This is a genomic window from Mycobacterium kiyosense (assembly GCA_021654635.1).
GTDB lineage: Bacteria > Actinomycetota > Actinomycetes > Mycobacteriales > Mycobacteriaceae > Mycobacterium > Mycobacterium kiyosense.
In genome coordinates, this window is the sequence record AP025179.1 from 5523212 (window position 1) to 5580882 (window position 57671).

53 protein-coding genes and 7 pseudogenes (1 of these 60 cut by a window edge) are annotated in these 57671 nt (G+C 66.5%); 33 read left to right on the top strand and 27 right to left on the bottom strand.

All coding sequences use genetic code 11. The annotated features are described in order from the left end of the window. The 5 genes and pseudogenes from L6444_RS25930 to L6444_RS25950 form a co-directional block, all read left to right on the top strand. Window positions 1–392, top strand: the end of a protein-coding gene (locus L6444_RS25930) for an NAD(P)-dependent oxidoreductase (protein ID WP_236978053.1). 508 nt of this gene lie to the left of the window's left edge; only the last 392 of its 900 coding nucleotides appear in the window; its start codon lies beyond the left edge, outside the window; the stop codon is at window positions 390–392. A 205-nt stretch (window positions 393–597) separates the two neighbouring features. Beyond that, a pseudogene (locus tag L6444_RS25935) lies at window positions 598–1697 on the top strand (amidohydrolase family protein). 27 nt (window positions 1698–1724) lie between these two features. Beyond that, entirely contained in the window at window positions 1725–2882 is a 1158-nt protein-coding gene (locus tag L6444_RS25940) for an amidohydrolase family protein (protein WP_236978054.1), read from the top strand. Window position 2883: 1 nt separating this feature from the next. Further along, entirely contained in the window at window positions 2884–3294 is a 411-nt protein-coding gene (locus L6444_RS25945) for a Rieske (2Fe-2S) protein (protein ID WP_236978055.1), read from the top strand. A gap of 17 nt (window positions 3295–3311) precedes the next feature. Next, on the top strand, window positions 3312–4181 hold the full coding sequence (locus tag L6444_RS25950) for an alpha/beta fold hydrolase (protein WP_236978057.1): 870 nt from the start codon (window positions 3312–3314) through the stop codon (window positions 4179–4181). 2 nt (window positions 4182–4183) lie between these two features. Here the strand turns inward: L6444_RS25950 and L6444_RS25955 are convergent, their stop codons facing one another. After that, the gene (locus tag L6444_RS25955) at window positions 4184–4657 is read right to left on the bottom strand and encodes a hypothetical protein (RefSeq protein WP_236978059.1); all 474 of its coding nucleotides are present in this window, start codon (window positions 4655–4657) and stop codon (window positions 4184–4186) included. A 33-nt stretch (window positions 4658–4690) separates the two neighbouring features. On the opposite strand from L6444_RS25955, the gene L6444_RS25960 reads away from it, so the two are divergent. The 4 genes from L6444_RS25960 to L6444_RS25975 are packed head-to-tail and all read left to right on the top strand — an operon-like array spanning window position 4691 to window position 8029. Beyond that, complete coding sequence (locus L6444_RS25960; RefSeq protein ID WP_236978062.1) at window positions 4691–5971, top strand: NADH-ubiquinone oxidoreductase-F iron-sulfur binding region domain-containing protein; 1281 nt, start codon at window positions 4691–4693, stop codon at window positions 5969–5971. An 8-nt stretch (window positions 5972–5979) separates the two neighbouring features. Continuing rightward, the gene (locus L6444_RS25965) at window positions 5980–6276 is read left to right on the top strand and encodes a ferredoxin (protein WP_236978064.1); all 297 of its coding nucleotides are present in this window, start codon (window positions 5980–5982) and stop codon (window positions 6274–6276) included. Beyond that, complete coding sequence (locus L6444_RS25970; protein ID WP_236978067.1) at window positions 6273–7055, top strand: SDR family NAD(P)-dependent oxidoreductase; 783 nt, start codon at window positions 6273–6275, stop codon at window positions 7053–7055. Before L6444_RS25965 ends, L6444_RS25970 begins: the two co-directional genes overlap by 4 nt. Then, the gene (locus L6444_RS25975; protein WP_236978068.1) at window positions 7043–8029 is read left to right on the top strand and encodes a phosphotransferase family protein; all 987 of its coding nucleotides are present in this window, start codon (window positions 7043–7045) and stop codon (window positions 8027–8029) included. Before L6444_RS25970 ends, L6444_RS25975 begins: the two co-directional genes overlap by 13 nt. On the opposite strand, the gene L6444_RS25980 is transcribed toward L6444_RS25975, so the two are convergent. Both L6444_RS25980 and L6444_RS25985 read right to left on the bottom strand, forming a co-directional pair. Next, entirely contained in the window at window positions 8002–9297 is a 1296-nt protein-coding gene (locus L6444_RS25980) for an acyl-CoA dehydrogenase family protein (RefSeq protein WP_236978069.1), read from the bottom strand. The two genes, L6444_RS25975 and L6444_RS25980, sit on opposite strands and share 28 nt — an antisense overlap. A gap of 17 nt (window positions 9298–9314) precedes the next feature. Next, window positions 9315–9968, bottom strand: a pseudogene (locus L6444_RS25985) (enoyl-CoA hydratase/isomerase family protein); the annotation flags it as partial. A gap of 182 nt (window positions 9969–10150) precedes the next feature. Here L6444_RS25985 and istA point away from each other — a divergent pair. The 3 genes and pseudogenes from istA to L6444_RS30305 all read left to right on the top strand — a co-directional run. Continuing rightward, a pseudogene (istA, locus tag L6444_RS25990) lies at window positions 10151–11811 on the top strand (IS21 family transposase); the annotation flags it as partial. Window positions 11812–11869: 58 nt separating this feature from the next. Further along, entirely contained in the window at window positions 11870–12325 is a 456-nt protein-coding gene (locus L6444_RS30300; RefSeq protein ID WP_255731020.1) for an ATP-binding protein, read from the top strand. After that, window positions 12237–12710: pseudogene (locus L6444_RS30305) on the top strand (ATP-binding protein). Before L6444_RS30300 ends, L6444_RS30305 begins: the two are co-directional and overlap by 89 nt. Here the strand turns inward: L6444_RS30305 and L6444_RS26000 are convergent. Next, window positions 12631–12813, bottom strand: coding sequence for a Clp protease/crotonase-like domain-containing protein (locus L6444_RS26000; protein WP_236984652.1), 183 nt, complete (start codon window positions 12811–12813; stop codon window positions 12631–12633). The pseudogene L6444_RS30305 and the gene L6444_RS26000 overlap by 80 nt on opposite strands. A gap of 77 nt (window positions 12814–12890) precedes the next feature. On the opposite strand from L6444_RS26000, the gene L6444_RS26005 reads away from it, so the two are divergent. The 4 genes and pseudogenes from L6444_RS26005 to L6444_RS26020 all read left to right on the top strand — a co-directional run bounded on the left by L6444_RS26005 (window position 12891) and on the right by L6444_RS26020 (window position 16957). Continuing rightward, window positions 12891–14546, top strand: a complete 1656-nt coding sequence (locus L6444_RS26005; RefSeq protein ID WP_236978070.1) for a thiolase C-terminal domain-containing protein — start codon at window positions 12891–12893, stop codon at window positions 14544–14546. Between the two features lie 44 nt (window positions 14547–14590). Beyond that, window positions 14591–15438, top strand: a pseudogene (locus L6444_RS26010) (alpha/beta hydrolase). Window positions 15439–15559: 121 nt separating this feature from the next. After that, window positions 15560–16765 (top strand): cytochrome P450, encoded by a 1206-nt coding sequence (locus L6444_RS26015; protein WP_236978071.1) that lies wholly within the window; start codon window positions 15560–15562, stop codon window positions 16763–16765. Further along, a pseudogene (locus L6444_RS26020) lies at window positions 16762–16957 on the top strand (ferredoxin). The gene L6444_RS26015 and the pseudogene L6444_RS26020 overlap by 4 nt, the downstream one beginning before the upstream one ends. A 10-nt stretch (window positions 16958–16967) precedes the next feature. Here the strand turns inward: L6444_RS26020 and L6444_RS26025 are convergent. From L6444_RS26025 to L6444_RS26055, 7 genes are all read right to left on the bottom strand, one after another. Then, window positions 16968–17156: a ferredoxin gene (locus tag L6444_RS26025; RefSeq protein WP_236978072.1), complete on the bottom strand. Its 189-nt coding sequence runs from the start codon at window positions 17154–17156 to the stop codon at window positions 16968–16970. Continuing rightward, the gene (locus L6444_RS26030) at window positions 17153–18436 is read right to left on the bottom strand and encodes a cytochrome P450 (RefSeq protein WP_236984429.1); all 1284 of its coding nucleotides are present in this window, start codon (window positions 18434–18436) and stop codon (window positions 17153–17155) included. Before L6444_RS26030 ends, L6444_RS26025 begins: the two co-directional genes overlap by 4 nt. Window positions 18437–18649: 213 nt before the next feature. Further along, window positions 18650–19153 (bottom strand): hypothetical protein, encoded by a 504-nt coding sequence (locus tag L6444_RS26035; protein WP_236978073.1) that lies wholly within the window; start codon window positions 19151–19153, stop codon window positions 18650–18652. Beyond that, the gene (locus L6444_RS26040) at window positions 19150–19761 is read right to left on the bottom strand and encodes a TetR/AcrR family transcriptional regulator (RefSeq protein ID WP_236978075.1); all 612 of its coding nucleotides are present in this window, start codon (window positions 19759–19761) and stop codon (window positions 19150–19152) included. The genes L6444_RS26035 and L6444_RS26040 overlap by 4 nt, the downstream gene beginning before the upstream one ends. 91 nt (window positions 19762–19852) lie before the next feature. Then, window positions 19853–21001 carry a thiolase family protein gene (locus L6444_RS26045; RefSeq protein ID WP_236978077.1) on the bottom strand — a complete coding sequence of 383 codons (1149 nt, stop codon included), beginning with the start codon at window positions 20999–21001 and terminating at the stop codon, window positions 19853–19855. Between the two features lie 82 nt (window positions 21002–21083). Beyond that, complete coding sequence (locus tag L6444_RS26050; RefSeq protein ID WP_236978079.1) at window positions 21084–22250, bottom strand: acyl-CoA dehydrogenase family protein; 1167 nt, start codon at window positions 22248–22250, stop codon at window positions 21084–21086. Window positions 22251–22353: 103 nt separating this feature from the next. Further along, the gene (locus L6444_RS26055; RefSeq protein WP_236978080.1) at window positions 22354–23652 is read right to left on the bottom strand and encodes an amidohydrolase family protein; all 1299 of its coding nucleotides are present in this window, start codon (window positions 23650–23652) and stop codon (window positions 22354–22356) included. A gap of 312 nt (window positions 23653–23964) precedes the next feature. Between L6444_RS26055 and L6444_RS26060 the strand changes: the two genes are divergently transcribed. From L6444_RS26060 to L6444_RS26090, 7 genes and pseudogenes are all read left to right on the top strand, one after another. Beyond that, the gene (locus tag L6444_RS26060; RefSeq protein ID WP_236978081.1) at window positions 23965–24516 is read left to right on the top strand and encodes a carboxymuconolactone decarboxylase family protein; all 552 of its coding nucleotides are present in this window, start codon (window positions 23965–23967) and stop codon (window positions 24514–24516) included. A 15-nt stretch (window positions 24517–24531) separates the two neighbouring features. Next, on the top strand, window positions 24532–25824 hold the full coding sequence (locus tag L6444_RS26065) for an aromatic ring-hydroxylating oxygenase subunit alpha (RefSeq protein WP_236978082.1): 1293 nt from the start codon (window positions 24532–24534) through the stop codon (window positions 25822–25824). Then, window positions 25805–26131 (top strand): hypothetical protein, encoded by a 327-nt coding sequence (locus tag L6444_RS26070; protein ID WP_236978083.1) that lies wholly within the window; start codon window positions 25805–25807, stop codon window positions 26129–26131. Before L6444_RS26065 ends, L6444_RS26070 begins: the two co-directional genes overlap by 20 nt. A gap of 3 nt (window positions 26132–26134) precedes the next feature. Further along, a pseudogene (locus tag L6444_RS26075) lies at window positions 26135–27345 on the top strand (metal-dependent hydrolase family protein). After that, on the top strand, window positions 27335–27766 hold the full coding sequence (locus L6444_RS26080) for a nuclear transport factor 2 family protein (RefSeq protein ID WP_236978084.1): 432 nt from the start codon (window positions 27335–27337) through the stop codon (window positions 27764–27766). The pseudogene L6444_RS26075 and the gene L6444_RS26080 overlap by 11 nt, the downstream one beginning before the upstream one ends. Beyond that, window positions 27763–28866: an acyl-CoA dehydrogenase family protein gene (locus tag L6444_RS26085; RefSeq protein ID WP_236978086.1), complete on the top strand. Its 1104-nt coding sequence runs from the start codon at window positions 27763–27765 to the stop codon at window positions 28864–28866. Before L6444_RS26080 ends, L6444_RS26085 begins: the two co-directional genes overlap by 4 nt. 4 nt (window positions 28867–28870) lie before the next feature. Beyond that, on the top strand, window positions 28871–29665 hold the full coding sequence (locus L6444_RS26090; RefSeq protein WP_236978088.1) for an acyl-CoA dehydrogenase family protein: 795 nt from the start codon (window positions 28871–28873) through the stop codon (window positions 29663–29665). A gap of 96 nt (window positions 29666–29761) precedes the next feature. Here L6444_RS26090 and L6444_RS26095 read toward each other — a convergent pair whose 3' ends face one another. Continuing rightward, window positions 29762–30937, bottom strand: coding sequence for an acyl-CoA dehydrogenase family protein (locus tag L6444_RS26095; RefSeq protein ID WP_236978089.1), 1176 nt, complete (start codon window positions 30935–30937; stop codon window positions 29762–29764). A 200-nt stretch (window positions 30938–31137) separates the two neighbouring features. On the opposite strand from L6444_RS26095, the gene L6444_RS26100 reads away from it, so the two are divergent. The 4 genes from L6444_RS26100 (at window position 31138) to L6444_RS26115 (ending at window position 34934) form a co-directional block, all read left to right on the top strand. Continuing rightward, window positions 31138–31791: a TetR/AcrR family transcriptional regulator gene (locus tag L6444_RS26100; protein WP_236978090.1), complete on the top strand. Its 654-nt coding sequence runs from the start codon at window positions 31138–31140 to the stop codon at window positions 31789–31791. A 218-nt stretch (window positions 31792–32009) separates the two neighbouring features. Continuing rightward, window positions 32010–33212: a cytochrome P450 gene (locus L6444_RS26105; RefSeq protein ID WP_236978091.1), complete on the top strand. Its 1203-nt coding sequence runs from the start codon at window positions 32010–32012 to the stop codon at window positions 33210–33212. Between the two features lie 24 nt (window positions 33213–33236). Beyond that, window positions 33237–34076 carry a mycofactocin-coupled SDR family oxidoreductase gene (locus L6444_RS26110; RefSeq protein WP_236978093.1) on the top strand — a complete coding sequence of 280 codons (840 nt, stop codon included), beginning with the start codon at window positions 33237–33239 and terminating at the stop codon, window positions 34074–34076. A gap of 21 nt (window positions 34077–34097) precedes the next feature. Beyond that, a complete protein-coding gene (locus tag L6444_RS26115) occupies window positions 34098–34934 on the top strand; it encodes an SDR family NAD(P)-dependent oxidoreductase (protein WP_370653201.1) in 837 nt (278 codons plus the stop codon). 35 nt (window positions 34935–34969) lie between these two features. Here the strand turns inward: L6444_RS26115 and L6444_RS26120 are convergent, their stop codons facing one another. From L6444_RS26120 to L6444_RS26165, 10 genes are all read right to left on the bottom strand, one after another. Beyond that, a complete protein-coding gene (locus L6444_RS26120) occupies window positions 34970–35773 on the bottom strand; it encodes an SDR family NAD(P)-dependent oxidoreductase (RefSeq protein WP_236978095.1) in 804 nt (267 codons plus the stop codon). Beyond that, window positions 35770–38157 carry a CaiB/BaiF CoA-transferase family protein gene (locus L6444_RS26125; RefSeq protein ID WP_236978096.1) on the bottom strand — a complete coding sequence of 796 codons (2388 nt, stop codon included), beginning with the start codon at window positions 38155–38157 and terminating at the stop codon, window positions 35770–35772. Before L6444_RS26125 ends, L6444_RS26120 begins: the two co-directional genes overlap by 4 nt. After that, window positions 38157–39143, bottom strand: coding sequence for an enoyl-CoA hydratase/isomerase family protein (locus L6444_RS26130; RefSeq protein ID WP_236978098.1), 987 nt, complete (start codon window positions 39141–39143; stop codon window positions 38157–38159). Before L6444_RS26130 ends, L6444_RS26125 begins: the two co-directional genes overlap by 1 nt. 2 nt (window positions 39144–39145) lie before the next feature. Further along, a complete protein-coding gene (locus L6444_RS26135) occupies window positions 39146–40264 on the bottom strand; it encodes a M24 family metallopeptidase (protein WP_236978099.1) in 1119 nt (372 codons plus the stop codon). After that, complete coding sequence (locus tag L6444_RS26140) at window positions 40254–41477, bottom strand: M24 family metallopeptidase (protein ID WP_236978100.1); 1224 nt, start codon at window positions 41475–41477, stop codon at window positions 40254–40256. Before L6444_RS26140 ends, L6444_RS26135 begins: the two co-directional genes overlap by 11 nt. Then, window positions 41474–42631 (bottom strand): amidohydrolase family protein, encoded by a 1158-nt coding sequence (locus L6444_RS26145; RefSeq protein ID WP_236978101.1) that lies wholly within the window; start codon window positions 42629–42631, stop codon window positions 41474–41476. Before L6444_RS26145 ends, L6444_RS26140 begins: the two co-directional genes overlap by 4 nt. 38 nt (window positions 42632–42669) lie before the next feature. Next, a complete protein-coding gene (locus tag L6444_RS26150; protein ID WP_236978102.1) occupies window positions 42670–43908 on the bottom strand; it encodes a cytochrome P450 in 1239 nt (412 codons plus the stop codon). Window positions 43909–43910: 2 nt separating this feature from the next. Beyond that, window positions 43911–44105 (bottom strand): ferredoxin, encoded by a 195-nt coding sequence (locus L6444_RS26155; protein ID WP_236978103.1) that lies wholly within the window; start codon window positions 44103–44105, stop codon window positions 43911–43913. Continuing rightward, on the bottom strand, window positions 44102–44773 hold the full coding sequence (locus L6444_RS26160) for a TetR/AcrR family transcriptional regulator (protein WP_236978105.1): 672 nt from the start codon (window positions 44771–44773) through the stop codon (window positions 44102–44104). The genes L6444_RS26155 and L6444_RS26160 overlap by 4 nt, the downstream gene beginning before the upstream one ends. A gap of 81 nt (window positions 44774–44854) precedes the next feature. Then, complete coding sequence (locus L6444_RS26165; protein ID WP_236978107.1) at window positions 44855–46363, bottom strand: FAD-dependent oxidoreductase; 1509 nt, start codon at window positions 46361–46363, stop codon at window positions 44855–44857. 305 nt (window positions 46364–46668) lie between these two features. Between L6444_RS26165 and L6444_RS26170 the strand changes: the two genes are divergently transcribed. The 5 genes from L6444_RS26170 to L6444_RS26190 all read left to right on the top strand — a co-directional run bounded on the left by L6444_RS26170 (window position 46669) and on the right by L6444_RS26190 (window position 52871). Next, the gene (locus tag L6444_RS26170) at window positions 46669–47733 is read left to right on the top strand and encodes a glycosyltransferase family protein (RefSeq protein ID WP_236978109.1); all 1065 of its coding nucleotides are present in this window, start codon (window positions 46669–46671) and stop codon (window positions 47731–47733) included. Continuing rightward, window positions 47730–48977: a glycosyltransferase family 4 protein gene (locus L6444_RS26175; protein ID WP_236978111.1), complete on the top strand. Its 1248-nt coding sequence runs from the start codon at window positions 47730–47732 to the stop codon at window positions 48975–48977. Before L6444_RS26170 ends, L6444_RS26175 begins: the two co-directional genes overlap by 4 nt. Beyond that, on the top strand, window positions 48931–49827 hold the full coding sequence (locus tag L6444_RS26180) for a glycosyltransferase (RefSeq protein ID WP_236984431.1): 897 nt from the start codon (window positions 48931–48933) through the stop codon (window positions 49825–49827). The genes L6444_RS26175 and L6444_RS26180 overlap by 47 nt, the downstream gene beginning before the upstream one ends. Next, window positions 49824–50669 carry a glycosyltransferase family 2 protein gene (locus tag L6444_RS26185; protein WP_236978113.1) on the top strand — a complete coding sequence of 282 codons (846 nt, stop codon included), beginning with the start codon at window positions 49824–49826 and terminating at the stop codon, window positions 50667–50669. The genes L6444_RS26180 and L6444_RS26185 overlap by 4 nt, the downstream gene beginning before the upstream one ends. Before the next feature lie 63 nt (window positions 50670–50732). Continuing rightward, window positions 50733–52871 (top strand): catalase, encoded by a 2139-nt coding sequence (locus tag L6444_RS26190; RefSeq protein WP_459561262.1) that lies wholly within the window; start codon window positions 50733–50735, stop codon window positions 52869–52871. A 6-nt stretch (window positions 52872–52877) separates the two neighbouring features. On the opposite strand, the gene L6444_RS26195 is transcribed toward L6444_RS26190, so the two are convergent. After that, complete coding sequence (locus L6444_RS26195) at window positions 52878–53270, bottom strand: DoxX family protein (RefSeq protein ID WP_236978115.1); 393 nt, start codon at window positions 53268–53270, stop codon at window positions 52878–52880. A gap of 26 nt (window positions 53271–53296) precedes the next feature. Further along, window positions 53297–54106 carry an SDR family NAD(P)-dependent oxidoreductase gene (locus L6444_RS26200; RefSeq protein WP_236978117.1) on the bottom strand — a complete coding sequence of 270 codons (810 nt, stop codon included), beginning with the start codon at window positions 54104–54106 and terminating at the stop codon, window positions 53297–53299. A 167-nt stretch (window positions 54107–54273) separates the two neighbouring features. Here L6444_RS26200 and L6444_RS26205 point away from each other — a divergent pair, with 167 nt between their 5' ends. Further along, on the top strand, window positions 54274–55041 hold the full coding sequence (locus tag L6444_RS26205) for an SDR family oxidoreductase (RefSeq protein WP_236978119.1): 768 nt from the start codon (window positions 54274–54276) through the stop codon (window positions 55039–55041). Between the two features lie 13 nt (window positions 55042–55054). On the opposite strand, the gene L6444_RS26210 is transcribed toward L6444_RS26205, so the two are convergent. The 3 genes from L6444_RS26210 to L6444_RS26220 are packed head-to-tail and all read right to left on the bottom strand — an operon-like array spanning window position 55055 to window position 57596. Then, window positions 55055–55831 (bottom strand): glucose 1-dehydrogenase, encoded by a 777-nt coding sequence (locus tag L6444_RS26210; protein ID WP_236978121.1) that lies wholly within the window; start codon window positions 55829–55831, stop codon window positions 55055–55057. Beyond that, complete coding sequence (locus L6444_RS26215) at window positions 55831–56631, bottom strand: SDR family oxidoreductase (protein WP_236978123.1); 801 nt, start codon at window positions 56629–56631, stop codon at window positions 55831–55833. Before L6444_RS26215 ends, L6444_RS26210 begins: the two co-directional genes overlap by 1 nt. Then, window positions 56628–57596 carry an alpha/beta hydrolase gene (locus tag L6444_RS26220; RefSeq protein WP_236978125.1) on the bottom strand — a complete coding sequence of 323 codons (969 nt, stop codon included), beginning with the start codon at window positions 57594–57596 and terminating at the stop codon, window positions 56628–56630. Before L6444_RS26220 ends, L6444_RS26215 begins: the two co-directional genes overlap by 4 nt. Window positions 57597–57671 lie beyond the last annotated feature (75 nt).

Genomic DNA, 57671 nt, shown 5'->3' on the forward strand with positions numbered 1-57671 from the left:
TGGCCAACAACATGCTGGCCGCCAACGTCTTGGTCGCCACCGCGGAAGTGGTGGTGATGGGCGTCAAGGCGGGTCTGGACCCGGCCGTCATGATCGATGTGCTCAACGCCGGCTCGGGTGCCACCAGCGCCAGCCGCGACAAGTTCCCGCGCGCGATCCTGCCGCGCACCTTCGATTACGGATTCGCCACCGGACTGATGGTCAAGGACGTGCGGCTCTACCTCGAGGAAGCCCGTGCGCTGGGGGTGGCCACCGCCCTCGCCGAGACCGTGGGACAGCTGTGGGAAACCGCGGCGCGTTCCCAGGGGCCCGACTCGGACTTCACCGCGGTGATCAAGCCGTTCGAGGCGGTCGCTGGCGTCACGGTGGGCTCGGCAGATCCCAAGACATGAGTTACATTCGGCGGGGAGAATGTTAATATCAATATTGAAGAACTTGACTTACGCCAAGGCCGAAAAAAGCCCCTTGAACTGGACAGATGGGTAACCGAAATGCTTACCGGAAATCCACTGAAGGACGATCAGGACAAATGTTAGGTTATCTATCCTGTAGGCCGGTCGGACCGGCCCGCGTCGCCGCGGCCGAAAGGTGGCTGTCGTGATCGAGCACGCTGACGGGACGCGCACACCGGTTATCGACGCCAGCGTGCACATCTTCTTCCCCTCGAACAAGGACCTGCGCAGCTTCTTGCGCGAGCCGTTCAAGAGCCGCGGCTTTCCCGACTACGAGATGGACTGGTACGGGGCTCCGGGCGGCGAGTACGCGCCCAACACCGAAGGCCCGGAGCGCGGCCGCAGCTATCCGGGATCCGACCCGGAATTCGTTGCCACCGAACTGTTTTCGAAACGTGGCGTGGATGTGGCGATCCTGCACCCAATGGGCCGCGGCATCATGCCGGACCGTCACCTGGGCAGCGCCCTGCACGCCGCGCACAACGAGATGCTGGTGTCGCGCTGGCTGGACTCGGAGAAGTTCGGGGACCGCTTCCGCGGCACCATCCGGGTCAATCCCGACGACATCGCCGGCGCGCTGCGCGAGCTGGACAAGTACCGCGACCATCCCCGAGTGGTCCAGATCGGGGTGCCGCTGCAGTCCCGCGAGGTCTACGGCAAACCCCAGTTCTGGCCGCTGTGGGAGGCAGCGGCCGAGGCGAACCTCCCGGTTGCGGTGCACATCGAATCCGGCTCCGGCATCGGTTTCGCACCGACACCGTCCGGCAACACCCGCACCTACGAGCAGTACGTCAGCTTCATGGCGCTCAACTACCTCTATCACCTGATGAACATGATCGCCGAAGGCGTGTTCGAACGCTTCCCCACGCTGAAGTTCGTCTGGGCCGACGGCGCCGCCGATTTCCTGACGCCGTTCAGCTGGCGGATGGACACCTTCGGGCGGCCGCACCTGGAGCAGACGCCGTGGGCTCCCCGCGCATACCCAGCGACTACCTGCCCGGCCACGTGTACTTCATCCAGGGCGCCATGGACGGACCCGGTGACGCCGAGTTCGCCGGAGAGTGGCTGGGCTTCACCGGCAAGGACGACATGGTGATGTTCGGCTCCAGCTATCCGCACTGGCAGTGCGCCGACATCCGCAAACTGCCCAAAGCCCTGTCGTCGGAGCAGCGCGAGAAGTTGTGCTGGCGCAACGCCGCACAGCTCTACGGGATAGACATCCCCGCCGGGGTGGGCGCACAGTAGAAGCCAGGGAGATCGAGGAGATCGAAGATGACCGTGACCCATTCCACGACGCATACCTCGGAGCGGGTTCCGCCCGCCGAGCGCATCCCCGTCCGATGCGTGGACTCCGACGTTCACCCCGCACCCAAGCGCGGTGAACTCGTCCCGTACATCCCAGAGCCCTGGCGCAGCAAGTACTTCCTCACCCGCAACGTCGGCGAACAGATCTACTACGACGCCCCCGACTACGCGCACAGCTACGCGATGCGGGTGGACTCCTTCCCGTCCAACGGCGAATTCCCCTGCAGCGACCCAGATCTGGCGTTTCGCCAGTTGATCATGGAAGCCGGCTCCGACATCGCGATCCTGGAACCGGCCGCCTACCCGGCGCGCATCCCCGAGGCGCAGCACGCCATGTCGGTGGCGTTGAACGACTGGCAGGCCAACCACTGGCTGGACAGCCACAACAACTGGCACCAGCGGTGGCGCGGCTCGATCTGCGCCGCCATCGAGGATCCGGACGCCTCGGTGCGCGAAATCGAGCGGTGGGCCGGGCACCCCTACATGGCACAGATCCTGATCAAGGCCGAACCGCGGCCGTCCTGGGGCAACCCGAAGTACGACCCCATCTGGGCCGCCGCCACCAAACACGACATCACGGTCAGCTGCCACCTGTCGCGCAGTCACTACGAGGAGCTACCCACGCCGCCGGTGGGCTTCCCCAGCTACAACCACGACTTCATGGTCACCTACTCGTTGCTGGCGGCCAACCAGGTGATGAGCCTGATCTTCGACGGCGTCTTCGACCGCTTCCCCACGCTGCGAATCGTTTTCGTCGAGCACGCGTTCACCTGGATCCTGCCACTGATGTGGCGCATGGACTCGATCTACGCGGCCCGCAAGTCGTGGGTGGACATCAAGCGCAAGCCAAGCGAATACGTCAAGGACCACATCAAGTTCACCACCCAGCCACTGGACTACCCGGAGGACAAGACCGAGTTGACCCGCGCACTGGAGTGGATGGAGTGCGAGAAGATCCTGCTGTTCTCCTCGGACTACCCGCACTGGACGTTCGACGACCCGCGCTGGCTGGTCAAGCACCTGCCCAAGGCGGCCCGCGACGCGGTGATGTACAAGAACGGCATCGCGACCTACCACCTCCCCGAGACCGTTCCGGTGCTCGAGGGTCAGGTACGGGTGCTCTGAGTTGACTCCTGACGAAACCGGGGCAGTCGCCAGGCCCCAACCCCGCCTTGCCCAAGGCCGTGAACACGTCGTCGCGACGGTCGACGAAATCCCGCCGGGCACACACAAACTGGTGCCGATCGGACGGCACGGCGTCGGTGTCTACAACGTCCACGGCTCCTTCTATGCGATCGCGAATTACTGCCCGCACCAAGGCGGACCGCTGTGCTCGGGCCGCGCCCGCGGACGCACCATCGTCGACGAGACCGCCCCCGGCGACGCCGTCATGGTACGCGACCTGGAGTACATCTACTGCCCTTGGCACCAATGGGGTTTCGAGTTGGCGACCGGCACCACCGCCGTTAAACCGGAGTGGAGCATCCGCACCTACCCGGTCCGGGTGGTCGGCAATGACGTGGTGGTGATGGCGTGACGAACCAGGAGAGCAATGTGTCATCCCTCGAGATCAACGGTGGCAACGTCGTATACGAAATCCTCGGCGAGAAAGGCGATCTCATCGCCCTGACGCCGGGCGGGCGGTTCAGCAAGGAGATCGAGGGGCTGCGGCCACTGGCCGAAGCGCTGGCCGCCGGCGGCTACCGGGTGCTGCTCTGGGACCGGCCCAACTGCGGCGCGTCCGACGTGCAGTTCTACGGGCAGAGCGAATCGCACATGCGCGCCGAAACGCTGCACAAGCTGGTGACCGGCCTGGGCTTCCAGCGGTGCATCCTGGCCGGGGGATCCGGTGGCGCAAGGGATTCCATGCTCACCACCATGCTCTACCCCGACATGGTCACCAAGCTGGTGGTGTGGAACACCGTCGGCGGCGTCTACGGCACGTTCGTGCTGGGGTCCTTCTACATCGTGCCGAGCATCCTCGCGGTCCGCGGCACCGGCATGGACGGCGTGATCAAAGTCCAGGAGTGGCGCGACCGCATCGCGGAGAACCCGGCCAACAAGCAACGGTTCCTCGACTTCGACAGAGACGAATTCCTGAAGATCCAGCTGCGCTGGCTCAACGCGTTCGTCTCCAAGCCCGGACAGACCATTCCGGGTGTCGAAGACGAGATGTTCGACCGCATCAAGGTTCCCACGCTGATCATCCGCGGCGGTGAAAACGACCTGGATCACCCTAAGCGCACCTCGCTGGAAGTCAGCTGCCTGATCAAAGGTTCGAAACTGATCGACCCGCCGTGGCCGGAGGACGCCTGGGAACGTGCCTCCGAGGACCGGGCGGCGGGACGCGTCAAGCACTTCAACATGTTCGACACCTGGGTGCTGGCCGCCCCGCCGATCCTGGAATTCCTGGGCCGATCATGAGGTCAGCCGGTCCGGATGTGGACCTCACAGTTCAGCGACGCCTCGAGTGCGGTGTGGATGCGGCTTTCCGGGACTCTGTCGAGGTCTTCTTCGCGCAGCGTGACGTAGACGATGTCGTAGCCGTCGTCCCCGGGCTGACGCACGATCTGGCCGGTGAGCCCGAAACCCGACAGCACGCCGTGGGCGTCGTCGTCGGTGCCCCGACTGATGAACGTCGTCACGCCGACCATCGGCTGAGTGCCAAAAGATCTGGCGCACAAGTCGATTGCGGTTCGCTTCGTGTCCTCGACATCGTCACCGGTGACGAGGACTTCGAGTTCGCGCCGGCCCGGCGGCCGGTTCGGCAGGTCGATCTCGACGACGTCGGCGCCTTTCTGCCGCACGAGTCCCAGGAGCGTTGCCATGCCCTCCGCTAACTGTCCGGCCGTGAGTACACCGGTCGGGTCGACGTTGACGCGCACCACCGCAGTCCGCATGCGGGCAAGCCTAACTGCCGGACGGGTTGTCTCATGACGACGACAGACTCGGTACTTCGCACCACCGCGTGGCCCGGCTGTCCGCCGCGGCTGCTCGGCTCGGGTCGGGAGGATCTGGCGGCCTACCGCGAGCGCGACGGATACCGTCCGCTCGCCGATGCCGAACGGTTGCTTGCCGAGGTCGAGGCGGGTGGACTGCTCGGTCGCGGCGGTGCGGCCTTCCCCCTTGCGGTGAAGTTGCGCACGGTCCGCACCAACGGCGCCAAGTACGGCCGCCCAGTCGCGGTGGCGAACGGCGAAGAGGGAGAACCGGCTTCGATCAAGGACCGGTGGCTGCTGCGCAACCGTCCGCACCTGGTGCTGGACGGTCTGCGGCTGGCCGCGGCGCTGGTGGCCGCCGAGCGGGCCTACGTCTTCGTCTCGGATGCCGAGTCGGCGCGCAGTGTCGAGGCGGCGCTCAGCGAACTCGACCCGACCTGTCTCGGTGGTGTCAGCGTCGACGTCGTCGCCGTCGACCCGGGGTACGTCGCCGGGGAGGAGACCGCCGCCGTGAACGCGATCAACGGCGGCCCTACCAAGCCCACCGACAAGCCACCGCGCCCGTTCGAGGTCGGTGTCGGGGGACGGCCCACATTGGTGAGCAACGTCGAGACGCTCGCCCAGCTGGCTTACCTGCAGAATCACGGCGCCGCGGAGTTCCGTTCGCAGGGCACCGCGCAGTCGCCGGGAACCTTCCTGGCCACCATTACCGGCGCCGGCCGGCCAGCAGTGCTCTACGAACTGCCGCACGGTGTCGCGTTTGCTGAACTGCTTGCGCTGCATGGTGTTTCGGCCGAGAAGGTACGCGGTGTGTTGATGGGCGGCTACTTCGCCGGATTGCTCGACCGGCGCGTGCTGGACGCCACCCTGGATCACGAGACCATCCGCGGGCTCGGCAGCGGGCTGGGCTGCGGAGCGATCTCGGTGATCGTCGACGAGTGCCCGGTGGCGGTCGCGGCGTCCGTGCTGGCCTACTTCGACCGCGAGAACGCCGGGCAGTGCGGTTCGTGCTTCAACGGCACGGCGGCCATGGCGGCCGCCGCCGGGGCGCTGCGGGACGGGGTGGCAGCCGTCGAGGATCTGGATCGGTTGCGCCGCTGGTCGCTGGTGTTGCGCGGTCGCGGCGCCTGCGGGACGCTGGACGCCGCCTGCAACATCGCGGCCTCGCTGCTCGACCAGTTCCCCGACGAGGTCGCCCGTCACCTGCACGGCACCTGTCCGGATTGCCGCGACGGCGCGTATCGCGCCGACCGTCCCTATCAGGTAGCGGGGTGAGGCGGGCGATGAGGATCAAGTTGGACCGCACCGTCTGTGATGGTTTCGGTTTGTGCGCCAAGCATGCTCCCGAATATTTCTCCCTCGACGACTGGGGCTACGCCTGCGTGATCGGCAACGGCGATGTGCCGCAGCAGGATCGCGACGCGGTGATGCGCGCGCTACTGGACTGCCCGGTGCATGCGATCACCGAGGTCGGCGAGCCCAAACCCAGCATCCCGCACCCGGAGTTGCACGACGAGGACGACCCGGCGTCACGGGTTAAGACCGAATCCAACGAAGCGGAGTGGGGATTCATCCGTTGACGAGGTGTGCCGGGCGGACCGCCTTGGTGACCGGAAGCAGCAGGGGTCTGGGCAAGGCGATCGCGCAGCGACTGGCAGCTGAGGGCGCCACCGTGGCCCTGACCGCACGGACACTGGATCCCGACCCGAAATACCAAGGTTCGCTGCGGGATACACTGGCGGAGATCACCGCCGCGGGTGGGTCGGCAATCGCGGTGCAGGCCGACCTGTCCAAGACCGAAGAGCGCGAAAGGCTCTTCGCCGAAGTCGTCCAACAAGTCGGTGCGCCCGACATCCTGGTCAACAACGCGGCGGTCACTTTTCTGCGACCGCTCGAAGATTTTCCGGAACGACGGGTGCGTCTGATGATGGAGATGCACGTCCTCGCGCCGCTGCACCTCACCCAACTGGCCATCCCAGCGATGCGGGAACGCCGGCGTGGCTGGGTGCTGAATGTGACGTCGGTAGGTGGGGATCTACCGTCCGGACCGCCGTTCGACGAGTTCGACCGCAGCGCGGGCTTCGGCATCTACGGGACCGTCAAAGCTGCCCTCAACCGGCTCACCAAAAGCCTTGCGGCCGAGCTGTACGACGACGGTATCGCGGTCAACGCGGCCGCACCGTCCAACCCGGTCGCCACACCCGGTGCGGGCACCCTGGACCTGGCCAAGACCGACACCGAGGACATCGGGCTGATCACCCAGACCGCACTCGAACTGTGCACCTGCGACCCCGCAACCACCACCGGCCGCATCGCGCACACCCAACCTTTCCTGCGTGAAATCGGTTGGCTGAGCTGACTTTCCATCAGTTGAGTGCCCGGCTCGCCCAAATCGAGGGCCTGGCGCCGCTGGCCGGCGGGGCATCCAGCCTGACCTACGCGGGCTCACTGTCCGGCCGGCCCGTGGTGGTGAAGGTGGCCCCGACCGGCGTCGCCCCGACCGGCCATCGCGACGTGTTGCGCCAGAGCCGCATCATCGCCGCCCTCAGCCGCACACCGGTTCCTGTCCCCGAGGTGTTGTGGGAAGACCCTGGCGACCCACCGGAGATACCGCCGCTGTTCGTGATGTCCTGGATCGAGGGCAGCTCGCCGGAGCCGCTGTTCGACCTCGACACCGCGCCACTGTCGAGTAACGTTGTGGCCGAGCGATTCCGACGCGCGGCCGCCACCATGGCTCGGCTGCACCGCATCGAGCCCACCGCCCTCGGGCTACCCGACGAGCCGATCGTCGGCGCCGCAGACGAGATCGAACGCTGGTGCCGCACACTGCAGACGGTGGACCCCGCACTGGCGCCGGGTTGGCACGATGTGGCGGGCGCGCTGCGGGACTCGGTTCCGCCGCCGGCGGGGCCGGCTCTGGTGCACGGCGACTTCCGGCTCGGTAATCTGCTCGCCGAGCGGGACCGGATCACCGCTGTGATCGATTGGGAGATATGGTCGGTCGGTGATCCACGCATCGACGCGGGGTGGTTTCTGATCAACAGCGATCCGCAAACCTACCGGCGTGCAACGCCTTACATTTCCTGCGCACCGCCGACCGACGAATTGTCCTCGATCTACCAGGAGGCCGTCGGAACCACGATGGCCGATCTCGACTGGTTTCAGGCGTTGGCGTGTTTCAAGTCCGTGGCTACCTGGTCGCTGATCGTCAAGCACAACCGCCGCCGGGACCGGCCGGATCCGGGCCTGGAAGACATGTCGCGCACCTTGCCGCACTTGCTGTCCAGAGCGCGTCAGCTGCTCGATCAGGAGCGCGGGATGCCCGCCAGTTGAGCGGCGAACTTGCGTTCGGCCGCCTCGCGCAGCCGCAGCAGGTGCTCGGAGGGAAACAGGTCCGGTGCCGGCTTGCGGTCTTTGAGTAGCAGCCGGGCCAGCACCGTCTTGTGCACCTCGGTGGGGCCGTCGGCCAGGCCGAGCACGAACGACTCGACCAGATGCTGCACGAACGGCATCTCGTGCGTCGTGCCCAGCGAACCGTGCACCTGCAACGCGCGTGCCGACACGTCGTGCAGGACCTTCTGCATCATCGCCTTCACCGCCGAGATGTCGGCGCGAACCGCCTTGTAGTCGTTGTGCTGATCGATCTTCCACGCCGTCTGCAACGTCAGCAGCCGGAACGCCTCGATCTCCATCCACGAGTCGGCGATCATCTCCTGCACCAGCTGCTTGTTGCCCAGCATGTCACCCTGCGTGCGTCGGGAAACCGCACGCTCGCACAGCATGTCGAAGATGCGCCGCACCAGGCCGACGGTACGCATGGCGTGGTGGATGCGGCCACCGCCGAGCCGCGTTTGGGCTACCACGAAAGCGCCGCCGCGCGGACCGAGCATGTGGTCGGCGGGAACCCGGACGTTCTCGTAGCGCACATAGCCTTCGCGGCCACCGCCGACCGGTTGGTAGCCCAAACCGACGTCGCGCAGCACATTGATGCCCGGCGTCTCGGCGGGCACCACGAACATCGAATGCCGTTCGTAGGGCGGGGCTTCCGGGTCGGTCACGGCCATCACGATCAGAAAGGAGGCCATCGACGCGAACGAGGAGAACCACTTCTCGCCGTTGATGATCCACTCGTCGCCATCGGGGACCGCGGTGGTGGTGAACACCTTCGGGTCGGCACCACCCTGCGGTTCGGTCATCGAGAAGCACGACACAATCCGGTTGTCCAGCAGCGGTTCGAGATAGCGCTTCTTCAACTCCGGGGTCCCGTAGTGGGCCAGGATCTCGCTGTTGCCGGAATCCGGTGCCTGGGATCCGAATACGATCGGAGCGCATTCGGAGCGGCCCAGAATCTCGTTGAGCAGCGCCAGTTTAAGTTGCCCGTACCCCGGCCCGCCGAGGTGCGGCCCGAGGTGGGTTGCCCACAGGCCGCGCTCTTTGACGATCTGCTGCAGCGGCGGAATCAGCGCCTGACGCACCGGGTCGTTGAGATCGTGAGACTCTTTGACCAACAAGTCAACCGGCTCGCACTCCGAGCGCACGAAGTCGTCCACCCAGGCCAGTTGCGCCGCCCAGTCCGGGTCAGTCGAGAAGTCCCACGCCACAAGCCGATCCTCTCGGGTTAACGCTGCGCCCACTTGCGACGAAGCGCGGCAGCCTCGTCGGTGGCGTGCGTAAGCACCTGATTGCGGTTCTCCAATTCGATGGCCGGGCCCAGGCCGGCAGCGTCGGTATTGACCTGCAGCGCACGCTTGGTCAGCTGCACCCCGAGCGGTGTCAGGTCGGCGATACGCCCCGCCGACTCGATCGCGCAGTCCAGCAACTCATCGGGTTCCACCAGTTGGCTCACCAACCCGCGCCGGTCGGCCTCCTGCGCGGTCACCGGCCGCCCGGTGAGCATCCAGTCCGCGGCGACGCTGGTGCCGACAATGCGCGGCAGGTGATAGCTCATGCCCATCTCGGCACCCGACAATCCCAGCAGGATCGCCGCATTGGCGAATGACGCTGCCGTCGAACAGATCCGGATATCCGCCGCCAGACACAACGCGAGCCCGGCACCGACACACGGCCCGTTGACCGCGGCGATCACCGGCTGCGGCAAATCGCGGATCGCCTGCGGTAACGCGGCCATGGATTCCTGAAACCTCAGCCGGTCGATCACGGGATCGTCGGCCGCCGGGATACCGGGTCCGAAGTCGCGAACGTCCAGACCGGCGCAGAACCCACGCCCGGCGCCGGTGAGAACAACCGCCTGCACCGACGTGTCGCGGGCCAGCGCTGCGAACGTCTCGGTCAGATCGGCCAGCAGCGCGTGGCTATGACAGTTTGATTCAGGACCGGTGTGACGGCCTGATTCAGGACCACCTTCTTTCAGACCGGTGTGTTGTGACGGTTTGATTCAGGACCACCCTCGACGGTTGGCGTGTCGATTATTGGCTCGCTGTCGGAGGGTTCCGGATGGGAAGTCGTGTGGAGCTGTTCGCCCAGATACGTAGGGACGCCCGGGTCGAGGGTTTGGGTATTCGGGCGCTTGCTCGTAAGTACAAGGTTGGCCGGGATACGGTCCGGCACGCGTTGGCGAATCCGGAGCCGCCGAGGCGGAAGACACCGGTGCGGGAGTCGCCGAAACTGGGCCCGCTCAAACCTGCGATTGATGCGATGCTGCGGACCGATCTGGATGCGCCCCGCAAGCAACGCCACACTGCGACAAGGATTTGCAATCGTCTGGCCGATGAACACGGCGTTGAGGATGTGTCGTATTCGTCGGTGCGTGACTATGTCCGGGTCCGTCGTGCGGAGATCATCGCCGAGTCCGGTAAGCAGGCGCAGGAAGCGTTCGTGCCGCAGGAACACCCGCCCGGCGCTGAAGCTGAGGTTGATTTCGGCGAGGTTCACGTCATCCTCGCTGGTGTCAGAACCCGCTGCTACATGTTCGTTTTCCGAATGTCGATGTCCGGCAAGGCAGTCCATCGGGTGTATGCGACTCAGTCGCAGGAGGCGTTCCTCGAAGGCCACATCGAAGCATTCGACGTGATCGGCGGCATCCCGGTGCGCCATATCCGCTACGACAACTTGAAGTCTGCGGTCACCTCGGTGGTGTTCGGCCGCGGTCGGGGCAGGGTCGAGAACGACCGGTGGGTGCTGTTCAGATCGTTCTACGGGTTCGACCCGTTCTACTGCCAGCCGGGAGTGAAAGGCGCCCACGAGAAAGGCGGAGTCGAGGGCGAGATCGGACGTTTCCGCCGCACCTGGCTCACGCCCATGCCGGAAGTGGACTCGCTGTCAGAGCTCAACGACTACATCCGCCGCTGCGAAGCACGTGAGGATCATCGGCGGGTCACCGGCCGGCTGCACACCGTGGGCCAGGACTTCCAGACCGAACGAGAACATCTCGCCGCTCTGCCTGCCGAGCGGTTCGACCCGGGGCTGGTGCTGCATCCACGGGTGGACCGGTCGGCGCTGATCACGGCGCGGTCGGCGAAGTACTCGGTTCCCGCCCGGTTGATCGGACGCAAAGTCAGGGTGTCGCTGCGGGCCTCGGGTTGGTCGTCTTCGACGGCCGCACTATCGCCGCACGCCATGAACGCGTCACGACCCGCAACGGGCAATCGATCAACCTCGACCACTATCTGGAGGTGTTGCACTGCAAACCCGGCGCGTTGCCCGGCTCCACCGCGCTTGCTCAGGCCCGCGCCGCCGGCACTTTCACCGCAGCGCACGAGGCGTTCTGGCAGCAGGCCCGCCGCGTCGACGGCGATGCTGGCGGGACTCGCTCGCTAATCGACGTGCTGCTGCTGCACCGCAGCATGCGCGCTACCGATGTGATCGCCGGGATCCACGCCGCCCTGTCGGTCGGTGCCGTTTCAGCGGATGTGGTCGCGGTCGAAGCACGCCTGCATGCCGCCGGTGGTGGTCTCGAATCAGACCGTCACGCCGGTAACCATGCCAATACCGTCGATTACCGGGTCGTCAGTCTGACCCAGCGCCGCCTGGCTGATCCAGCGACCGTGATCGCCGGCCTGCCACCCGACACCCGGCCGCTGCCTGACGTCGCGGCCTACGACGAGCTGCTCCAACGCAGACCCCAACACCGCCACCCGGTGACGGAATGGAAGGAACGACTGGATCATGAGCACGGCCACGAAAGTCACCAACACCCTGCGCCGCCAACGCGGGATGACCCCACAAGCGGCCCAAGCCGCCGTCGATTCCGCATGCCGACGCCTGCGGTTGCCGACCGTGCGTGCGGTGATCGACGAAGCAGTGAAAGTCGCCGAGCGTGAACAGCTCACCTACCACGGCTTCCTCGCCGAACTGCTCCTGGCCGAATGCGATGACCGGGACCGCCGATCCACCTTGCGGCGAGTCGCAGCGGCCGGGTTTCCACGTCAGAAATGGTTGGGCGACTTCGATTTCGACGCCAACCCAAACATCAACGCCGCCACCGTACATACCGTCGCCCAAGGCGATTGGATACGCCGAGGCGACCCGCTCTGCCTGATCGGCGACTCGGGCACCGGCAAGTCCCACCTTTCTCATTGGTGTGGGCACCGCCGCCGCCGAGCAAGGCTTCCGCGTCCGCTACACACTGGCGACCAAACTGGTCAACGAACTCGTCGAGGCCGCCGATGAAAAGCAACTCGCCCGCACGATCGCCCGCTACGGCCGCGTCGATCTTTTATGTATCGACGAACTCGGCTACATGGAACTCGACCGCCGGGGCGGAGTTGCTGTTCCAAGTACTCACTGAACGCGAGGAAAGGCGTCAGTAGCCATCGCATCCAACGAGAGTTTCTCCGGCTGGACCAAAACCTTCACCGACCCCCGACTCTGCGCCGCGATCGTCGACCGACTCACCTTCCACGGCACCATCATCGAAACCGGCACCACCTCATACCGGCTCAGCCATACCCGCGGTAGCAGCTCGCGATCACAGCCTACGAAGACGCCTGAGCCACCACCTCCTCGCCGAGGTGGTCCCGAATCAAGCCGTCACAGTGGTCCTGAGTCAGGTTGACATAGAGAAGCGCGCTATTGATGGCATTCAGTTGCGCCGGGCGGTTCAGCCGCAGCACTTCCACACCGGAGCGTGGTGTCTCACGCACCAGCGTCTCCGTCACCCAAAGATGATAACGTAATTCTCGTATTCGCATAACGGGCCTACCAATGCGGTGGCCGTTCTATTTGCGGAGGTGACGTGTCAGCTGCACCGGGTCGCCCGCTGCCCCAGCTCACAGACGAGAACGAGTTCTTCTGGACCGCCGGCGCCGACGGGCAGTTGCGGTTCCGGGAATGCCGGGCCTGCCAGGCGCTGATCCATCCGCCCGCACCGGTTTGCCGGTACTGCCGCTCCCGCGACATCGGCGTGCGCGACGTTTCCGGCCGGGCGACGCTGGCCGGGTTCACCGTCAATCACCGCTTCAGCATCCCCGGCATGCCTGCGCCGTACGTGGTCGCTCAGGTGGCGATCGCCGAGGATCCGCGGGTTCGCCTGACCACCAACATCGTGGACTCCGACCCAGAGGCGCTCGAGCTGGGCCAGCAGGTGCAGGTGGTCTTCGAGCAGGTCGATGACGTCTGGCTGCCGCTGTTCCGTCCGGTCCCCGGCGTCGACCCCGGCCCACTCCCCGACGACGCGATCGCCCCGGAACGTTTCGGCGAGCACGTCCGCCCGATGCTGACCACCGAGAAGTTCGAGGACAAGGTCGCCCTCACCGGTATCGGCATGTCGAAGATCGGCCGTCGCCAGATGCTGCCGCCGCTGTCGCTCACCATCGACGCCTGCGAGGCGGCGATCGCCGACGCGGGACTGACCTTCGCCGACATCGACGGCCTGTCCACCTACCCCGGCGGCGGCAACCTGGGCGGATTCGGCGAGGGCGGGGTGACCGCGCTGGAAGCCGCGCTGGGCATCCGGCCGACCTGGCACAACGGCGGAATCGAGACGTTCGGCCCGGGCGGGTCGGTGATCGCGGCCATGCTGGCGGTGTCGGCCGGCCTGGCCCGGCACGTGCTGTGCTTCCGGACGCTGTGGGAAGCCACCTTCAACGAGCAGATGAAGCGGGGCAAGATCGTCCCGTCCGGCGGCCGCACCACCAGCTGGCAGTGGCCGTTCGGCGCGACGTCCGCCGCACACACGCTGGCGCTCAACGCCCAGCGCCACTTCCACCGGTACGGCACCACCAAAGAGACGCTGGGCTGGATCGCGCTCAACCAGCGCGCCAACGCCGCACTGAACCCGACCGCGATCTATCGCGACCCGATGACGATGGAGGACTACCTGGGCGCCCGGCCCATCACCACGCCGTTCGGGCTCTACGACTGCGACGTGCCCTGCGACGGCGCCGTCGCCGTCATCGTCTCGGCCGTCGACGCCGCCCGCGACCTGGCCAAGCCGCCGGTGCTGGTGGAAGCGGTGGGGACGCAGATCATCGAGCCCATCGACTGGGACCAGAGCACGTTGACCCACGAGCCGCAAGTACTGGGGCAAGCGGCGCATCTGTGGACACGCACCTCGCTGCGGCCCTCCGACGTCGACGTCGCCGAACTGTACGACGGGTTCACCATGAACTGCCTGTCCTGGATCGAGGCGCTGGGATTCTGCGGCATCGGTGAAGCCCGCGAATTCCTGGACGGCGGCCGCAACATCGCCCGCGACGGCGTGATCCCACTCAACACCCACGGCGGGCAGCTCTCGCACGGCCGCACGCACGGCATGGGTCTGCTGCACGAGGCGGTCACCCAGCTGCGCGGCGAGGCCGGCGCGCGCCAGGTCGCCGACGCCCGCGTCGGCGTGGTCAGCAGCGGCGGCCTCACGCCCAGCGGCGTGATCCTGCTCCGGGCCGACGCGTGAACAGTCCGGTAAGACCACGGGTCGTCATCGTCGACGGTGTCCCCATGTCGGGCGTCATCGCCGAGGCCGACAACCCCAAAGCGGTGCTGCTGGCCATTCACGGCGGTGGCACCAGCGCCGTCTACTTCGACTGCCCCGGGCATCCCGAGCTGTCACTGTTGCGGCTGGGAGCGACGCTGGGATTCACCGTCGTCGCGATCGACCGGCCGGGACACGGCAGCTCCGCGGCATATCCGGAGGCGGTGCAGACCCCCCGAGCAGCGCGTCGATCTCGCCTACGGCGCGCTCGACCGGATCTTGGGCGAGCGGCCCCGCGGTGCCGGGCTGTTCCTGCTGGGCCATTCGGGTGGGTGTGAACTGGCCACCCGGATGGCCGCCCACGCGGGCGACCACCGCGGCGCCGGCCTGCTGGGCCTGGAACTCGGTGGCACCGGCAGGCGCTACCACGACGCCGCCAAACAGATCATGAAAGCGGCCGAGGTCAAGGAACGGCCACCGGGCACCCGCGAACTGCTGTGGGAGCCGACCCGGCTGTATCCCCCCGGACATCCTGCACGGCGTCACGAACTCGTCGTCGGCTCCGCCGTACGAACGGGACGTGGCGCTGAACTGGCCGCACCGCTATTTCCCGGAGCTGGCGCCCGCGGTCCGCGTGCCGGTGCGCTACAGCCTCGGCGAGCACGACAATGTCTTCCGGTCCGACCCGGCCGCGCTCGCCGAAATCGGCGGGATGTTCCAGACGGCACCGTCATTCGTCACCGAATTGCATTCCGACGCCGGACACAATCTGAGCCTCGGTCATTCCGCGGCCGACTACCACCGCACCGTATTCGCGTTCGTGGACCAGTGCGTGAGCGCGCGCGGCGGCGCCGGTGCGCGGGAAGCCGGTTGATGCTTCCGATTCGGGTCTTTCGGTCCTTTCCGCAACGCCCGGAAGCCGCTACCGTTAGCGTTACAGTCAGACGTTCAGCTGTAATGGTGTCAGCCCGCAGCTCATCAGCGAGGAGCGTTCCATGACCAAATCGAAGGTCACCTTCGATCCCTTCTCCGAGGACTTCTTCAACGGCGCCTGGGATACCTACCGGCGCATGCAGGAGGAAGCGCCGGTCTATTACAGCGAGGAGTACGACTTCTATGCGCTGACCCGCCACGCGGACGTCGCCGCGGGCTTGAAGAACTTCGAGACCTACTCCTCGGCCTTCGGCATCGACCTGTCGATGGTGCGCACCGGCAGGCCGCCGGAGCAGAAGTCGATCATCTTCATGGACCCGCCGGACCACCGGCACATGCGCAGCCTGCTCAACAAGGTGTTCACCCCCCGCGCGATCCAATCCCAGCGCGAGATGGTCGGCCAGAAGATCGACAAGTACCTGGCCAAGGTGGACCCGGAGAACTTCGATGTGGTGCAGGACTTCTCCGGCCCGTTCCCGGTCGAGGTGATCACCACGATGCTCGGCGTGCCGGAAGAGAACGCCCAGCGGATCCGCTACCTGATCGACGAGTCACTGCATCGCGAGCCCGGGCAAGTCGAGGTCGGCGAACGCGGCATGCAGGCCAACATCGAAACCGGGATGCTCTATTACGACATCCTGCAACAGCGCCGTGCCGAACCGCAGGACGACCTGTTCACCAAGCTGATCAACGCCGAGATCACCCGCGAGGACGGCCATCCCACCAAGCTGGACGACGTCGAAATCGCGGGATTCGCAACACTTTTGGGCGGTGCCGGCGCCGAAACCGTCACCAAGCTGATCGGCAACGCACCGGTGGTGTTCGCGCGGTTCCCCGGCGAGTGGCAGAAACTGCTCGACGACCGCAGCAAGATTCCCGCCGCGGTCGAGGAACTGCTGCGCTACGAGGCGCCGTCGCAGTACCAGGTCCGCTGCTCGGTCAAAGATGTTGAGCTGCACGGAGTCACCATCCCGGCGATGAAACCGGTGTTCCTGATCAACGGAGCGGCCAACCGCGACCCGCGGGCGTGGACCGACCCCGACACCTTCAACATCGACCGCAACAGTCACGAGGCGCTGAACCTGAGCTTCGGCTACGGAATACACAGCTGTCTGGGCGCGGCGCTGGCCCGGATGGAGAGCGCGATCGCGCTGGACAAGCTGCTGGACTTCATGCCCCGCTACGAGGTGGACTGGGAGAACTGCAACCGCGTGCAGATGCAGAATGTCGCGGGCTGGAAGAACGTGCCGGTGAAGGTAGTCCGATGAGGATCGAAGTCGACTGGGACCTGTGTGAAAGCAACGGCGTGTGCATGGGCATCATCCCCGGAGGTATTCGAACTCGGCGACGACGACATGCTGACGGTGCACCGGACCGAGGTCACCCCGGACATCGAGGAGCAGGTGCGCGAGGCCGTTCGACAATGCCCGCGCCAAGCGATCCTGCTCGTCGAGGACTAGAAACCCCTCCTCAACGCTCCTTGATCGCCTGCTCCGGACAGCATTCGATGGCCTCACGGGTAGCCGCCTCGAATTCGGTTGGAATTTCCGAGGTTATCGCCTCGGCGTAGCCGTCGTCGGTGAGGGTGAACACTTCCGGGCACAACGTCAGGCACATGCCGTGCCCGCGGCAGAACCCGTCGTCGACCCAGACCTTCATGCCGGCGTGAACTCCAGGTGCAACTCGGTCAGGCCACGCAGGATGTAGGTCGGAACGTATTGGTAGCGGCGCTGATTCTCGGGACCGTGCACCTGTTCGTCGACTTTGATCTCGGAGGTCCGGTCCAGCAGCCGCTCGATCGCCACCCGGGTCTCGGCCCGTGCCAACGGGGCGCCGGGGCAGCTGTGAATGCCGCGGCCGAACGAGATGTGCTGCCGGGCGTTCTTGCGGGCCGGGTCGAAGGTGGCCGGGTCGTCGAAGCGGCGCGGGTCGCGGTTGGCCGCGGCTTGCACGATCATCACCGTGGTTCCCGACGGCAGATCGACACCACCGACATTGACCGGCACCCGGTTCATCCGGAAGTCGCCCTTGACCGGGCTCTCGATGCGCAGCGATTCCTCGATGAAGTTGGGGATCAGGCTGCGGTCCTTGCGCAACTGCGCCTGGATGTCGGGGCGCTCCCCGAGCGTCTGCAGCGCGGCCCCGAGCAGCCGGACGGTGGTCTCCTGCCCGGCCGAGAACACGTTACTGGCAACGCGCGCAACGTCTTCGACCTCCGGAATGGACCCGTCCGGATATGTGGCCGTGGCCAGGCCGGTGAGCACGTCGTCGCGGGGCTCGCGGCGGCGATCCCGGACATAGTCGGAGAACAGGCCGTAGAGGAATTCCAGCGGGCTGTGCGCCAGCGCTTCCTTGCCGGTGCCGCCGATGCCGCCGCCGGAGTGCTCGCGGATGCCCTTGACGAACTTGTCCCGGTCCTCCATCGGCACACCCAGCAGGTCGGCGATGACGAGCAGCGTGAACGGGCCGGCGAACCCTTTGATGAACTCGCCCTTGCCCGGCGCCAGGAAGTCGTCGAGCACCTGATCGGCCAGCGCCCACATCGCGTCCTCGTTCTCCTTGAGGCGCTTGGGGGTGATCAACCGCATCAGCAGCGAGCGGTGGTTGGTGTGGGTGGGCGGGTCCAGGGTCGGCGGCTGGTCGCTGAACGGCAGCTTGTCGCGGTTCTGCTCGATCAGCTCGGTGAGGTCGGAGTCGCCCAGCCCTTCCAGTGACACCGGGAAGCCCGGGAAGGGTCCGGTCACCGAGATGCACGACGACCAGGTATCGGCGTCGTTCAGCACGGCGCAGGCTTCTTCCCAGCCGGTCACCATGGTGACGCCGTGGTGCTCTTCGCGCGTGACGGGGCACTGCTGGCGAAGGGCCTCGTAGTACGGGTAAGGATCCTGGACCAGCTGCTTGTCGCGGAAAAAGTCCAGCTCGGTGAGGTCGTTCACCATCTGCAGCTCCTTGATCTCAGCTAGCGAGAATCTGGCTCTCATTGTTGAGTATTACATTTTCACAGGCGCCGGCGAAATCGCAACGGCGATTGCGAGGACATCCGGGCCCGCCGGGTCCGGTCGGGCGCCGAGCCGGCCGCCGACTGCGAAATGCCCGACGCGACACGCCGATCGAGCGTCGCGGCATGCACCGTGGGCGCCGACGGCGCTGCGTCAGGCCGGCAGCAGGTCGGCCGCAACCGACCGGCAGGCCATCAAGCCGCTGCGGAACGACTCGACCGGACCGATGGAGCTCAGCGGCGCCGCGGCCGCGGCCAGCGCCCGCGCCTTGAACTTGCGGGCCGCCATGCTCAGCTGGTGCTGCACCCGGCCCACGCTGTCGTCCAGTTCGGCCGGCCAGGTCTTGCCCCACAGGATGACTTCGGTGACGCCGTGGTCCAGGGCCTGCAACACCCCCGCGCGCACCCGCGGGTCCGAGCCGACCAGGTCGGCCGCGGCCGCCAACGCCTGCGGCCGGGGTCGCGTCTGCGCCGAGGCCAGTGCCAATTCCAGGTCGAGCGTCTTCGCGCCCAGGATGTGCAGCGGCCGGTCGTCGGGGTGGTCGGTCAGCAGCACGGTGACGTCCCAGCCGGCCATCGACCGGTCGAACAGCCAGCCCCCGGCAAACGTCACGACATCGGCGACGCTGGAGGCCACGACGTCGAGGCGGTACCTCATGTCGTGCTCGCTGCCGACGGGGAGAAGTCGCGCGCCAGAGACTCCGCGTACTCCTTGAACACCTCGGCCAGTGGTATCGACGGGTCGAGCAACCATGTCATTTCCATTCCGTGGGTGAAGGCGAGGATTTCCACCGCCTTGACGGCTGGGTCTATGTCATCGCGATACCGGCCTTCGGCCTGACCTCGGCGGATGGCGGCAGCGACGATTTCGGTGGCGTCCCGCTGGCGGGTGACCAGACGGTCGTGCAGCGGCGCGTCGGGGTCGATGTTCTCCACCAACAGCACGGTGAACGTGCCGACCAGTTCCGGCGCCCGGTTGAACCGGTCGGCGACCTGCGCGATCTCGCCGAGCAGATCGCCGCCGCGGTCGGAGTGCGTGTCGTCGTCGAGGTCACGGGCATCCAGCACCGCGTGCAGCAACTGTTCCTTGGACTCGAAGTGGTGCAGCAGCCCGGCCGGGCTCACCCCGGCCTCCCTGGCGATCTGGGCCAGGGTGGTGGTGCGCCATCCGTTGCGAGACAGCAGTCGTTGTGCCACCGCGAGGATCCGCTGCTTACGGTCCTCGCCCTTGGCGAGCAGCGTGTCGTACGGCCGCGCTTCGGGCACCGCGCTCCTAGGAATTGGGCTGTAGCAAAACCTACTGAACACACAGTAGGTTGGTTTGGCTACGCTGACAAGGGGGTGGCGGCGCCGATTTTCAGCCGACCAGCTCGACGATCGTCGCGTTGGCGGTACCGCCGCCCTCACACATGGTCTGCAGCCCGAATCGGATGCCGTTGGCGCGCATGTGGTGGATCATCCGCGTCATCAGCACCGCACCGGAAGCACCCAACGGGTGGCCCAGCGCGATGGCGCCGCCCAGCGGATTGAGCCGTTCGGGCTCCGCGCCGGTCTCGGCGAGCCAGGCCAACGGCACCGGCGCGAAGGCCTCGTTGACTTCGAAGACCCCGACGTCGCCGATCTTGATGCCGGACTTGGCCAGCACCTTCTTGGTGGCCGGAATGGGGCCGGTCAGCATCAGCACCGGGTCGGCGCCGGTGACCGCTCCGGCGCGATAGCGCACGATCGGCGTCAGCCCCATTTCCAGCGCCAGGTCGGAGGTGGTCACCAACAGCGCGGCCGCACCGTCGGAGATCTGCGAGGAGTTGCCCGCGTGGATCACCCCGTCCTCGGCGAAGGCCGGTTTGAGCCCGGCCAACTTCTCGACGCTGGTGCCGCGCCGCACCCCTTCGTCGGCGTCGACGACGGCCGCTTCCCCGGGGAAGACCGGCACGATCTGCTCGGTGAAGGCGCCGCTGTCCTGCGCGGCGGCGGCGCGCTCGTGGGACAAGGCGGAGTACTCGTCCAGCCGGGTGCGGGAGAGCCCCCACTTCTTGGCGATCAGCTCCGCCGACAGACCCTGGTTGAACGAGAAATTGTCATAGCGGGCAAGGACTTTCGGGCCGTAGGGCATGCCGGTCGCCCGCGCCGCCCCGAGCGGGACGCGGCTCATCACCTCGACGCCGCCGGCCACCACGACGTCCTGCTGACCCGACATCACCGCATGCACGGCGAAGTCCAGAGCCTGCTGGCTGGACCCGCACGCCCGGTTGACCGTGGTGCCCGGGATGCTCTCCGGCCAACCCGCCGCCAGCACGGCGAAGCGCCCGATGTTGCTGGACTGGTCGCCGACCTGGGATACGCAACCCCAGATCACGTCGTCGACGATCTCGGGGCTGACGCCGGTGCGTTCCAGCAGTTCGTTGAGGACCACGGCGGACAGGTCGGCGGCGTGCATGCCGGACAAACCGCCGTTGCGTTTACCCACCGGGGTGCGCACGGCTTCGACGATGACCGTTTCACGCATGTTCGGCCGCCTCTCGCTCGCCGAAGTGCACTGCGGGCGAAAAACCCGCCGCCAGTGCACGTTCGATGATCAACAACCTACGTCAGTAACTGCGCGGCAGTTTAAGCACGTTGGATCCCAGGAAGTTCAGGATCATTTCCTGGCTGACCGGCGCGATCTTCATCAGCCGGGCCTCGCGGAAATAGCGCGTGATGTGGTACTCCTCCGCATAACCCATGCCGCCGTGCGTCTGCAACGCCCGGTCGGCGGCGGCGAAGCCCGCGTCGGCACACAGGTACTTGGCCGTATTGGCTTCGCGCCCACAGGGTTTGCCGTTGTCGTAGAGCCAGGTGGCCTTGCGCAGCATGAGTTCGGCGGCGTCGAGGCGGGCCAGCGAGTCGGCCAGCGGGAACTGCAGGCCCTGGTTCATCCCAATCGGGCGGCCGAACACTTCCCGCTCGTTGCCGTACTTGACCGCCTTCTCCAGCGCCACCCGCCCGATGCCCAGCGCCTCGGCGGCGATCAGCATCCGCTCCGGGTTCAGGCCGTCGAGGATGTACTGAAATCCCTTGCCTTCCTCGCCAACCCGGTCCTCGACCGGCACCTCGAGGTTGTCGATGAAAAGCTCGTTGGAGCTAACGGCGTTGCGGCCCATCTTGCGGATCGGCCGGATGTCGACCCGGCTGCGGTCCAGGTCGGTGAGGAACAACGTCATGCCGTCGGTCTTCTTGGTGACCTCGTCGTAGGACTGCGTCCTGGTCAGCAACAGAATCTTGTCGGACTCCATCGCCTTGGAAATCCACACTTTTCGGCCGTTCACCACATAACGGTCGCCGTCCCGCTTGGCGAAGGTGGTGATGCGCGAAGTGTCCAGGCCGGCACCGGGTTCGGTCACACCGAAGCAGATGTGGGTCTGCCCGGTTGCCACCGGCGGCAACGTACGGGCCTTGAGTTCGTCGGAACCGTGCACCACCACCGGTTGCATGCCGAAGATCGACAGATGGATGGAGCTGGCGGCATTCATCGCGCCGCCGGACTTGGCGACCTCCTCGAGCAGGATGGTGGCCTCGGTGATGCCCAGGCCGTGTCCGCCGTATTCGGTCGGGATGGTCATCCCCAGCCAGCCGCCGTCGGCGATGGCGCGGTAGAACTCCGTCGGGAATTCGTGCGCCTGATCTTTCTCCATCCAGTACTGGTCGTCGAACTTCGACGCCAGCTCCGCCACCGACCGGCGGATCAACTCCTGGTCTTCGGTCAGCTCAAAATTCATCCCACCCACGGGGCACTTCCTTTCAGCGCGAGTAGACGCAAACGCACCCGGAATCGGTCATCTTCAGGGGCTTTTGCGTCTGCTCGCGGGTAGACCGGACCGTCTAGTCCTTGTTGCCGGTAAGGGCTTTCGCGTTAGCCGCGAAGTCGGCGAACGACGAACCGCCACGACTGTCCTTTTCGTGACCCTGCGCCTTGATGGAGACGTCGTGTCCCTCGGCGGCCTTGCGCAGCGCACCGACGCTCGCCTGTTCGCGACTGATGTGGGTGAACGGGTCGAACGAGTACCAGCGCATGGCGTTCTCGTGGGTCATCTTGTTGATCTCGTCGTCGGGCACGTTGTTCAGCGACAGCACATCCCACAGCTCTTCGGGGGCACCCGGCCACATGGAGTCGCTGTGCGGGTAGTCGGCTTCCCAGCAGATGTTGTCGATGCCGATCATGTTGCGCAGGGCCACACCGACCTTGTCGCTGATGAAGCAGGTCAGGAAGTGGTCACGGAAAACCTCGCTGGGCAGCTTGCCCTTGAAGTCCTGGTGCGTCCAGGCCGAGTGCATCTCGTAGGTCCGGTCCGCGCGCTCCAGGAAGTAGGGAATCCAGCCGGTTCCGCCCTCGGACAGCGCGATCTTGAGGTCCGGGTATTCCTTGATCGGCCGCGACCACAGCAGGTCGGCGGCGGCTTGCACGATGTTCATCGGCTGCAGCGTGATCATCACGTCCATCGGGGCATCCGGCGCGGTGATCGCCAACCGCCCCGAGGAACCGATGTGCACGTTCATCACTGTGTCGGTGTCCACCAAGGCTTTCCACAGCGGGTTCCAGTACTCGTCGTGGAAGCTGGGATAGCCCATCGCAGCCGGGTTCTCGGTGAAGGTCAGCGCGTGCACACCCTTCTTGGACACCCGGCGCACCTCGGCGGCGCATGCCTCGGCATCCCAGATCACCGGGATCGCCATCGGGATGAATCGCGCCGGATAGGCGCCGCACCACTCGTCGATGTGCCAGTCGTTGTAGGCCTGCACCAGCGCGATCGAGAAGTCGTGGTCGTCGGTGGCGAACAGGCGCCCGGCAAAGCCGGGGAACGACGGGAAGCAGATCGAGGCCAGGATGCCCCCGGCGTTCATGTCCTTGACGCGCTCGTCGACGTTGTAGCAACCGGGCCGGATCTCATCGAGCCCAGTCGGCTCGATGCCGTACTCCTCCTTCGGCCGGCCGGCGACGGCGTTGAGCGCGACGTTCGGGATCACCGTGTCGCGGAACTTCCACATGTCCGAGCCGTCGGCATTGTGCACCAGGCGCGGCGCGTCGTCCTGATACTTCTTGGCCAGATGGTTCTTGAACATGTTGGGCGGCTCGACGGTGTGGTCGTCCACGCTGATCAGGATCATGTCCTCTTTGTTCATGGGCTGTTCCCTCCTAATCGGGGTCCATTCGAGCGCGCGGCGGCACCACCTTCGCAAAGCTCGCTATATGTGAAAACTATCTTCTCGCGAAGCGAGAATCAACATCCAGCATCGGCGCCGCGCGCACTGTCGGCCCCGTAGCGGGCGTTTCGGCCGGGCGAATCGCCGGCTTCGCCGGGTCACCGCCGGGCAGTCCCGCAGCCGGCCGTCCGGCCGCCCATCGAGCCAGGATTGACCAGCCGAGCGATTCATGCAAGTCTATTAGTTGGAAATGAGAATAGGATTCTCCTTGATCGAGAGGAACCCAGGTAGATGCGTCTGCCGCCCCTGCCCGCCGACCAGTGGGACGAGTCCGTCGACCAGGCGCTGGCCGTCATGCTGCCCGCCGAGCGCCGCAATCCGCGCGACGCGTCCAACATCCTGGCGACCCTGGTCAACCATCCGGCGCTCACCAAGGCGTTCCTTCGGTTCAACGTCCACCTGTTATTCACCTCCACCCTGCCGCCGCGCATCCGCGAGTTGGCCATCCTGCGGGCCGCGCACCGGCGCCAGTGCGCCTACGAGTGGAACCACCACGTCAACCTCGCCAAGCGTGAGGGCGTGACCGACGACGAGATCGAGGCGGTGCGAAGCGGCGGCGACGCCTGGGCGGGCGACGAGTTCGAGCGCGCCGTCATCGTCGGAGTCGACGAACTCGACGAGAAATCCCAGTTGTCCGACCAGACCTGGGCGACCCTCGGCACCCGCTTCGACGATCGCCAGCGCATGGACTACGTGTTCACCGTCGGCTCTTACATCATGTTGGCCATGGCGCTCAACACTTTTGGCGTTCAGGTCGAAAAGACCCACCAGACTGAAGACTGAGAGAAAGGTAGGACGTTGGCCCACTTCCCCAAGCCAGCTGCCGGCAGCTGGACAGAGAATTATCCCGAGCTGGGGACCGACCCGGTCGACTACAGCGACTCGATCGACCCGGCGTTCTTCGAGGCCGAGCGCGAAGCGGTGTTCCGCAAACAGTGGCTCAACGTCGGACGGGTGAACCGGCTGCCGCGCACCGGCAGCTACTTCACCCGGGAACTGCCCTCGGCCGGACCCGGTACCTCGGTGATCATCGTCAAGACCAAGGACGGCTCGGTCAAGGCGTACCACAACGTCTGCCGGCACCGCGGAAACAAGTTGGTGTGGAACGACTTTCCCAACGAGGAGACCTCCGGAACCTGCCGGCAGTTCACCTGCAAGTACCACGCCTGGCGGTACAGCCTGGACGGCGACCTCACGTTCGTCCAGCAGGAGGACGAGTTCTTCAACCTCGACAAGAGCCGCTACGGCCTGGCGCCGGTCCGCTGCGAGGTGTGGGAAGGCTTCATCTTCATCAACTTCGACAACAACGCGGCGCCACTGGTCGACTACCTGGGTCCACTGGCCAAGAGCATCGAGGGCTACCCGTTCGGCGAGATGACCGAGACCTACTCCTACCGCGCCGAGGTCGGCAGCAACTGGAAGTTGTTCATCGACGCGTTCGTCGAGTTCTACCACGCGCCGATCCTGCACCAGGGGCAGTACACCAAGGAGGAAGCCGCCAAGATCCAGAAGTTCGGCTACGAGGCGCTGCACTACGAACTGGCCGGCCCGCACAGCCTGCAGTCGACCTGGGGTGGTCAGGCGCCACCGCCGGACATGTCCATGGTCAAGCCGATGGACCAAGTGCTGCGCAGCGGCCTGTTCGGGCCTTGGGACAAGCCCGAGATCATCGAAAAGCTGGAGCTGCCCCAGGGCGTCAACGTCAAGCGGGTACCGCAGTGGGGCATCGACTCGTGGCTCTTCTACCCCAACTTCATGTTGCTGATCTGGGAGCCGGGCTGGTTCCTGACGTACCACTACTGGCCGACCGCGGTGGACAAGCACATCTTCGAAGCCGTGCTGTATTTCGTGCCGCCGCGCAACGCGCGCGAACGCCTGGCCCAGGAGCTGGCCGCGGTGACGTTCAAGGAGTACGCGCTGCAGGACGCCAACACCCTGGAAGCGACCCAGACCATGATCGGGACCCGGGCCGTCCAGGAGTTCCTGCTGTGCGACCAGGAAGTCCTGATCCGCCACCTGCACAAGACGACCGGCGACTACGTGCACAACTGGGTGAAGGAGCGCCAGAACAATGGCAAAGTTACCGTCTGAATTCGCTGCGCTGGAACCGTTTCTGGATTGGGATCTGGCCCACGAGCCGGACCGCTACGCCAAACGGCTGGCCTCGACGATGGCCGAGATGCAGGAGTTCTACGACGTCGCGTTCCCACTCCTCAACGACGTCATCGCCTACTGCGACCAGTTCCCGCTGGACGACCTGCCCGACGACGCGAAGTCCCTCATGCACATCATGCAGTCGCTGGTCATGGTGTCGTTCCCGATCGAGGCCTGGAAGCAGCCGCGGGTTCCCGACAGCGGCGCCGCGTGGGTGGAAGTGCTCCACGAACCGGTGATCTGACCGGTGCAGACGCTCAAGGCCGCCGGGCTGCTCGACGTCGAGACCGGCGAGATCGTCTCCCCCGGGCATCCTGCGCGTCGACGGCGACCGCATCGTCGGCGTCGGTGGCGAAACCGCGGGCGAGACAATCGATCTCGGTGACCAGATCCTGCTGCCGGGCCTGATGGACATGGAGGTCAACCTGCTGATGGGCGGGCGCGGCGAGAAGCCGGGCCTGTCCCAGGTGCAGGACGACCCACCGACCCGGGTGCTGCGTGCGGTGGGCAATGCCCGCCGCACGCTGCGCGCCGGCTTCACCACCGTGCGCAACCTCGGGTTGTTCGTCAAGACCGGCGGCTACCTGCTGGACGTGGCGCTGGGCAAGGCGATCGACGCCGGCTGGATCGAGGGGGCCCCGCGTGGTGCCGGCCGGGCATGCGATCACGCCCACCGGCGGACACCTGGATCCGACGATGTTCGCCGCGTTCGCCCCGCACGTGCTGGATCTGACGATCGAGGAAGGCATCGCCAACGGAGTCGACGAGATCCGCCGGGCGGTGCGCTACCAGATCAAGCACGGCGCCCAGCTGATCAAGGTCTGCTGCTCCGGCGGTGTCATGTCGCTGACGGGACCCCCTGGCGCACAACACTATTCAGACGATGAGTTGCGTGCGATCGTCGACGAGGCACATCGGCGCGGACTCCGGGTGGCTGCGCACACGCACGGCGCCGATGCCGTCAAGCACGCGGTGCAGGCCGGCATCGACTGCATCGAGCACGGCTTCCTGATCGACGACGAAGCCATTGCACTGATGGTCGAGCACGGCACGTTCCTGGTCAGCACCCGGCGCCTGGCCGAGGGCATGGACGTCTCGCACGCGCCACCGGAGTTGCAGGCCAAGGCGGCCGAGATGTTCCCCAAGTCGCGGACCTCGATCCTGGCGGCCTACCGGGCTGGGGTGAAGATCGCCGTCGGCACCGACGCACCCGCGATTCCGCACGGGCGCAACGCCGACGAACTGGTCACCCTGGTGGAATGGGGCCTGCCGCCGCTGGCGGTGTTGCAAGCGGCCACGGTGACCGCCGCCGAGCTGATCAACTCCCGCGATCTGGGCCGGCTGGCCGAAGGTATGCTCGCCGACGTCATCGCCGTGCCGGGAAATCCGTTGGAAGACATCACCGTTACCCGAGACGTCAGCTTTGTCATGAAAGGCGGGAAGGTCTTTGTCCAGTAACCAACCGACCAGAACCGACGATCTGGTCGAGATCCAGCAACTGCTCGCGCGCTACGCGGTGACCATCACCCAGGGCGACATCGACGGGCTGATCGCAGTGTTCACCCCGGACGGCACCTACAGCGCGTTCGGCGACACCTACACCCTGGACAGATTCCCGGAACTGGTCGCCGCCGCCCCCAAGGGTTTGTTCATGACCGGCACCGCGCTGGTGGACCTGGACGGCGACGAGGCCAGCGGCACCCAACCGCTGTGCTTCATCGAACATTCCGCCCACGACATGCGCATCGGCTACTACCGCGACACCTATCTGCGCACCGATGCCGGGTGGCGGCTGAAAACCCGTGCGATGACCTTCATTCGGCGCAGCGGCGTGCACGACTCCGGGCGCCCGCACGCGGTGGGCCGACCCACGCCGTGACATCGCCACCGGTTGACGTCGGCCAGTTCCGCGCGGACCTGTGCGCGTGGCTCGACGAGCACGACCTGTCCCCCGGCCCCGATCATTCGTTGCAGGGCCATATGCGGCAGTTCGGCCGCGTCAGCGCGGCGCTCTACGAGGCCGGCTGGATGCGCTACGGCTGGCCGGTAGAGGTGGGCGGGCTGGGGGGACCGGCCCTGCTGCGCGCCATCGTCGGCGAGGAAGTGGTGGGACGCCGACTGGCCGAGCCCGGGCCGTATTCGATGCTCGAGGTGCTCGCACCCACGATGATCGATTACGCCTCAACCGAACTCGCAGCCGAGATGGTCCCCTTGCTGCTCAGCGGCCGCGAGCAGTGGTGCCAGGGATTCTCCGAGCCCGGCTCCGGCAGTGACCTCGCGTCGTTGACCACCCGAGCGGTTCAGAACGGCGACAACTGGATCGTCAACGGGCAGAAGGTCTGGACCAGCTTCGCGCAGTATTCCAGCCGGTGCATCCTGCTCACCCGTACCGCGCCGGGCCATGACGGCATCACCGCGTTCTTCGTCGACCTCGACACCCCGGGCGTCACCGTTCGCCCGCTGCGCACCATGCACGACGTCGACGAGTTCTGCGAGGTCTACTTCGACGACGTGGTGATCCCGTCGAGTCGGATGCTGGGCCGGCCCGGGGACGGCTGGCGACTGGCGATGGACCTACTGCCCTTCGAGCGCTCGACCTGCTTCTGGCAGCGCATCGCCTACCTGTACTCCCGCTTCGACGCGCTGATCGAGCAGGCCGTCGAGCCCGACGAATCCGCCTTGGGCGCAGCCTATCTCGCGCTACACACGCTGCGCTGCCGGTCGCGGGCCACCCAGCACCGACTGGCCGGCGGGACGAGGCTGGGGCCGGACACCTCTATCGACAAGGTGCTGCTGGCCGGAGCCGAGCAGAAGCTCTACGACACCGTCCACGACTTGCTGCCCGGGACGCTGGAGCTCGACGACACGCCATGGCGCCCCGAGTACCTGTACTCGCGCGCGGCCACCATCTATGGCGGCACCGCGGAGATCCAACGCAACATCATCGCCCGCCGACTGCTCGACCTCGGGAAGGAGTGAGCTCATGAGGGCCGATCCCGAGCTGCAAATGCTGACCGAGTCGCTGCGATCGGCGATGCTGACGTCGTCGGGCGCAAAGCTCGACGACGCGCTGGCCGAGCTCGGTTGGCTGGATATGCTCGACGAAATACCCGAAACCGCAGTACCTTTGGTGTTCGGTCTGCTCGGCGAAACCGGCGCACAGGCACCGCTGCTCAACGACGTGCTGCTGCAGGCCGCCGGCCGCGCGGCCGGCGGCACCGTGCCGATGCCCTACGCCGGCGGTTCTTGGGTGCTGTGGGAGCGAGGCGACGAAGCCACCGCGACGTTGGGTGGCGATCTGCCGATACACCGGGTGCCGCAGGGAGATCCGATTCCGCTGGCGGCCGGCCGGCGGGCCCTGGGTTGGTGGCTGGTCGGCTGCGGCCGGGCCATGTTGTCGCTGGCCCGGCAGCACGCACTGGACCGCGTCCAATTCGGCCGTCCCATCGCCTCTTTCCAGGCGGTGCGGCACCGGCTTGCCGAGACACTGGTCGCCGTCGAGGGCGCCGAGGCTGCCTTGCACATCGCCACCGACCATCCCGAGGAGTTGGCCAGCCTGCTGGCCAAAGCCGCTGCGGGCCAAGCGGCATTGACCGCCGCCCGGCATTGCCAGCAGGTGCTCGGCGGGATCGGCTTCACGGCTGAGCATCAGCTGCACCGGCATGTCAAACGGGCGTTGGTGCTCGACGGGTTGCTCGGCAGCTCACGCGAGCTCACCCGCGAGGCCGGCGCAGTCCTTCGGCAGCGGGGATCCGCGCCGCGGCTGGCGCAGCTGTAGCCTGCCTCTTTTTCCCGCGAAAGTGAATCGTACGACGCGACTCGCCGCAATTCCGTCGTGAAAGTCACACTCGCGCAGGAGGTTTAGGGCACGGCTTCAGCCGCGGGGGAGCCCGAGGATTCTTTCCGCGACGATGTTGCGCTGGATCTCAGACGTACCGCCGGCGATGGTGCCGGCGAAGCTGCGCGCGTAGCGGTCGAACCAACTGCCCGAGTGCGCATCCAGGTCCAGCGCAGCGAATGGGGCCGTGATCGCGGGATGAACCAATCCATCCGCGCCACTGGCATTCAACGCATCTTCGGAGGCGCGCTGCAGGGCCTCCGATCCGAGCAGTTTGAGCACCGATTGCGCGGGCACGTCTTCTTCGCCACGCGCGGCTTTCGCCATCGCCGCCGACCCCAACAGCTGCATCGCGCGTGCGTCCATAACCAGGGTGGCGTAGCGGTCCCGCTGCAACGGACCGGCCGGCGTGAAATCGATTGTCATCTGGTCCAACAGGTTGGCGTAGTCCATCCACAGCATGGCCCGTTCGTGGCCGAGCGAGCCGGTGGCCACTCGCCAGCCGTCGTCGAGCTTGCCCACCAGATTCTCCGCCGGCACCCGCGCGTCGGTGAAGAACACCTCGTTGAACTCGACGTCGTCGCGGTCGCATACCGACGCGAAGGGGCGACGGACCACCCCGGGGGTGTCCGTCGGGATCAGTAAGACACTGATGCCCTTGTGTTTTGGCGCGTCGGGATTGGTGCGCACGAAGGTCAGCAACACGTCGGCGTCGTGCGCGCCGGAGGTCCAGACTTTCTGCCCGTTGACCACGAAGTGATCCCCGTCCAGCACCGCCTTCGTTTTCAGCGACGCCAGATCCGAGCCCGCGCCGGGTTCGCTCATCCCCAGCGACGCGGTTATCTCGGCCCGCAGGATCGGCACGGCCCAGCGTCGCTTCTGTTCCTCGGTGCCGAACGACAACAGCGACGCCGCGATGATGCCGACACCCTGCGGGTTGAAGCTGCGATAGATCCGGCGGCGAGCCATCTCGTCGGCGTGCACGTACTGCTGCAGCAGCGTGGCATTGCGTCCACCGAACTCCGGCGGATTGCCGGGCAGCAGCCAGCCGCGGTCGAACAGCGTCCGTTGCCAGCGGGCCGCCCACGGGGGCAAGTGCGAGCACGAGCGCGGCCGCTCTATTCCCTGTGCCTCGTCGGGCAGATGTTCGTCGAGAAATGCCACGAATTCCGCCCGGAATTGTTCGACGTCGGAGTCAAAACTCAGCTGCACGGGGTTCCTTCCAACCTTCGCGTGCCTTGCTCTCACAAATCTGCTTCCCAAACACGCGTCAAAGAGAATAGTATTCTCGTCGTGAGGAAGTTACAATCTCCAAGACATCGTCCGTGAGGAGGTCGAGCGCACCGATGGCACGGCGTTCTCCGGTACAGTCCAACCATGTTCTCACCTCGCGGCAGCCTGCAGAGCCGCCCGTGACAACCCCCAGCGAAGAGCCGGCCTGGAAGCAGCGCGCCGTCGAGCGGTCCATCAAGACCGCGAAGCTGCGTGCGGCGCAACGCGTCCAGCGCTTCCTGGACGCCGCACAGGCCATCATCATCGAAAAGGGCAGCACCGACTTCACCGTGCAGGAGGTCGTGGACCGCTCGCGGCAGTCGCTGCGGAGCTTCTACCTGCAGTTCGACGGCAAGCACGAGTTGCTGCTGGCCCTGTTCGAGGACGCCCTGAGCCGCTCCGCCGACCAGATCCGGGCCGCCACCGAAAGCCACACCGATCCGCTCGAGCGGCTCAAAGTGGCCGTCGAACTGCTCTACGAGGCCTCCCGCCCGGACCCGACGGCCAAACGACCACTCTTCACCGACTTCGCCCCGCGTTTGCTGGTGACCCATCCCACCGAGGTCAAGGTCGCGCACGCGCCACTGCTGGCGTTGCTTACCGAACTCACCGAGGCCGCGGCGGAGGCCGGCAAACTGCGCGCCGACGTCAACCCCAAACGAGCGGCCGCCATGACCATGCAGACCGTGATGTTCATCGCACAATCCAGCGGCGGCACGGACGACGCGACGGTCAAACCCATCTCCGCCGACGAGGTCTGGGACTTCTGCTCACGCGGATTCGCCGGCAAATAATTTCGCCGGCCGTCACCCGGCCGCAAATTCGACAATGTGCGAATATCGCACGTCGCCGCCTCGACGAGAACTAGATTCTCTGTTATCAAGAATGAGAAATAGCCAAAACGGATTCCACGTTGACACTCCTCGGTGGGTGATGACAGAGTTCTAGGGCGGCACGAACGCGCACCCGTGAGGACGGGAAGGCGCGGCTTCCGGCGAGAGGGCAATTACCCGTGACAGTCAGCGCAGCCAACGACGTCTATTTCGACCCCTACGACGTCGAACTGAATGCCGACCCCTACCCGATGTTTCGGCGCCTGCGCGAGGAGTCGCCGCTCTACTACAACGAGCAGCACGACTTCTACGCACTGAGCCGGTTCGCCGACGTCGATGACGCAATCGTGGACTACCAGACGTTCAGCTCGGCCCGGGGCGCCATCCTCGAACTCATCCGGGCCAACATCGACATGCCGCCGGGTGTGCTCATCTTCGAGGATCCACCGGTACACGACATCCACCGCAAGTTGTTGTCCCGCATGTTCACTCCGCGCAAGGTCAACGATCTCGAGCCCAAGATCCGTGAATTCTGTGCGCGCAGTTTGGATCCGCTGATCGGCAGCGGCAGGTTCGACTTCGTGACCGACCTCGGTGCGCAGATGCCGATGCGGGTGATCGGCATGCTGCTGGGTGTACCCGAGGAAGATCAGGAAGCCGCAAGGGATTTCGCCAACGCACAGATGCGGACCGAAGCCGGCAAGCCGATGGAGTTCTCGGCCGAGGCCATGCTCAGCGGCGAGTTCTTCGGCCAGTACATCGACTGGCGTGCCGAACATCCGTCCAACGACATCATGACCGAGCTGCTCAACGCCGAGTTCGAGGACGAGACCGGCACCGTGCGCCGGATGCGCCGGGACGAACTGCTCACCTACGTCACCGTGGTGTCCGGCGCGGGCAACGAGACCACCACCCGGCTGATCGGCTGGGCCGGAAAGGTGCTCGCCGAACACCCGGATCAGCGGCGCGCCCTGGTCGAGAATCCGGCGCTGATCCCGGCGGCCGTCGAGGAACTGCTGCGCTACGAACCGCCGGCACCGCATGTGGCGCGATACGTGACCCGCGATGTCGACTACTACGGCCAGACGGTGCCCGAGGGCAGCGTGATGATGATGCTGATCGGTGCGGCGAACCGCGACCACCGCCAATTCCCGCCCGACGGCGACGTTTTCGACATCCGCCGCGAGCCGCGTCAACACCTGACGTTCAGCGTGGGTACCCACTACTGCCTGGGGTCGGCGCTGGCTCGCCTGGAGGGCCGGATCGCGCTCGAGGAGATCTTGAAGCGGTTCCCCGAATGGGACGTCGACCTCACCGACGCGAAGCTTTCCCCGACGTCCACCGTCCGGGGTTGGGAATCCATGCCGGCCGTAATCGGCTGAATCACTTAGGAAAAGGGGTAGCTCATGGCAGGTCGTGTGGAAGGCAAGGTCGCCTTCGTCACCGGGGCCGCGCTCGGACAGGGCCGCAGCCACGCGGTGCGACTGGCGCAGGAGGGCGCCGACATCATCGCCATCGACGTCTGTAAGCGGGTGGTGGAGACCAGCCCGATCCCGGCTGCGACGCCGGAGGATCTGGCCGAGACCGCTGATCTTGTCAAAGGCCTCAACCGGCGGATCTTCACCGCCGAGGTGGACGTTCGCGACTACGACGGACTCAAGGCCGCGGTGGATGCCGGCGTCGAGCAGTTGGGCCGGCTGGACATCATCGTCGCCAATGCCGGGATCGGCAACGGTGGGGACACCCTGGACCAGTGCAGCGAACACGACTGGCAGGAGATGATCGACGTCAACCTCTCCGGCGTCTGGAAGACGGTGAAAGCCGGTGTACCGCACCTCATCTCGGGCGGCAACGGCGGGTCGATCATTCTGACCAGCTCGGTCGGCGGGCTCAAGGCCTACCCGCATTGCGGCAATTACGTCGCGGCCAAGCACGGTGTGGTGGGCATCATGCGTTCCTTCGCGGTCGAGCTGGGCCACCACATGATCCGGGTCAACTCCGTGCACCCCACGCACGTCAGCACGGGCATGATCATGAACGAGGGAACGTGGAAGATGTTCCGTCCGGATCTGGAGAACCCGGGTCCCGACGACATGGCGCCGATCTGCCAGATGTTCCACACGCTGCCGGTCCCGTGGGTGGACGCGCAGGACATCAGCAATGCGGTGCTCTTCCTCGCCTCTGACGAGGCTCGCTACATCACCGGTGTCACCCTGCCTGTCGACGCGGGTAGCTGCCTGAAATAGGGTTCCGTCGGTATGGACGGAATTTCTAGCTTCGAGGGTCGTGGCGCGGTCATCACCGGCGGCGCCAGCGGTATCGGCTTGGCCACCGCCACCGAGTTCGCCCGCCGTGGCGCCCGGCTGGTCCTGGCCGACGTGGACGGGCCGGGGCTGGAGCAGGCCGTCACGCACCTGCGCGGACAGGGCTTCGACGCCCACGGCGTGCTGTGCGATGTCCGGCATCTCGAGGAGGTCGTGCATCTGGCCGACGAGGCGTTTCGGCTGCTCGGCCAGGTCGACGTGGTGTTCAGCAACGCCGGCATCGTGGTGGCGGGCCCCATTGCGGAGATGACGCACGAGGACTGGCGCTGGGTGATCGACATCGACCTGTGGGGCTCGATCCATTCCGTCGAGGCGTTCCTGCCGCGGTTGCTCGACCAGGGCAGCGGCGGTCACCTCGTCTTCACCGCGTCGTTCGCCGGGCTGGTGCCCAACGCCGGACTCGGTGCGTACGGCGTGGCTAAGTACGGCGTCGTCGCACTGGCCGAAACCCTGGCCCGCGAGGTGAAAAACAACGGCATCGGCGTCTCGGTGCTGTGCCCCATGGTGATCGAGACCAAGCTGGTGTCCAACTCCGAACGCATCCGCGGCGCCGATTACGGGCTGGCGTCTTCGCCTGAGGTGACCGGTTCATTCGGGCCGCTGCCCGCGCAGGACGACACCGTCAACGTCGCCGAGTTCGCCCGCCTCACCGCCGACGCGATCCTGGCCAACCGGCTGTACGTGCTGCCGCACGAGGCGTCCCGCGCCTCGATCCGCCGCCGCTTCGAGCGCATCGATCGCACCTTCGACGAACAGGTCGCCGAGGGCTGGCGGCACTGAGCGGCTGAGACGTCCAGCGAGCGGGTCGCTCCGCTCTAACCGGGTCCCAACCGGTACACGCCGGTCTCACGATCGCGGAACCAGCCACCTGCAGCGTGCGTACCGCCGTCGACGTGAATGGTCTGCCCGGTGATGTAGGTCGACATGTCCGAGGCGAGAAAGACTGCGGTGCTGGCGATTTCGTCGACATTTCCGGCGCGGCCCCAGGGCACGACGGCACCCGCCGCGGCGGCAGCGGTCTCCCCGCCGAGTTGCGCCAGACCTTCGGTCATGGTGATGTCGGGAGCGATCGCATTGACCCGGATGCCGTGCGGAGCCAACTCCAATGCCGCGGTCTTGGTGTAGTTAACCACACCGGCTTTCGCGGCGGCATAGGCCGCATAGCCCGGCGCGGCCCGCACCCCCTCGATGGAGGTCACCGCCATGATGCTGCCGGGCAGTCCGGCCGCAACCAACTGCCGCGCCACCCGTTGGGTACACAGCAGCACGTGTCGCAGATTGGCGCGATACAGTGCGTCCCAACCGTTTTCGCTGGTCTCCAGCAGGGGTGAGGAGAATGTCCCGCCGGCGTTGTTGACCAGGATCGTCGGTGTGCCCAGTTCGCAGCTGGTGCGCTGCAGCGCCGCGTCGACCTGGCTGCTGTCTCGCACGTCGGTGGGGATTCCCAGTGCGCCGATGGACTGGGCGGCGTCTTGGCAGCTTTGCGGGTTACGTTCCCAGATAGCCACTTTCGCACCGAATGCCGCCAGACCTGCGGCCACGCCGCGACCGATGCCCGCTCCCCCGCCGGTGACCACCGCGACACGGTCGGTGAGCAGAATGTCGGAGGGGGCGATCATCCGGGTGCCTGACCGATGACGCCGTCGGCTTCCAGCTCGGCGATCTCTCGGTCGTCGAGGCCCAGCTCGGTCAGCAACTCCCGGTTGTGTTGGCCCAGCAGTGGTGCGGGCTGTGCGTGGAATCGCTCGGGTCCGTCGGATAGCCGCATCGGCACGGTGCTGAGTCTAGCCGGGCCGTTGACCGGGTGGTCGACGAGCTCGAAGAAATTGCGTGCCGCCAGCTGAGCCAGTTCGGTCTGCCGATGTGGCTGCATCACTTTGGCCACCGGTACGCCGTTGTCCCACAACGCGGCAACTACCTGGTCGCCGGTCCGCTGCGCGCACCACGCGGCGAGCTGCTCGTCGATCCGGTCGTGCTGCGCCCGGCGTCCCGCGGTGGTGCCCAGCACCGGATCCGCTGCCCACGAGGGTGATCCGAGCGCGGCGACCAGTGCACACCACTGCTCGTCGGTGGCAACCGCGATCGCGACCCAGCTGTCGAGGCGACCGAACTCGTCGATCTCGTTGGTGCGGTACAGGTTCTGCGGTGCCGCGGTGGGCCCGCGGTTTCCGGCGCGTTCCAGCAGGCTGCCGTAGGCGGAGTATTCGATGACCTGCTCGGCTGCGACATTGAGCGCCGCGTCCACCATCGCCGCTTCCACCAGCACGCCCTGCCCGGTGTTGCGGCGGTGTTCCAGTGCCAGCAGTACCGCGTTGACGGAGTGGATGCCGGCGTTGGGGTCGCCGACCGAGTACGGCTCGAACGGCGTGCGGTCCGGGTAGCCGGTCAGCCAGCTCACCCCCGACGCCGACTCGATGACGTAGGCGAAGGCCGGGTTGTCCCGCCACGGTCCGTCGAGCCCGAAGCCGGGCATCCGCATCAACACCGCGTCCGGCCGAAGTGCTTGGACCGCAGCAAAATCCAAGCCGATCTGATCCAGCACCCGGGGTGTGAAGTTCTCCGCGACCACGTCGCAGGTGGCGACCAGCCGGCGCAGCACGTCCCGGCCGCGCGGACTCTGCAGGTCGAGGGTCAGTCCCTTTTTGTTGGTGTTCAGCGCCGCGAAGATCGGCGACTTCTCCCACCAGAGTTCTTCGGTGGCCGGTATGCCGGCGATCAACCTGGTGCCGTCGGGCCGGCGGGTGGATTCGACGTGAATCACCTCAGCCCCGAGCATCGCCAGGAAGTGCGTGCAGGACGGCCCTGCCCAGAAAGTGGTCATGTCCAGCACCCGAAGCCCGCTCAGCGGCAATCCGTTCTCGGGCTCGGTCGGCGCCTTCCGGGACGGCTTCAGACCCCGGTATTGCACCGTGTGCTCACCGAGTCGGGGCGCCGCACCGGGTGGTCGAAGTTGCGCCGGCGACATTCGATAGGGATGCCCGGGCTGGGTGAATCCGTCGCGTGGATTGCGCAGGAAGCTTCCACGCGCCACGAAATGGTCCAGCGTCGCAGCGTTGCCGCCGTTGGCAACCGGGGCGTTGGGAATCCGGAAGGCGGTCGCGAGTTCTCGGATGTCGTCGACGCGGTGACTGCGCACCCACGCGTAGATCTCGTCGGCGTGCACGTTGGCCTGCTCGGTGATCGACAACGGCGAGTTCTCGTCGATCCACTCCGGGTGCCCGACCATCGCACACAGATCGAACCATTGCTGTGCGGTGCCGCAGCCGAGGTCCACCAATCCGTCCTGTGCGGCAGCGACCCCCGGCACGGTCGGACGCCGGGCGTCGCGCCACGGCCGGCCGAGCATCTCGTAATAGCTCACCGGATAGTAAGTGAGGCCCAGGATCTGGGTCTCCAGCATGGACAGGTCGATCAGCCGGCCACGACGTTGGTGGTGCGCCGCCAAGGTGGCCGCGCTGGCGTAGGCACCGGCCAGGTACTCACCGATTTGTCCACCGACGAACACCGGGGCCCGGTCGGCCACCCCGCGACCCAACCCGACGATGCCGCCGGACCAGGCCTGTAGGGTGAATTCGGTCGCCGCGCGCTGCGACCACGGACCCTGTCGGCCGAACGGCGTAATCGCCGTGACGACGAGGTGTGCGTACCGGCCCGAAATATGCTCCGGGGTGAACGATTGATGCTCGGCCACTTTCGAGCCACCCGACCAGACCACCGCGTCGGCGCCGGCCAGCAGCGCCTCGACCAGTTCGAGATCGGCACCGTCCGCCGGATCGGCCACGACACTGTGTTTCGAACCGGCCAGAAAGCTGAACAGAGCACCGTCGGTGCCCGGTTCGTTCCGAGCGCCGGACGCCGACCACAACCGAAGCGGATCACCTTCCGGCGATTCAACTTTCACGACGTCCGCACCGCCGTCGGCGAGCAGCTTGGTGCAGTAGGCACCGGCGATCCCAGTGGAGAGGTCGATCACCGTGAAACCGGTCAACGGCGAATCGGCCACTACCGCTTCTTCTTTCCGGCAGCGGCTTTGCGCGCCTTCTTGCTCAGCCGCCACTCCGGCGGAAATCTGTCGTCGTTGGCCTTGACCGCATCGCCCAGACCCTGTGCGATAGCGGCGTCCAGAGCGAAATCGCCCCCGTCGGAACGCATTCCACCGCCCATTGATTCGAACACGCCGCTGAGCACACTGCCCAGATACTCACCCTGAAACTGCTTCATCACCTCGAAGAAGGTCTTCTGCAGGAAGACGGTGTCGGTGGGCCGGTTATGGGCGCAGGCCATCGCGTACTTGGCCACCTCGGCCTCGAGTCGATCGCGGGGTACCACACTGTTGAGGAAATTGCAGTCATACATCTCGGCCGCGGTGAAAGCCCTTCCGGTGAATACCATTTCCTGAAACTTTCGGATGCCCATGGTCTGCGCCCACCACCACATGCGCGGACCCCACCCGTAGTACCGGAAGGAGGGGTGCCCGAACAGCGCGTCGTCGCTGGCGATCACCAGGTCGGCGTCGGCGGCCTGGTAGAAGTGCCATCCGTAGCAGTAGCCCTTGGCTTCCACGATGCTGATCTTCTTGAAGTCCTGCAGGCCGCGAATGCCCGAGTTCGGGTTAGCGTACCACTGCCCGATGGTGGCTCCGTGCCGGAAGCTGCCCTTCGGCGGGTACGAGACATCGTCCGCGCCGAGACCGAATTCGGCGAGCAGTTGGTCCGGGTTGGCAGCGTTCTTGGCGTGCATGAATTCTTCGAGGTCGGCACCGGAGCCCAGATCCTCCCCCGCGCCACGGATCACCACCACCTTGACGTCGTCGTCGATGCTGGCGCGGTGCAGCAGGTCGGCGTAGCGCCGCCGCGCGGCGGTGGTGGGCGCGTTCAGCTGCTCGGGCCGGTCGAAGGTGATGGTGGCGATGCGGGTGGCGACGTCCTTTTCATACCGGATGATCTTGCCCGCCTTGCGATCCGCTTTCTGACCGGCGTGCGTGGCCATGCTCAGCCGCGCCAGAACGGGCTGTTCGTCAGGACTTCCGGCCCGTCGGGTGTGACCAGCACGGCTTCGCGCCCGAACACCGCCCCGACTCCGGGTTCCCAGACATAACCGGTGACGGCCAACACCATGCCGGGGTCCAACCGCTCGGTTGCCGCCGTGTCCGGCAGCGCTGCCGAGACCACGGGCGGGTCGAAACCCATACCGAGGCCGCGGGCCACCGGCATCACCGGCAACGGTTCCCCGGCGGCCTGGTAGGCGCCCAGCAGGCCCGCGGCCGGCGCGCCGGGCTGGCAAGCTGCAATCAGCTTGTCCCACAGCCGTTCCCAGCGGCCGAAGACGGCTGCCGCACCAGGCACGGAACCGACCGGCCAGGTTCGGCCGACCTCGCCCACGTAACCGCCGGCCACCACTCCCGACGACAGCGCCACCAGGTCACCGGTCTGGATACGACCGTCGCCTGCAGCGCGCCGCCAGGGATGCTCCCGCGAAGTCACCCACGCGACATCCTGGTTCGACGGCGTGCTCACGCCGCCGGCGGCCAGCGCCTCGAGCAGCACACCGGCGAGGGTCTTCTCGTCCACCCCGGGGCGCAATTCGGAAACTGCTGCGGCCAAGGCTATCTCGGCGACGCCGATCGACTCGCGCAGCGCGCGGATCTCGTCGCCGGTCTTGACCCGCCGCGCGGCCCGCATCGCCGGCTCGCCGTCCACCAGCTCGGCGCCGGGGAACGCGGTCGGTAGCAGTTGCGCGAAACCCGGTGACAGCGCATCGGTTCCGACCCGGCGGGCGGTGGCGGCGCCCTCGATGCGCTGCAGGGCCGCGATGGTGTTCACCGGGTTCCATGAGATGCCGTACAGGTTCTCGTGCGGGATGTCCTCGGGCACACCCTCATCCCAGGTGCTGAGCAGATGGATGGCGCCGGTGGCCCGCACCAGCACGCAGCTCGGGCCGAACGGCCGGGTGCCGGCCACCCAGAGTTGCGGCGCACCGGTGATGTAGCGGATGTTGGCCTGCCGGCCCAACACCAGCACATCCAGGTCGTGCTCGGCCATCTGGGCCAGCGCGCGTTCCCGACGACCGCACCGCAGTGCCGTGTCGTCGGCGAGAACCTCAGTCGACATAGGGGTCGTATGGGTAGTCGGTCAATTTCATCGAGCCTTCCTCGGTGATCACCAGGACTTCCTCGCTGCGGTAGCCGCCGGTGCCGTCTTCCCAGACCACCGGCTCGAGCACCAGCACCATGCCCGGTTGCAGCACGAAGTTCTCGTCGAACTCGTCGCCGAGATCGGTTCCGATCATCGGCATCTCGGCGGCGTTGACGCCGATGCCGTGACCGAGGTAGAAGTGCGGAAGCCATGGCCGCACACCGCCATTGGCCGCCGTGGCGGCCCGGCCCAGGTCGGCCGCGGTGGCCCCGGCGCGCGCGACGCCCAGTACGGCGTCCATGATCTGTCGCCACTTGTCGAATTGCGCCTGCTGGCGCGGCGAGGGGTCCTGTCCGACGATCCAGGTCCGCCCGAAGTCCGAGCAGTAGCCCTGGTAGGTGATGCTGACATCGGTCCACAGCACGTCGCCGCGGCACAGCTCGCGCTCGGTGCTCAGCAACGGCAGGGCCAGGTCGCCGTGGGTGGTCCACACGCCCTCTGCCCTGCTGTTCGGCATCACCTGCCAGATCGGTTCCAGCATGCTGGCCATTGCGCCGAGTTCGAACGCGCGGCGCAGAAAGCGTCCGGACAGGTCGACCTGGCGGATTCCGGGCGCCAGCGCCTGCTGCACCTCGACCATGGCCTGGTCGGTGATCCGGACGGCGGTGCGGATGCAGGCCAGTTCGTCCGGCGTCTTGACCGCCTTGGCGGCGCTGATCACCGCCGCGGCGTCTACCGGTGTTCCGTTGGGAAACAACAGGTTGCGCGCCCGAGACATGGCGCCGGTGAATTCGTCGACCGCGACGGTCGACCCAGCCGGGATGAGCTCGGCCAGCTTACCGGCGAAATCGGCTACCCCCTCGTCGAATTCGAGATAGACCGGCCCGTGCCGATGGTCGGCCGGAAGGTCCGACTCCTGCGCGGCGCCTTCCCGGAACGGCAGGAACAGGTGCGGCGACTCGTCGTCGGCGAGCACCACGGCGACCGGACGTTCGACGTAGGACAGTCCGGCGTCACCGAGCGGCCAACTTGTTCCGGTCGCGTAGACGACGGCGTTGTTGCCCAGCAGCACCAGAGCATCGACTCCGCGGTCGGCCATCGCCGCCCGCAGTCGCGCGCCGGTCTCGCGGCGCAGCCGGGGCAGGTCGGGAGCCTCCGGGATGACCATTCCGTCGGTGATTGTGCTCATAGGCCGAGGAATTCACTGATGTTGCCGCTGACGATCCGGGCCGCCCGCTCGGGTCCGACGGCCTCGACGACGGCCGCCAGCGACTTCTCCGAATAGCCGTAGGTGCTTTCGTTGTGCGGGTAATCGCTGGACCACATCACCTTGTCGACGCCGATCCGGTCGATCAACTCCAGGCCCAGCGGATCGACCATGAACGAGGCGCTCATGTGGGTGTCCCAGTAGTAACGCACGTCGTGCTGCAATGGCCGGTTGAACATGTGCTGGTACGAGGCCACCAGATGTTCGGCGTCCTGCAGAGCCCAAGGCACCCAGGCGATCCCGCCCTCGAACCAGCCGATCCGCAGCCCCGGGTGGTCGTCGAGGATTCCGGAGAAGAGGTACTTGGCGAACTGCTCGCGGAAGCCGTCGATGTTGATCATCATGCCGACGACGACGCTGTTGAACTGACACGGGGTTTTCGGCGGGGTCTCACCGATGTGGTGCGTGATCGGCAGCCCGGCGGCCTCGATCTCGTCCCACACCGGCCGCATCGAGGTGCTGCCGTAGTCGATGATGTTTCCGTCGTCGTCCTTGCCCGGGTTCAGCGGGAGCAGGAAAGTCTTGAGCCCCAATGACTTCAGCTCGGCCAGCGTTTTGCGGGTACCTTCCGGGTCCCACCAGTTGATCAGCCCCGCACCGTAGAAGTGGCCGTGGGAGCGCTCCTGCAACTCGGCGATGTACTCGTTGTAGATGCGGAAGGTGAGCTCGCGAAGTTTCTTGTCCGGGTAGTGGAACAGCGCCAGCACCGCGTTGGGGAAGGCGAGCTCTTTGTCGACACCGTCCTCGCGCAGCTCCTGGATGCGGGCCTCGATGTTGGTGCTGGCAGCTCCGGGCAGATCGTCGTATTGCATCAGCACCGCACTGAAGTCACCCGGCAGGAACGACTGGCCCTTGCGACCGACCTGGTAGGCGCCGTCCTCGTACCAGATTCGCGGCGCCTTGTCCTTGAGGTCTTCGGGGAAGCGCTCGTAGAAGATGTCGGAGGCCAGCGAGATGTGATTGTCCGCCGAGAAGACTTCGGTCCCGGCGGGCAATCCGACGTTGCTGCCCAGCGCGTGGCCTTTGCGATCCTTCGGCGCGCCAAAGCCTTTCGGCGGATACAAAGTGCTTGTCATCGTTGACCTCTCGAACGGTGTGGGCTGAAACTCGGGACTTACCAGGTGACCGGCAGTTCGTAGACGCCGTAGGCGAGCCGGTCGTCCTTGAACGGGATGTCATCCAGCGGCACCGCCAATTCAAGCGTCGGTACCCGCTGGAACAGGGTGCGGAAGACGATCTGCATTTCGGCCCGGGCGAGCTGCTGGCCGACGCACTGGTGCCGGCCATATCCGAAGGCGACATTGCGATCGGCGTTGGACCGGTGCAGGTAGAGCCGGTCCGGGTCGGTGAACGCATGTGCGTCCCAGTTCGCCGGAGCCAGGTCGATGATGATGCCCTCCCCGGCGCGGATCACCTCGCCGGCGATCGGGATGTCCTCGACGGCGACGCGCCGCTGGCCGTTCTGAATGATGCTGAGGTAGCGCAGCAACTCCTCGACCGCGTTGGCCACGATTTTGGGGTCTTCGGCGTCGCGGATCGCGGGCAGCTGGTCGGGATTGCGCAGCAGCGCCAGCACCCCGAGACCGAGCATGTTCGCGGTGGTCTCGTGCCCGGCGATCAACAGCCCGGTGCCCAGCTGCGCGGCTTCTTTCACGCTCAGTTCGCCTGCCTTGACCCGCTCGGCCAGGTCGGAGACCGCGTCTTCGGCGGGGTTGTCCATCTTCGCTTCGACCAGTTGGCACAGATACTTGTGCAGGCTCATCGCACCCTTGACGGTGTCCTCACCGGTCGCGTAGCGCGCCAGCCCGACATTGGCGTGGTGCTGGAACATCTCGGCGTCTTCGTAGGGCACCCCGAGCAGCTGGCTGATCACCAGCGAGGGCACCGGCAACGCGATGGCGGTGACGATGTCGGCTGGCTGCGGCCCGGCCAGCATCGCGTCGATGTGATCGTCGGTGATCTGCTGGATGACCGGACGTAGCGCTTCTACCCGCCGAAAGGTGAACGGCTTGGACAACATTCGGCGGAAGCGGGTGTGCTCCTCGCCATCGGAGGTGAACACCGAACGGGGTCGTTTGTGCACCGTCGACAACATGCCGGCGTTCCAGTGCGGGAAGCCCGGCACCCGGTCGTCCACGCTGACCCGTGAATCCGAGAACAGCTCGCGGCACTGCTCGTAGCCGGTGATCAGCCAGGGCGTGCTGCCGTCCCAGATCCGTACTCGGGACAGTGGTCTGGCTGCGGCCAGCGCCATGACGTCCGGCGGCGGCGCGAACGGGCAACCCGCGGCCCGCGCCATCGGGTACTCGGGGATATTGGTGTCGGTCGTGTGGTCGGTGAGCGTGTCGGACAAAGTCACTCCTCGATCTGGATTGCCAGCGCCGGGCAGAATGCGGCGGCTTTACGGGTCGCCTCGGCCTGGTCGGCGGGCGGGTTCGGGTTGAGCAGGACGACGACGCCGTCCTCGTCACGCTGGTCGAACACCTCTGGGGCGTTCATCACGCAATTGCCCGAGGAAGCGCAGATGTCTTGATTGACAGTGACTTTCATCTCTTCGGCTCTTCAGTTACCGGAGTCACGGGTGCCAGCCACAAGCCCACGATCGCGTCGATGAGGCCGGTGGCGGCGGCCCGCCAGGACGGTCGTGGCAACGAAGTGCCCTCAGCGAGGGCACGTTCGAGGTCCGCGCAGGTGTGCATCAACAGGTTGCGCGCCATGATGTTTCGCTCGAACCGGACCGCGACCGGCAGGTCGGGCAGGCAGCTGTTGATCCCGTCGATCACCTGAACCAGCGACGACGAACTCAGCGCGTCTTTGACGACGATGTTGTGGTAGGCCGGGTCGGTCATGGCTTGCGCGGCGAATCGGGCGTACCACGTCGGGTTGCCCAGTTCCTCGAGGTGCTCGGTGAGCGGACAGACCAGGCAGGCAACCCAGTCCCGCATCCCGGCGGGGTCGGGCAGGGCGGCCACCATCTGCTCGCGCAGTTGCTCAACCGGTCCGCGATGCTTCTGCTCGATGGCACGCACCAGATCCGCCTTGGTGCCGAAGTGGTAACCCACGGCGGCGTTGTTGCCCTGCCCGGCGGCCTCGCTGACCTGCCGGTTGGACACCGCGAATACGCCGTGTTCGGCGAACAGTCGCTCGGCGGCGACCAGGATCGCCTCTTGGGTGGAGCTGGCCCGGTCGCTGCGCACGGGTCGACCGACTGTGGTCATACCGCACAGTCAACCGCGCCCGCAGGCGTTAAGTCAAGCGATTGATTTAAAGTTTGGCGCAGTTTGGGGTCCGGCCGCGCGCTACGCGGTCAGGTCGGTGGTCGCCGGGCCTTCCAGCAACGTCCCGTCGGGCGCGAAACGCGACCCGTGCAGCGGACATTCCCAGGCCTGGTCGGCGTCGTTCCAGTTGACGATGCCACCCAAGTGCGGGCAGACGGGCGAGACGCGGTGCTCGGTGCCATCGACCCGTGACCGGGCTTCTAGATGCCACGGAGGTCCGCTGACCACGCCTTGGCCGTCTTCGGTCGGACTGCGGTGCGCGAGGTGCACCGATGGTGTGATCCAGCCTTTGGCCAGGTTGAAGCCCACCTCGAGGTTGGACTGCATGGCGGTTGCCAGGCCGGTCAGCTCATGGCGGCTCCAGCTGGCGAATGCGCCCGCCCAGTCCATCCGTCCGCCCAGCATCCGGCTCGACAGCGCCAACGCGGCAGCGGGCCCGTTGGTCATCCCCCACTTGTTGAAACCGGTTGCCACGAAGATGCTTTCGAAATTGGGCAAGATCGGGCCGACATAGGGCAGCTCGTCGATCGGTTCGTAGTCCTGCGCCGACCAGAAATGCGTCTGCTGCGCTCCGGGATAGTGCAGGCGTGTCCACGACGACAGCTCGTCGAGCGCCTTGGACGGGCTCTTCTCCCGGCCGACGGTGTGTCCCGCCCCGCCTACGATCAACACCTCGCCGTCGCCGACCGGGGCGTAGCGGACCGAGCGCGTCGGCGAATCGGTGGAGATCATCATCGGCCGGGTGATGGTGCCGGGCACCTTGAACGCCATGCAGTAAGACCGCTGCGGCTTGACGCGGGCGAAGTAGCCGCCGCGGTCCAGGATCGGGATGCCGGTGGCCAGCACCAGTTGCGCCGCCCGCACTTCGACGTCTTGCCGCGACTCGTCGTTGACCTGCACGCGCACCCCGTCGCCGCGGCTGGACACCTTGCGTACCCGGCAGTTCTCGACCAGTCGCCCACCGTGCTCGAGCAACTCGACGGCCAGCGCGTCCAGCAGCGACATCGGATCGAACTGCGCCTGCTGGGGCAGCCGCACTCCGCCGTGGTAGGGAAACGGCACCGGGGCGTCGTCGTCCCAGGAGACGGGCAGGCCCACGGTCTGCGCGGCCTTGAATTCCGCGCGCGCCGACGCGATGCCCTGCTCGGACTGGGCGTAGGTGTAGGCGTCCTCGTGCTGGACTGCCACGCTGTGCTGCTCGCAGTACTTGAGCAGCCATTCCATACCTTCCCGGTTGCCCTCGACGTAGGCCCGAGCGGTGTCCCGGCCGTGCTTGGGCAGGATCTTCGACAGGTGCGTGGCCTGCAGCAGGCTGATCTTGGCGGTGGTGTTGCCGGTGGCGCAGGCGCCCACCGTGCGTCCCTCGACCACCAGCACATCTTTGCCTGCGCGCGCCAGCAACACCGCAGTCACCAGCCCGGTGATGCCGGCGCCCACCACGATGACGTCGGCCGATTCCGGGCCGTCGGCGAGTATGTTTGCCGCCCAGGGCTTTTGGTTTCGCTGGGCAAGCCAGAGGGAAGTCCGCACGCAGGTCATTGGAAGCTGATACCCGCGGACAGCGCCGTCAAACGCACCTTGGCGCTGGCCAGGAAAATGCACCGCAATGCCACGGCCGGCCGATCGGCCGTGGCGGCCCGGGGCAACCGTGCCTCCGCCGAAGCGCCCGCCGCCTGCTGTCCGGCCGCGGTGGCTGGCGTTTGGCGCGAACGATGACGGGTACTACACGTGGGCTCTGTTCTTCAGCCCAGCAGGAACAACTCCGCGACCGGCCACCGTTCACCGCGGCCTGGCCTCACTGTGCCCATTCGCATCATCAACTCGGGAAGGAACTCGTGGTACGCGTCGCCTCGGTACCTGCCTCCCACGTCTATGTACGGCACCTGGCCGATCTAGACGTGGATTGTGTTGTCCGCCTTGATGATCCGATTCCTCCGGACGGGCGCACAGTGCCTGGCGGCTGGTGGCCGCCGCTGATGCTGGAGCCGGGCTGGGTTGACGACAACCATCAGAGCTTCGACGTCTTCCACGTCCATTTCGGCTTCGATGCCCTGGGCCCCGAGGTGCTGGCCGAGGTCGTCCAGGAGCTCAAGATGCACGACAAGCCGCTGGTGTACACGGTGCACGACCTGCGCAATCCGCATCACCTGGATCCGGCGGCCCACAGCGAGCAGCAGCAAGTGCTGGTGGCCGCGGCCGACGAACTGATCACCCTCACCCCTGGTGCAGCACAGCAGATTTGGCTTCGCTGGCAGCGACACGCACAGGTGTTGCCGCATCCCCACGTGCTCGACCGCGACCTGATCGAGCGACGCCGGTCCCGCGACAGCACTTTCGTGGTGGGCCTGCACGCCAAGAGCTTGCGCGCCAACATGGATCCGTTGCCCGTGGTGGACGCGCTGGCCGGGATCGTCGCCGAGTTACCGCGCGCGACGCTGCGGGTCGACGTCCACGACGAGATCTTCGATCCGGACAACCACTGGTTTGCCCCCGACGTAGGCGCCGCCCTGCTGCGGTACCGCCGTCACCGGCAGGTGCGGGTCGAGGTGCATCCATACTTCACCGACGACGAACTCTGGGCGTACCTCGCGTCGCTGACGGTATCGGTGCTGCCCTACCGTTTCGGCACCCACTCGGGCTGGCTGGAGGCCTGCTTCGATCTGGGCACCGCCGTCATTGCGCCCACCTGCGGCTTCTACCACGAGCAACGGCCATGCGGCGTCTTCGACTTGCACGACGCCGGCTTCGACGAAGCGTCGCTACGGCACGCGGTGCAGGAGGCCTACGCGCGCTGGGCGGCCGGCGAACCGGCCCCACGCGCACGGTGGGCAGCCCGGATGGCCGAACGCCGAGAGCTGGCCGACGCCCACCGAGACATCTATCGAAGCGTGCTGGCATGACGACTGCCGTGCCGGGATTGCGCGTCGCCCTGATCGCCTCGAACCGCTACCCCATCCGCCAACCCTTCGCCGGCGGCCTCGAGGCGCATGTCTGCCAGCTGGCGCGCGGGCTGGCCGAGGCCGGGTGCCAGGTGACCTTGTTCGCCGCGGCGGGTTCGGACCCCGCGCTGGGATGCGCCACCCTCGAAGTGCGGCCGTTGGGGCTGTCCGAGGCCGCCCGCCACGACGTGTCCATGCCCCCGGCCGCGTTCATGGCCGACCACCACGCCTACCTGTCGCTGATGCTTGGGCTCGCGGGTTCGGCCGGCGCCGATTTCGACATCATCCACAATCACAGCCTGCATTACCTGCCGGTCGCGATGGCGCCGACGCTGCGGACTCCGATGCTCACCACCGTCCACACGCCGCCCACGCCCTGGCTGGAATCGGCGATCGACGCCGCAGTCAGCACCGGCACCCGATTCGCCGCCGTATCCGGTCATACGGCCGCCGCGTGGAAGGACGTGGCCGGGCAGATCACGGTGGTACCCAACGGCGTCGACAGCCGGCAATGGCCGTTGGGGCCGGGTGGGAAGTCGCTGGTGTGGTTCGGCAGGATCACCGCGGAAAAGGCACCCCATCTGGCGATCGACGCGGCGCGACGTGCGGGCCTGCCACTGGTGTTGGCCGGTCCGGTCTGCGACGACGGATACTTTGCCCGGCACGTGCGGCCGCGGCTGCTGGGCGACATCGGGTATGCAGGTCACGTCGACCATGACCGGCTGGCCGACTTGGTCGGCAACTCCGCCGCGGCGCTGGTGACTCCGGCCTGGGATGAACCCTACGGTCTGGTCGTCGCCGAGGCGATGATGTGTGGCACGCCGGTGGTGGCGTTCGACCGTGGCGGTGTCCCGGAGGTAGTGGACGACCGCTCGGGCCGGATCGTGGCCGCCGGCGACGTCGACGCAATGGCCGCGGCCGCACGCGAGGTAATCCTGTTGCCCCGAGAGCAGGTGCGTGCTCACGCCATTGCGCACTGCTCGGCGACGGCGATGGTGGCTACCTACTTGGACATGTACCGGCAGATGATCGACGACACGACGGGTATGCCAGATGATCGGTTACTACATTCACCACGAGGGTTTCGGGCATCTGGCGCGGGCGGTCAGTGTCTGCGCGGCGATGCGTCGCCCGGTGACGGCCTTGACGTCCCTGGATATCCTGGAGCCGCATCCGTTTTCGGCGATCGTGAAGCTACCGCGTGATGACCAAGACCCGGCATCCGAACCAACGGCGCACGGTGCCCTGCACTGGGCCCCGCACCACGACCCAGGATTCCGCGCCCGGATGAGCGCGATCGCCGACTGGGTGGCGCGGGCGCAGCCCGAGGCCGTCGTCGTCGACGTCTCGGTCGAGGTAGCGACATTTGTTCGGCTGCTTGGTATTCCGGTCATTGTGATGGCACTGCCGGGCAACCGGGTGGACGGGCCGCACCAATTGGTACATCGCCTCGCCGATCACATCGTGGCCGCGTGGCCACGCCAGCTGTGTACACCGCCATGGCTCCAGCAGTACTCGAACAAGACGAGCTACGTCGGGGGCATAAGCCGTTTCGAGGGGCGAAGCCGCGGCCCCGGGGCCAGGCCGGCGTCGCCGCATACATTGCGTGTCCTCGTACTGGGCGGCGCCGGCAACGAATTCGGCGCTGCCCCGGAGCAGTCACCCGAGCCTGCCGCCACTTGGACCAGACTCGGCGGCGACAGCGGCACGTGGCAGGCCGACCCGTGGCCGGCCATCTGTGCCGCAGATGTGGTCGTCACCCACGCCGGCCAAGGATGCATCGCCGACGTCGCGGCTGCGCAACGACCGGCCGTAGTCATCCCGCAATCCCGGCCCTTTGACGAACAGCTTTCCACAGCAACGGTTCTGCGGCGCCATCAGCTGGCCGCGGTGGCGCGCCGGTGGCCCGAATCGCGGGCCTGGCCGGCACTTCTCGACCACGCGTGCGCGGCCGACACGCAACGCTGGACGCGCTGGCGGGTGGACGGCGCCGCCGGCCGCGCGGCCGCCACCATCGAAGCCACCGCGCAGCGGTGCCGGCGAGGTGCAGCGTGAAAACTGCTGTCATCACCACCGTGCACGGCCGGGCCGGGCATCTTCGTCGTCAACTCGAAGGCTTGCAACACAGCGTGCGGCGACCGGACCTTCACGTGATCGTCGCGCTCGGCGATCCCGGCGTTGCCGATGCCGTGTCCGGCGCGGGGGCGGCCGTGGTCGACTGCCCGGCGCAGCACCCGTTGCCCATCGCGCGCGGGCGCAATCTGGGCGCCGACACCGCGATCCGCGAAAACGCTGAGCTGCTGGTCTTTTTGGATGTCGATTGCATTCCCGCAGCCGCCCTAATCGACCGCTACCACGCCGTCGCCAGCGGGCCCGACCACGCCGACGCCCTGCTGTGCGGACCGGTGACATACCTGCCCCCGACCGGGCCGGGCGGGTATTCACTGTCGGAGATCCGGGCGCATCCCGAGCCTCACCCGGCCCGGCCATCGCCAGCGGACGACGAGGTGTTCGACACCACGGACTATGCCCTGTTCTGGTCGCTGTCGTTCGCCGTGCGGACCAGCACCTGGCAGCGAATCGGCGGATTCTGCGAGCTTTACTGCGGTTACGGTGGTGAAGACACCGACTTCGCGCAGTGCGCCGCAGCGCGCGGCGTGCCGATGCGCTGGGTCGGCGGGGCGCACGCATTCCACCAACACCATCGGGTCACCAACCCGCCCGTGGACCATCTCGACGACATCGTGCGCAACGCCGCCGTGTTCCACCGGCGCTGGGGATGGTGGCCGATGGAAGGGTGGCTGTCGTCGTTCGAATCCGACGGCCTCATCCGCCGGCGAGCCGACGGCCGACCGGTGAGCGCGGTCACCGCAGAACGTTCCCCGCCCCTCGAATAGCGCAATTACGTTGCCCAACAACATCTTTGGTCCAAACAAAAATCCCGTCGAATATATCAGGAGTTGACATGCCCCCGCCCGCAAGCCCTCGCAATCCACCCCCGCCGCACCAGCCCGACCGGGGCCACCACCAACGGCGACAGTCCCGAGCACGACCCGCGCGCTCAGCAGGGTTCATACCTCACCACGGCCCAGGGGGTGCGACTGCCCGACACCGACCGCTCCCTCAAGGCCGGCAGCCGTGGTCCGAGTCTGCTGGAAGACTTCCATCTGCGGGAGAAGATCACCCACTTCGACCATGAGCGCATTCCCGAGCGGGTCGTGCACGCCCGGGGCGCGGCGGCGCACGGCGTGTTCGAGGCCTACGGCAACGCGTCGGACTACACCCGGGCTGAGTTCCTGGCCCGCAAAGGCAAGAAGACGGACGTGTTCTGCCGGTTCTCCACCGTGCTGGGTTCCCGCGGATCGGCCGACACGGTACGTGACACCCGCGGCTTCGCGGTCAAGTTCTACACCGACGAGGGCAATTTCGACCTGGTGGGCAACAACATTCCGGTGTTCTTCATCCAGGACGGCATCAAGTTTCCCGACATCATCCACGCCGGCAAACCCCACCCGGACCGTGAGATCCCCCAGGCCCAGTCAGCCCACGACACGTTCTGGGACTTCGTGTCGCTGCACACCGAGGCGACTCACCACGTGTTCTGGAATATGAGCGACCGTGGCATCCCGCGCTCCTACCGGACCATGGAGGGGTTCGGCGTGCACACCTTCCGGCTGGTGAATCGCCGCGGCAAGACCAGTCTGGTCAAGTTCCACTGGAAGCCGGTGGCGGGTGTGCACTCCCTGGTCTGGGAAGAGGCGCAGATTGCCGCCGGGTGCGATCCCGACTTCCATCGACGCGACATGGCCGACGCCATCGACGCGGGCGCGTTCTTCGAATACGAGCTCGGAATCCAGGTCATGCCTGACGACGGCACCGACACCTACGACGGCATCGACTTGCTCGATCCGACGAAACTCGTTCCCGAAGAACTGGTTCCGGTCACGTTGATCGGCAAGCTCACGCTCAACCGCAACCCCACCAACTACTTCGCCGAGACCGAGCAGGTCGCGTTCCACACCGGCAACTTCGTGCCAGGCATCGAGCCCACCAACGACCCGCTGATGCAGGCCCGGCTATTCTCCTACCTGGACACCCAGCTGACCCGGCTCGGCGGACCAAATTTCACTCAGCTACCGATCAACCGCCCGCACTGCCCGGTCAACGACATGCTGCGCGACGGAATGCACCAGACCGCCATTCATCAGGGCCTGGCCCCCTACCGTCCCAACAGCATCGACGACGGCGAGCCGGAGGTGGCCGACGCCGGCGACGGCGGCTACGTGCCGACTCCGCGCAAAATCGAGGGAACCGCGGTGCGCGCGAATCCGGTGTCGTTCGAAGACCATTTCAGCCAGGCGGCGATGTTCTATCGCAGCCTGAGCCGCGTCGAGCAACTGCACGTGATCGAGGCGTTCACCTTCGAGCTGGGCAAATGCTACGAGCAGGCGATCAAGGAACGTCAGCTGGAGGTGCTTGCCAACGTGGACACCGACCTGTGTGAGCAGGTCGCCGCCGGCCTGGGGTTGCCAGCGCCGAAAGGCAAGCCGCCGAAAGAGGTTTCGAAGTCTCCGGCATTATCCCAGGTGTATGCCGAGCCCGGTCCGGTGGCGGGCCGCAAGGTGGGCATCATCGCCGACGCGGGCTCGGATCTCGCGGGCGTGGGGAATCTGATCAAGGCGGTGACCGCCGCGGGCGCGGTTCCGCTGCTCACCGCGCCGGTGGGCGGAAAACTGAAGTCGGGCCGGCGGATCGAGGTCGTGGAGCGCACCCTGTTGACCGCACGCTCGATCGAGTTCGACGCAGTGGTGGTGGCTGCGGGCACCACCCCCAGCGGAGACATCAAGCTGGTGACGTTGCTGCAGGAGGCTTTTCGGCACTGCAAGCCGGTGGCTGCATGGGGAGACGGTGTTGCCGTCCTGGAATCGGCCGGCATCTCGCCTGACGATCCGGGGGTGCTGATTGCCGACGACATCGACAAGAAAGCCAGCGCAGCACTGCTGGCCGCGCTGGGCATGCACCGGGTATGGGACCGCGCAGCGGCCGTCATGGCTTCGGCGGTGCCTCCGTCGAAGAAGTCGCCGGCGAAGAAGAAGTAATCGGGATCAATTCTGAGCCCGGGCCTGGGTGCACCACAGCGCCCAGACCACCAGCAGCGGCTGAAACAACAACCGGATGGCCCGGGACAGGTCGGAGTCGAGCCCGAACGCGTTTGTGTGCGTCACGAATTGGGAGATATTGCCGGGAAACACCAAGACGAAGAACACCGCCACCGCCCAGCCCACGAAGGTGCGCCGCCGGGTCAGCAGTAGCAGCGCCGCTCCGAGAAGGATTTCCACCACACCCGAGGCGACGACCACAAAGTCGGTGTCCAACGGCAGCCACCGGGGCACCTGCGCGTGAAAAGTGGTTCGGGCAAAGGTCAGATGCCCGATGCCCGCGAAGATCAGCACGCCCGCCAGAGAGATTCGGGCGATGTTTCGCGACAGGGCGGCCATGGGGATATTGTCGCGGCGCGATGGGCTCAATTCTCGCGTTTGCGCGAGCGATTCACCTTGCCCGCCACCGTCCCCCCGTCCACCGGCAACACCGTCCCGGTGACGTACCGCGACCGGTCGGTGGCGAAATACAGGGCCGCCTCCGCGACGTCGTCGGGCGTGCCTTCCCGCTTCAGCGGGCGGTCGTCGCGCATCGTCTGGCGAATCGTCGCCTCGAAACGCGCCAGCTCCGCGGGATCCGTCGCGTTGGCCGAGGTGGACAAGATCGCGGTCGCGATGTTGCCCGGGGCGATGGCGTTGACCCGAATCTCGTAGCGGGCCAAGTCAATCGCTGCCGACTTGGTGAATTGGATGACCGCGGCCTTGGATGCGCGGTAGGTCATCACGCCGCCGCCTGCCTGAATTCCGCCGATGGAGGTCACGTTGATGATGGAGCCACCGCCGTGATCGGCCATGTGCCGGGCGGCATCCCGGGTGCCGGCCATCACGCCGAGCACGTTGACCCCCATCACCCGGTGGAAGTCTTCGAAGTCCTCGTCGAGCAGGCGACGCAGCGGCCCGGATATTCCGGCGTTGTTCACCATGACATGCAGTCCGCCGAATCTTTCGACGGCCGCCGCGACCACGGCTGCCACCTGTTGCTGATCGGAGACGTCGGTCTGCTGGAACACCGCGGCCGGGCCGAGGGACTCCGCGAGCTCCTCGCCTCGGTCTCGCGCCACATCGGCGATGACGACCCGCGCACCCTCGGCGACGAAGCGCTCCACCATGCCCCGGCCGAGACCCGCAGCGCCTCCGGTGACGGCGGCAACTTTGTCCGTCAATTCGTTGACCACCCGTCGAGTAAATCGGCGCAGCCCTCGTTAAGTCAAGCAGTTGATTTAACGAGGGTGTATCGGGAGAACAGCCAAACCGTGGACTGGTGTCTGCGAGCAGCGTTTGCCAAGCTCGTAAACAGTCGCATCGACGACTGGGTAAGTCGCAAACTGCGGAAGGCAACACGATGAAGATCTTGGTCGTCGGCGGCACGGGACTGATCGGGTCGCAGGTCGTCGCCAACCTCGCCGAGCTCGGTCACGAAGCCGTTTCGGCGTCACCGAGTTCCGGTGTCGACACGGTGACCGGCGAAGGCGTCGAGCAAGCGGTGACCGGCGCGGACGTCGTCGTCGACGTGTCCAACTCGCCGTCATTCGCCGACGACGACGTGCTGAGATTCTTCACCACCTCGACCCGGAACCTGCTACAGGCAGAACAGGCCGCCGGAGTGCACAACCACGTCGCGCTCTCGATCGTGGGAACCGATCGCGTCCCGGAGAGCGGATACCTGCGCGCCAAGGCCGCCCAGGAGAAAATCATCATCGAGTCCGGAGCCCCATATTCGATCGTGCGGGCCACCCAGTTCTTCGAGTTCGTCACCGGAATCGCCGACTCGGCGACCGAAGGCGGGGTCGTGCGTCTGTCTCACAAGGCGGCGATCCAACCCATCGCGGCCGCCGACGTTGCCACCGCGGTCACCCGCGCGGCGCTCGACGAGCCACTCAACGCGATCATCAACGTGGCCGGGCCGGAAAAGTACAGCATGGACGACTTCGTGCGCATCGGCCTAGCCGCACATCATGATTCGCGCGAAGTCGTAAACGATCCCGCGGCTCGCTATTTCGGCGGCCTCCTAGACGACCACAGCATCGTGCCACTCGAGGACGAAGACGTGACGATCTTTCCGACGTCCTTCGGCGACTGGGCCGCTGACCACCTGCCCAACGCCACCTAGTCGTCTGCCGGGGCTACTGCCCCATCACGTACTGCACGGTGGGACCTGCCGTCCAGCCGCCGTCGACGGCGATCTCCGCACCGGTCGTGTAGGCAGCGTCATCAGAAAGCAGATAATCCACCGCGCCGGCGATTTCCTCCGGCAGCCCGACTCGGCCCATCGGCGTATTCGGATAGTTGCCCTCGCCGATCTGAATACCGACCTGCTCGGTCATCGGGGTGTACGTCATTCCGGGATGGACGGAGTTGACCCGAATCCGGTCACCGGCCAGTTCCACCGCGGCGACCTTGGTCAGCCCGCGCACACCCCACTTGGAGGCACCGTAGCCGGCGGTCAGCGCCAGGCCGAAAAGCCCTGCGGCAGAGGAGATATTGACGATGGAGCCGCCACCTGCGCTCCGCATGGCCGGTATCGCGGCCTGGATACCGTTGAACACTCCTACCAAGTTGACTTCCAGGACCGCCCGGAAATGGTCGAGGGGTTCGTGCTCGATGAACTGCCCGGTGGACACGCCGGCGTTGTTGACCAGCCCGTCGAGTCGGCCGAATTCGTCGGTGGCGGATCGGACGGCCTGCACCCACTGTCCGGGATCGGTCACGTCCAGATGCACGAAGCGGGCCGACTCCCCCAGCTCACCGGCGAGGCGATTGCCGTCGTCGTCGAGCAGGTCGGCGAGCACCACCTTGCCGCCGCGGCTGACGATGTGGCGCCCGAAAGCGGCACCGAGCCCCCGCGCACCGCCGGTGACGATGATCACCTTGCCCGCCAGCTGTGTTGCCGTAGCGCTCATTACGCGTCTGCCCGCATGTCGATACCGGCCAGCATGGCCGCGCTCATCCGCCGGGGCAGCTCGGTCATGATCGCCGACGCCGCGATGCGGCGCGGCAGGGTGACGTAGCGGCGGTTGCGTTCGATCGCGTCGGCGATCGCCTCGGCCACGACAATCGGTTCCAAGTCTTCGCGCGGCAGCATGTGCATTCGCTGCGATCGCTCGATCGCACGTCGTGCCGGACCGAATTGCCTTATGCCATCCAGCATGTCGGTTTTGACCGCACCGATCTGGACCAGCGTCGTTCCCACCGGCGTGCCCTTGAGTTCCTGGCGGATTCCAGCGGTGAAGTGACTCAGCCCGGCCTTGGACGTCGCATAGACAGTGACCCCGGGGCTCACGCTCACCGCACCCACCGATGAGACGTTCACGATGTGTCCGCGCCCGCGGCCGACCATCCGGGGCATCAGCTGGCGGCACAGCTCCATCGGAGCTAACAGGTTGACCTGTAACAAGTCTCGCACTTCCCGAGCGGAGGTGTCCGGCAGCAGCCGACAACAGTCCAACCCGGCGTTGTTGACCAATATGTCGACCGGGCCGTCGGCTTCGACCCGGCCGGGAAGTGCTTCGACGGCCGCCGGATCGCTCAAGTCGGTCGGATACGCCTTGCCGCCGAGTTCCGTGGCGAGCAGATCCAGCGCCGCTCCGTCGCGGGCGACAACGGCGACCTCGGCACCGCGACGAGCCAGCACTTCGGCGATACTGCGACCCAATCCGCGGCTGGCGCCGGTGATCAATGCGCGGGTGTTGGTCAATCTCATCGACATTCCTCCGGAGGGCGTGGGCCGATCAGGGCTTCGCGTACCACCCGGCAGGCGTCGGCGTTGGCTTGTTCGGCGATGGGAATGTCGTCGGGCAGATTGAAGAAGCCGTGGAACATTCCCGGGTAGCGGCGGACGGTGGTGGGCACACCGGCGGCTTGCAGCAATTGGGCGTACTCCTCGTCCTCGTCGCAGAGTGGATCGATCTCGCCGGTGATGACGTGAGCCGGGGGCAGGCCCGCCAGGTCGGCGAGGATCGGGGACGCGCGAACGTCGCTGCGGTCACCGTTCGGTCCCAGATATTGTTCGGTGAACCAGCGTTGGTGGTCGATGGTCAGCACGCCGAGAGCCGAACGGGCATGCGCCGCAGACGCTTTGCGGCGCTGGTCCACCACCGGGTAGATTAGCAACTGAAACGCGATCGGCGGTCCTCCCTGATCGCGGGCCAACAGGCACACTCCGGTGGCCAGGTTCCCGCCGGCGCTGTCGCCGGCCAGTACCAGCCGGCCCGGGTCGCCGCCGAGTTCGGCCGCGTGCGCCGCTACCCATCGTGTCGCCGCCCAGGCGTCGTCGAGCGCGGCCGGAAATCGATGCTCCGGGGCGAGCCGGTAGTCGACCGAGACAACAACGGCGCCAACGCCATTGGCGAGCCGACGGCAGCACGCATCGTGGGAGTCGAGGTCGCACAGCACGAACCCGCCGCCATGCAGATAGACGATCACCGGAGCCGGCGGCCCGGTGTGCGGCTGGTAGATCCGTACCGGTAGCTGCGCGCCGTCCGGTCCGGAGATGTGGCGATCCACCACCCGCGCCACGGGTACGTGCCGGCGCGGCTTGCGACTGGCCCGCAGACTCTCCCGGACTTGTTGGGCGTCGGCGCTGCCGTCGCGCATCGAGGCGAAGGCCGCGGCCATCCGTTGCGCGACTTCAGGGCCCGGCCCCAACCGCGTCGTCGATTCCGTCACGGTCGTCACGCTACGGCTTCGGAGGGTTGCGACGGCGACGTCCTCCCGTTCATCGGGAAAACACGCCGCCGGGTC

Excerpts from the sequence above, each read along its gene's own strand:
- L6444_RS26120 (WP_236978095.1), bottom strand. The coding sequence starts at position 35,773 with ATGATCGCCCCCTCCGACATTCTGCTCACCGACCGTGTCGCGGTGGTC.
- L6444_RS26050 (WP_236978079.1), bottom strand. The coding sequence starts at position 22,250 with ATGAATTTTGAGCTGACCGAAGACCAGGAGTTGATCCGCCGGTCGGTG.
- L6444_RS26015 (WP_236978071.1), top strand. The coding sequence starts at position 15,560 with ATGACCAAATCGAAGGTCACCTTCGATCCCTTCTCCGAGGACTTCTTC.
- L6444_RS26110 (WP_236978093.1), top strand. The coding sequence starts at position 33,237 with ATGGCAGGTCGTGTGGAAGGCAAGGTCGCCTTCGTCACCGGGGCCGCG.
- L6444_RS26215 (WP_236978123.1), bottom strand. The coding sequence starts at position 56,631 with ATGAGATTGACCAACACCCGCGCATTGATCACCGGCGCCAGCCGCGGA.
- L6444_RS26145 (WP_236978101.1), bottom strand. The coding sequence starts at position 42,631 with ATGACAAGCACTTTGTATCCGCCGAAAGGCTTTGGCGCGCCGAAGGAT.
- L6444_RS26025 (WP_236978072.1), bottom strand. The coding sequence starts at position 17,156 with ATGAAGGTCTGGGTCGACGACGGGTTCTGCCGCGGGCACGGCATGTGC.
- L6444_RS26090 (WP_236978088.1), top strand. The coding sequence starts at position 28,871 with ATGAGGGCCGATCCCGAGCTGCAAATGCTGACCGAGTCGCTGCGATCG.
- L6444_RS26070 (WP_236978083.1), top strand. The coding sequence starts at position 25,805 with ATGGCAAAGTTACCGTCTGAATTCGCTGCGCTGGAACCGTTTCTGGAT.
- L6444_RS26135 (WP_236978099.1), bottom strand. The coding sequence starts at position 40,264 with ATGTCGACTGAGGTTCTCGCCGACGACACGGCACTGCGGTGCGGTCGT.
- L6444_RS26130 (WP_236978098.1), bottom strand. The coding sequence starts at position 39,143 with ATGGCCACGCACGCCGGTCAGAAAGCGGATCGCAAGGCGGGCAAGATC.
- L6444_RS26055 (WP_236978080.1), bottom strand. The coding sequence starts at position 23,652 with ATGAACAAAGAGGACATGATCCTGATCAGCGTGGACGACCACACCGTC.
- L6444_RS25960 (WP_236978062.1), top strand. The coding sequence starts at position 4,691 with ATGACGACGACAGACTCGGTACTTCGCACCACCGCGTGGCCCGGCTGT.
- L6444_RS26060 (WP_236978081.1), top strand. The coding sequence starts at position 23,965 with ATGCGTCTGCCGCCCCTGCCCGCCGACCAGTGGGACGAGTCCGTCGAC.
- L6444_RS26030 (WP_236984429.1), bottom strand. The coding sequence starts at position 18,436 with ATGGTGAACGACCTCACCGAGCTGGACTTTTTCCGCGACAAGCAGCTG.
- L6444_RS26160 (WP_236978105.1), bottom strand. The coding sequence starts at position 44,773 with ATGACCACAGTCGGTCGACCCGTGCGCAGCGACCGGGCCAGCTCCACC.
- L6444_RS25955 (WP_236978059.1), bottom strand. The coding sequence starts at position 4,657 with ATGCGGACTGCGGTGGTGCGCGTCAACGTCGACCCGACCGGTGTACTC.
- L6444_RS25940 (WP_236978054.1), top strand. The coding sequence starts at position 1,725 with ATGACCGTGACCCATTCCACGACGCATACCTCGGAGCGGGTTCCGCCC.
- L6444_RS26210 (WP_236978121.1), bottom strand. The coding sequence starts at position 55,831 with ATGAGCGCTACGGCAACACAGCTGGCGGGCAAGGTGATCATCGTCACC.
- L6444_RS26155 (WP_236978103.1), bottom strand. The coding sequence starts at position 44,105 with ATGAAAGTCACTGTCAATCAAGACATCTGCGCTTCCTCGGGCAATTGC.
- L6444_RS26195 (WP_236978115.1), bottom strand. The coding sequence starts at position 53,270 with ATGGCCGCCCTGTCGCGAAACATCGCCCGAATCTCTCTGGCGGGCGTG.
- L6444_RS26045 (WP_236978077.1), bottom strand. The coding sequence starts at position 21,001 with ATGCGTGAAACGGTCATCGTCGAAGCCGTGCGCACCCCGGTGGGTAAA.
- L6444_RS26035 (WP_236978073.1), bottom strand. The coding sequence starts at position 19,153 with ATGAGGTACCGCCTCGACGTCGTGGCCTCCAGCGTCGCCGATGTCGTG.
- L6444_RS26140 (WP_236978100.1), bottom strand. The coding sequence starts at position 41,477 with ATGAGCACAATCACCGACGGAATGGTCATCCCGGAGGCTCCCGACCTG.
- L6444_RS26205 (WP_236978119.1), top strand. The coding sequence starts at position 54,274 with ATGAAGATCTTGGTCGTCGGCGGCACGGGACTGATCGGGTCGCAGGTC.
- L6444_RS30300 (WP_255731020.1), top strand. The coding sequence starts at position 11,870 with ATGACCCCACAAGCGGCCCAAGCCGCCGTCGATTCCGCATGCCGACGC.
- L6444_RS26175 (WP_236978111.1), top strand. The coding sequence starts at position 47,730 with ATGACGACTGCCGTGCCGGGATTGCGCGTCGCCCTGATCGCCTCGAAC.
- L6444_RS25965 (WP_236978064.1), top strand. The coding sequence starts at position 5,980 with ATGAGGATCAAGTTGGACCGCACCGTCTGTGATGGTTTCGGTTTGTGC.